The organism is Streptomyces sp. NPDC001401, from assembly GCF_042895385.1.
Taxonomy (GTDB): Bacteria; Actinomycetota; Actinomycetes; order Streptomycetales; family Streptomycetaceae; genus Streptomyces.
This window is the reverse complement of record NZ_JBIAWI010000002.1, coordinates 169,257-226,927: the sequence shown is the minus strand read 5'-3', so window position 1 is coordinate 226,927 and position 57,671 is coordinate 169,257. Positions and strand designations below refer to the sequence as shown.

45 protein-coding genes, 2 pseudogenes and 1 riboswitch (2 of these 48 cut by a window edge) are annotated in these 57,671 nt (G+C 69.5%); of the genes and pseudogenes, 19 read left to right on the top strand and 28 right to left on the bottom strand.

Translation table 11 applies throughout. The features are described 5' to 3' along the window. A protein-coding gene (locus tag ACFY10_RS08700; RefSeq protein WP_390664336.1) for a ferrochelatase crosses the window boundary here: on the bottom strand, positions 1-1,125 show its 5' portion. Its footprint begins 3 nt before the window's first position; 1,125 of the gene's 1,128 nt are visible here — the first part of the coding sequence; it begins with the start codon at positions 1,123-1,125; its stop codon lies beyond the left edge, outside the window. Positions 1,126-1,338: 213 nt separating this feature from the next. On the opposite strand from ACFY10_RS08700, the gene ACFY10_RS08695 reads away from it, so the two are divergent. From ACFY10_RS08695 to sepH, 3 genes are all read left to right on the top strand, one after another. After that, on the top strand, positions 1,339-2,577 hold the full coding sequence (locus tag ACFY10_RS08695) for an MFS transporter (RefSeq protein WP_390664335.1): 1,239 nt from the start codon (positions 1,339-1,341) through the stop codon (positions 2,575-2,577). After that, positions 2,537-3,856, top strand: coding sequence for a D-arabinono-1,4-lactone oxidase (locus tag ACFY10_RS08690; RefSeq protein WP_390664334.1), 1,320 nt, complete (start codon positions 2,537-2,539; stop codon positions 3,854-3,856). The genes ACFY10_RS08695 and ACFY10_RS08690 overlap by 41 nt, the downstream gene beginning before the upstream one ends. Positions 3,857-4,258: 402 nt before the next feature. Next, positions 4,259-5,305, top strand: coding sequence for a septation protein SepH (sepH, locus tag ACFY10_RS08685; protein ID WP_390664333.1), 1,047 nt, complete (start codon positions 4,259-4,261; stop codon positions 5,303-5,305). 79 nt (positions 5,306-5,384) lie between these two features. Here the strand turns inward: sepH and ACFY10_RS08680 are convergent, their stop codons facing one another. Further along, positions 5,385-6,236, bottom strand: a complete 852-nt coding sequence (locus tag ACFY10_RS08680) for a sulfurtransferase (protein ID WP_390664332.1) — start codon at positions 6,234-6,236, stop codon at positions 5,385-5,387. A gap of 284 nt (positions 6,237-6,520) precedes the next feature. On the opposite strand from ACFY10_RS08680, the gene ACFY10_RS08675 reads away from it, so the two are divergent. Beyond that, complete coding sequence (locus ACFY10_RS08675) at positions 6,521-7,324, top strand: VOC family protein (protein ID WP_390664331.1); 804 nt, start codon at positions 6,521-6,523, stop codon at positions 7,322-7,324. Positions 7,325-7,539: 215 nt separating this feature from the next. On the opposite strand, the gene ACFY10_RS08670 is transcribed toward ACFY10_RS08675, so the two are convergent. Further along, positions 7,540-8,202 (bottom strand): thymidine kinase, encoded by a 663-nt coding sequence (locus ACFY10_RS08670; RefSeq protein ID WP_390664330.1) that lies wholly within the window; start codon positions 8,200-8,202, stop codon positions 7,540-7,542. A gap of 30 nt (positions 8,203-8,232) precedes the next feature. Between ACFY10_RS08670 and ACFY10_RS08665 the strand changes: the two genes are divergently transcribed. Continuing rightward, positions 8,233-8,385, top strand: coding sequence for a hypothetical protein (locus tag ACFY10_RS08665; protein ID WP_390664949.1), 153 nt, complete (start codon positions 8,233-8,235; stop codon positions 8,383-8,385). A 6-nt stretch (positions 8,386-8,391) separates the two neighbouring features. Here ACFY10_RS08665 and ACFY10_RS08660 read toward each other — a convergent pair. The 5 genes and pseudogenes from ACFY10_RS08660 to ACFY10_RS08640 all read right to left on the bottom strand — a co-directional run. Then, positions 8,392-8,718, bottom strand: a pseudogene (locus tag ACFY10_RS08660) (Imm50 family immunity protein); the annotation flags it as partial. After that, a complete protein-coding gene (locus tag ACFY10_RS08655) occupies positions 8,708-9,205 on the bottom strand; it encodes an Imm50 family immunity protein (RefSeq protein ID WP_390664329.1) in 498 nt (165 codons plus the stop codon). The pseudogene ACFY10_RS08660 and the gene ACFY10_RS08655, both read right to left, overlap by 11 nt. Next, positions 9,174-13,028: a DUF6531 domain-containing protein gene (locus ACFY10_RS08650; protein WP_390664328.1), complete on the bottom strand. Its 3,855-nt coding sequence runs from the start codon at positions 13,026-13,028 to the stop codon at positions 9,174-9,176. The genes ACFY10_RS08655 and ACFY10_RS08650 overlap by 32 nt, the downstream gene beginning before the upstream one ends. Further along, positions 13,025-13,762, bottom strand: a complete 738-nt coding sequence (locus ACFY10_RS08645; protein ID WP_390664327.1) for a WXG100 family type VII secretion target — start codon at positions 13,760-13,762, stop codon at positions 13,025-13,027. Before ACFY10_RS08645 ends, ACFY10_RS08650 begins: the two co-directional genes overlap by 4 nt. A 515-nt stretch (positions 13,763-14,277) precedes the next feature. After that, positions 14,278-16,323: pseudogene (locus ACFY10_RS08640) on the bottom strand (KGGVGR-motif variant AAA ATPase); the annotation flags it as partial. Positions 16,324-16,486: 163 nt separating this feature from the next. On the opposite strand from ACFY10_RS08640, the gene ACFY10_RS08635 reads away from it, so the two are divergent. Genes ACFY10_RS08635 through fxsT form a run of 4 tightly spaced genes read left to right on the top strand, consistent with a single transcriptional unit; the run spans position 16,487 to position 23,265 of the window. Beyond that, positions 16,487-17,233 (top strand): TIR domain-containing protein, encoded by a 747-nt coding sequence (locus tag ACFY10_RS08635; RefSeq protein ID WP_390664326.1) that lies wholly within the window; start codon positions 16,487-16,489, stop codon positions 17,231-17,233. Further along, positions 17,230-18,105, top strand: coding sequence for a macro domain-containing protein (locus ACFY10_RS08630; RefSeq protein WP_390664325.1), 876 nt, complete (start codon positions 17,230-17,232; stop codon positions 18,103-18,105). The genes ACFY10_RS08635 and ACFY10_RS08630 overlap by 4 nt, the downstream gene beginning before the upstream one ends. A 26-nt stretch (positions 18,106-18,131) precedes the next feature. Beyond that, the gene (locus tag ACFY10_RS08625) at positions 18,132-19,421 is read left to right on the top strand and encodes a TIR-like protein FxsC (protein WP_390664324.1); all 1,290 of its coding nucleotides are present in this window, start codon (positions 18,132-18,134) and stop codon (positions 19,419-19,421) included. Then, positions 19,405-23,265 (top strand): FxSxx-COOH system tetratricopeptide repeat protein, encoded by a 3,861-nt coding sequence (gene fxsT, locus ACFY10_RS08620; protein ID WP_390664323.1) that lies wholly within the window; start codon positions 19,405-19,407, stop codon positions 23,263-23,265. The genes ACFY10_RS08625 and fxsT overlap by 17 nt, the downstream gene beginning before the upstream one ends. A 372-nt stretch (positions 23,266-23,637) precedes the next feature. On the opposite strand, the gene ACFY10_RS08615 is transcribed toward fxsT, so the two are convergent. The 4 genes from ACFY10_RS08615 to ACFY10_RS08600 form a co-directional block, all read right to left on the bottom strand. Then, positions 23,638-24,288, bottom strand: a complete 651-nt coding sequence (locus ACFY10_RS08615; protein ID WP_344393381.1) for a thymidine kinase — start codon at positions 24,286-24,288, stop codon at positions 23,638-23,640. Positions 24,289-24,331: 43 nt separating this feature from the next. Beyond that, entirely contained in the window at positions 24,332-25,525 is a 1,194-nt protein-coding gene (locus ACFY10_RS08610) for an alkaline phosphatase family protein (protein ID WP_390664322.1), read from the bottom strand. After that, positions 25,525-26,112, bottom strand: a complete 588-nt coding sequence (locus tag ACFY10_RS08605) for a DUF5998 family protein (protein WP_275780710.1) — start codon at positions 26,110-26,112, stop codon at positions 25,525-25,527. The genes ACFY10_RS08610 and ACFY10_RS08605 overlap by 1 nt, the downstream gene beginning before the upstream one ends. Positions 26,113-26,176: 64 nt before the next feature. Continuing rightward, on the bottom strand, positions 26,177-29,005 hold the full coding sequence (locus ACFY10_RS08600) for a GNAT family N-acetyltransferase (protein WP_390664321.1): 2,829 nt from the start codon (positions 29,003-29,005) through the stop codon (positions 26,177-26,179). A gap of 209 nt (positions 29,006-29,214) precedes the next feature. Here ACFY10_RS08600 and ACFY10_RS08595 point away from each other — a divergent pair, with 209 nt between their 5' ends. Continuing rightward, the gene (locus ACFY10_RS08595; RefSeq protein ID WP_030605519.1) at positions 29,215-29,496 is read left to right on the top strand and encodes an HPr family phosphocarrier protein; all 282 of its coding nucleotides are present in this window, start codon (positions 29,215-29,217) and stop codon (positions 29,494-29,496) included. A 233-nt stretch (positions 29,497-29,729) separates the two neighbouring features. Here ACFY10_RS08595 and ACFY10_RS08590 read toward each other — a convergent pair whose 3' ends face one another. The 4 genes from ACFY10_RS08590 to ACFY10_RS08575 all read right to left on the bottom strand — a co-directional run bounded on the left by ACFY10_RS08590 (position 29,730) and on the right by ACFY10_RS08575 (position 34,542). Beyond that, positions 29,730-30,422 (bottom strand): GntR family transcriptional regulator, encoded by a 693-nt coding sequence (locus ACFY10_RS08590; RefSeq protein WP_390664320.1) that lies wholly within the window; start codon positions 30,420-30,422, stop codon positions 29,730-29,732. Between the two features lie 186 nt (positions 30,423-30,608). Then, positions 30,609-31,373 (bottom strand): M23 family metallopeptidase, encoded by a 765-nt coding sequence (locus ACFY10_RS08585; protein ID WP_390664319.1) that lies wholly within the window; start codon positions 31,371-31,373, stop codon positions 30,609-30,611. A 12-nt stretch (positions 31,374-31,385) separates the two neighbouring features. After that, a riboswitch (cyclic di-AMP (ydaO/yuaA leader) is annotated at positions 31,386-31,550 on the bottom strand. A 203-nt stretch (positions 31,551-31,753) separates the two neighbouring features. Then, positions 31,754-33,142 (bottom strand): M16 family metallopeptidase, encoded by a 1,389-nt coding sequence (locus tag ACFY10_RS08580; protein WP_390664318.1) that lies wholly within the window; start codon positions 33,140-33,142, stop codon positions 31,754-31,756. Beyond that, positions 33,139-34,542 (bottom strand): M16 family metallopeptidase, encoded by a 1,404-nt coding sequence (locus ACFY10_RS08575; RefSeq protein WP_390664317.1) that lies wholly within the window; start codon positions 34,540-34,542, stop codon positions 33,139-33,141. Before ACFY10_RS08575 ends, ACFY10_RS08580 begins: the two co-directional genes overlap by 4 nt. Positions 34,543-34,787: 245 nt before the next feature. On the opposite strand from ACFY10_RS08575, the gene ACFY10_RS08570 reads away from it, so the two are divergent. Then, positions 34,788-37,244, top strand: a complete 2,457-nt coding sequence (locus ACFY10_RS08570) for a DNA topoisomerase (ATP-hydrolyzing) subunit A (protein ID WP_390664914.1) — start codon at positions 34,788-34,790, stop codon at positions 37,242-37,244. Here ACFY10_RS08570 and ACFY10_RS08565 read toward each other — a convergent pair. Next, positions 37,241-38,305, bottom strand: a complete 1,065-nt coding sequence (locus ACFY10_RS08565; protein ID WP_390664316.1) for a CobW family GTP-binding protein — start codon at positions 38,303-38,305, stop codon at positions 37,241-37,243. The genes ACFY10_RS08570 and ACFY10_RS08565 overlap by 4 nt on opposite strands. A gap of 321 nt (positions 38,306-38,626) precedes the next feature. Between ACFY10_RS08565 and ACFY10_RS08560 the strand changes: the two genes are divergently transcribed. Then, positions 38,627-39,181 carry a DUF6082 family protein gene (locus ACFY10_RS08560; RefSeq protein WP_390664315.1) on the top strand — a complete coding sequence of 185 codons (555 nt, stop codon included), beginning with the start codon at positions 38,627-38,629 and terminating at the stop codon, positions 39,179-39,181. Positions 39,182-39,790: 609 nt separating this feature from the next. Beyond that, positions 39,791-40,036: a hypothetical protein gene (locus ACFY10_RS08555; RefSeq protein ID WP_390664913.1), complete on the top strand. Its 246-nt coding sequence runs from the start codon at positions 39,791-39,793 to the stop codon at positions 40,034-40,036. Between the two features lie 112 nt (positions 40,037-40,148). On the opposite strand, the gene ACFY10_RS08550 is transcribed toward ACFY10_RS08555, so the two are convergent. Continuing rightward, positions 40,149-41,315 (bottom strand): citrate synthase, encoded by a 1,167-nt coding sequence (locus tag ACFY10_RS08550; protein WP_390664314.1) that lies wholly within the window; start codon positions 41,313-41,315, stop codon positions 40,149-40,151. A gap of 109 nt (positions 41,316-41,424) precedes the next feature. Between ACFY10_RS08550 and ACFY10_RS08545 the strand changes: the two genes are divergently transcribed. The 4 genes from ACFY10_RS08545 (at position 41,425) to ACFY10_RS08530 (ending at position 46,147) form a co-directional block, all read left to right on the top strand. After that, entirely contained in the window at positions 41,425-42,702 is a 1,278-nt protein-coding gene (locus ACFY10_RS08545) for a citrate synthase (RefSeq protein ID WP_390664313.1), read from the top strand. A 54-nt stretch (positions 42,703-42,756) separates the two neighbouring features. Further along, complete coding sequence (locus tag ACFY10_RS08540; protein ID WP_390664312.1) at positions 42,757-43,698, top strand: sucrase ferredoxin; 942 nt, start codon at positions 42,757-42,759, stop codon at positions 43,696-43,698. A gap of 101 nt (positions 43,699-43,799) precedes the next feature. After that, on the top strand, positions 43,800-45,470 hold the full coding sequence (locus ACFY10_RS08535) for an ATP-binding protein (RefSeq protein ID WP_390664311.1): 1,671 nt from the start codon (positions 43,800-43,802) through the stop codon (positions 45,468-45,470). Continuing rightward, positions 45,467-46,147: a response regulator gene (locus tag ACFY10_RS08530; RefSeq protein ID WP_390664310.1), complete on the top strand. Its 681-nt coding sequence runs from the start codon at positions 45,467-45,469 to the stop codon at positions 46,145-46,147. Before ACFY10_RS08535 ends, ACFY10_RS08530 begins: the two co-directional genes overlap by 4 nt. 55 nt (positions 46,148-46,202) lie before the next feature. On the opposite strand, the gene ACFY10_RS08525 is transcribed toward ACFY10_RS08530, so the two are convergent. From ACFY10_RS08525 to ACFY10_RS08515, 3 genes are read right to left on the bottom strand one after another with little or no spacing between them, the layout of a single operon-like run. After that, positions 46,203-47,252, bottom strand: a complete 1,050-nt coding sequence (locus tag ACFY10_RS08525) for an ABC transporter substrate-binding protein (RefSeq protein ID WP_390664309.1) — start codon at positions 47,250-47,252, stop codon at positions 46,203-46,205. A 59-nt stretch (positions 47,253-47,311) separates the two neighbouring features. Next, the gene (locus tag ACFY10_RS08520) at positions 47,312-48,190 is read right to left on the bottom strand and encodes an ABC transporter permease (RefSeq protein ID WP_390664308.1); all 879 of its coding nucleotides are present in this window, start codon (positions 48,188-48,190) and stop codon (positions 47,312-47,314) included. Continuing rightward, entirely contained in the window at positions 48,180-48,995 is an 816-nt protein-coding gene (locus tag ACFY10_RS08515) for an ABC transporter ATP-binding protein (RefSeq protein ID WP_099931808.1), read from the bottom strand. Before ACFY10_RS08515 ends, ACFY10_RS08520 begins: the two co-directional genes overlap by 11 nt. A 161-nt stretch (positions 48,996-49,156) precedes the next feature. On the opposite strand from ACFY10_RS08515, the gene ACFY10_RS08510 reads away from it, so the two are divergent. After that, positions 49,157-49,849: a response regulator gene (locus ACFY10_RS08510; protein WP_390664307.1), complete on the top strand. Its 693-nt coding sequence runs from the start codon at positions 49,157-49,159 to the stop codon at positions 49,847-49,849. 46 nt (positions 49,850-49,895) lie between these two features. On the opposite strand, the gene ACFY10_RS08505 is transcribed toward ACFY10_RS08510, so the two are convergent. The 6 genes from ACFY10_RS08505 to ACFY10_RS08480 form a co-directional block, all read right to left on the bottom strand. Continuing rightward, complete coding sequence (locus ACFY10_RS08505; protein WP_390664306.1) at positions 49,896-51,488, bottom strand: cation acetate symporter; 1,593 nt, start codon at positions 51,486-51,488, stop codon at positions 49,896-49,898. After that, on the bottom strand, positions 51,485-52,033 hold the full coding sequence (locus ACFY10_RS08500) for a DUF485 domain-containing protein (protein WP_390664305.1): 549 nt from the start codon (positions 52,031-52,033) through the stop codon (positions 51,485-51,487). The genes ACFY10_RS08505 and ACFY10_RS08500 overlap by 4 nt, the downstream gene beginning before the upstream one ends. Before the next feature lie 69 nt (positions 52,034-52,102). Next, positions 52,103-52,786, bottom strand: coding sequence for a response regulator (locus ACFY10_RS08495; protein ID WP_390664304.1), 684 nt, complete (start codon positions 52,784-52,786; stop codon positions 52,103-52,105). Continuing rightward, the gene (locus ACFY10_RS08490) at positions 52,783-53,934 is read right to left on the bottom strand and encodes a sensor histidine kinase (protein ID WP_390664303.1); all 1,152 of its coding nucleotides are present in this window, start codon (positions 53,932-53,934) and stop codon (positions 52,783-52,785) included. The genes ACFY10_RS08495 and ACFY10_RS08490 overlap by 4 nt, the downstream gene beginning before the upstream one ends. Then, positions 53,931-54,455, bottom strand: a complete 525-nt coding sequence (locus tag ACFY10_RS08485) for a DUF1453 domain-containing protein (RefSeq protein ID WP_390664302.1) — start codon at positions 54,453-54,455, stop codon at positions 53,931-53,933. Before ACFY10_RS08485 ends, ACFY10_RS08490 begins: the two co-directional genes overlap by 4 nt. Positions 54,456-54,732: 277 nt before the next feature. Beyond that, positions 54,733-56,856 (bottom strand): type IIA DNA topoisomerase subunit B, encoded by a 2,124-nt coding sequence (locus tag ACFY10_RS08480; RefSeq protein WP_390664301.1) that lies wholly within the window; start codon positions 56,854-56,856, stop codon positions 54,733-54,735. A 442-nt stretch (positions 56,857-57,298) separates the two neighbouring features. Between ACFY10_RS08480 and ACFY10_RS08475 the strand changes: the two genes are divergently transcribed. After that, a complete protein-coding gene (locus tag ACFY10_RS08475; protein ID WP_030945102.1) occupies positions 57,299-57,529 on the top strand; it encodes a hypothetical protein in 231 nt (76 codons plus the stop codon). Between the two features lie 115 nt (positions 57,530-57,644). Here ACFY10_RS08475 and ACFY10_RS08470 read toward each other — a convergent pair whose 3' ends face one another. Next, on the bottom strand, positions 57,645-57,671 hold the 3' portion of the coding sequence (locus tag ACFY10_RS08470; protein ID WP_390664300.1) for a S1 family peptidase. It continues 810 nt past the right edge of the window; 27 of the gene's 837 nt are visible here — the last part of the coding sequence; the start codon falls outside the window, past its right edge — the gene reads right to left on this strand; its stop codon occupies positions 57,645-57,647.

The following is a 57,671-nucleotide window of genomic DNA, read 5'->3' as shown; positions in this document are numbered from 1 at the left end:
CGCGTAGGGACTGTCGGCGCCCGCGGCGGCCGGGCGGGGGGCGCGGGCCGGGCAGCAGCCGATCGGGCACAGGTTGTGGCTCGCGCCGAGTGCACCCAGGGCGCAGGGCGTGGCCTCCTCGCCGCGCTCCACGGACGCGCGCTCGAGCACGAGGTCGCGGATCGCGGCGGCGAAGCGCGGGTCGGCGCCGACGGTGGCCGAGCGGCGCATCGGCAGGCCCAGCTCCTCGGCCTTCGCCTTCGCCTCCGTATCGAGGTCGTAGAGGACCTCCATGTGGTCGGAGACGAAGCCGATCGGGGCGATGACGACCGCCGGGACACCGGCCGCGTGCCGCTCCTCGAGGTGGTCGCAGATGTCGGGCTCGAGCCACGGGATGTGCGGGGCGCCGGAGCGTGACTGGTAGACGAGCTGCCAGGGGTGGTCGATGCCGGTGCGCTCGCGGACCGCGTCGGCGATCAGCTGAGCCACCTCCAGGTGCTGCTCGACGTACGCGCCGCCGTCGCCGTGGTCCTCGACCGGGCCGGAGGTGTCCGCGGACGCGGTCGGGATCGAGTGGGTCGAGAACGCGATGTGCGCGCCGTCCCGGGCGTCCTCGGGGAGGTCGGCCAGGGACTGCAGGACGCCCTCGATCATGGGCTCCACGAAGCCCTCGTGGTTGAAGTAGTGCCGGATCTTGTCGATCTTCGGCAGCTCCAGGCCCTCGGCCTGGAGCGCGGCGAGCGAGTCGGCGAGGTTCTCGCGGTACTGGCGGCAGCCCGAGTACGAGGCGTAGGCGCTGGTGGCGAGGACCAGGATGCGGCGGCGGCCGTCGGCGACCATCTCGCGCAGGGTGTCCGTCAGATAGGGCGCCCAGTTGCGGTTGCCCCAGTAGATCGGCAGGTCCAGGCCGTGGTCCGCGAAGTCCTTGCGGAGGGAGTCCAGCAGGGCACGGTTCTGGTCGTTGATGGGGCTGACCCCGCCGAACAGGAAGTAGTGCTGTCCGACTTCCTTCAGGCGTTCCTTGGGGATACCCCGCCCCCGCGTCACGTTCTCCAGGAACGGGACCACGTCGTCCGGGCCTTCCGGGCCGCCGAACGAGAGCAGGAGCAGGGCGTCGTAGGGGGTGGCATCGAGCGCGTCTGACATGGGTCGATCCTGCCACCCGGCGCTGACAGCCGGGAAACGGCGGGGTGACGAGCGGGGGCGAGCCGCTTTCCGGACATGTTCACCAGCCAAATCGGCTGGTGCATTAGGGTGACCTCGCTCGTAAGCTGTATCAGCCGCATTCGCACCTTACTGAGCCGTAGCCGCACCTTGCCGTAGTCAGCACCTTTCTGAGCCGTAGCCATCGGAGACCCCGTGCCCAGCCCCTACCGCGCCCTGTTCGCCGCCCCCGGCACCAAGGGCTTCTCCGCCGCGGGCCTCCTCGGCCGGATGCCGCTGTCGATGATGGGCATCGGCGTGGTCACGATGATCTCCCAGCTCACCGGGCGCTACGGGCTCGCGGGCGCCCTGTCGGCCACCATCGCGCTCGCGGCCGCGGCGATCGGGCCGCAGATCTCCCGGCTGGTGGACCAGCACGGGCAGCGCAGGGTGCTGCGGCCCGCGACGCTCGTCGCGCTCGCCTCGGCGGCCGGGCTGCTGCTGACCGCACACTTCGGGTGGCCGGACTGGCTGCTGTTCGTGTGCGCCGCCGGCATCGGCTCCGTGCCGAGCCTCGGCGCGATGATCCGCGCCCGCTGGGCGGCCCTGTACCGGGGCACTGAGCAACTGCACACCGCGTACTCCTTCGAGTCCGTGGTGGACGAGGTGTGCTTCATCTTCGGGCCGATCATCTCCATCGGCCTGTCCACGGCCTGGTTCCCGGAGGCGGGGCCGCTGCTCGCTGCCTGCTTCCTGGCGGCGGGCGTCTTCTGGCTGACCGCCCAGCGTTCCACCGAGCCCGAGCCCCACCCGCGCGAGAAGCACGGCGGCGGCACGGCACTGCGCGCGCGTGGCCTGCAGGTCCTGGTGGCCACCTTCGTGGCGACCGGGACGATCTTCGGGTCCGTCGACGTGGTCACCGTGGCCTTCGCCGACGAGCGGGGGCACAAGGCCGCCGCGAGCGTCGTGCTCGCGCTGTACGCGGCGGGTTCCTGCGTGGCGGGGGTCGTGTTCGGACTGCTGCACTTCAAGGGGGCGCCCGGGCGCCGCTGGCTGCTGGGCATATGCGCGATGGCCGTGAGTATGATCCCCCTCCTACTGGTCGGAAACTTGCCGTTTCTGGCCGTGGCGCTGTTCGCTGCGGGCCTGTCCATCGCTCCCACGATGATCACGACGATGTCCCTCATCGAAGAGCACGTACCACGCGCGCAGTTGACCGAGGGCATGACCTGGGTGAGCACCGGGCTCGCGGTCGGGGTCGCACTGGGCTCCTCGGTGGCCGGCTGGGTCATCGACGCGGCCGGCGCGCGTGCCGGGTACGGGGTTCCGGCGGTGTCCGGGGCCGTCGCGGTCACGGTCGGTTTCCTGGGGTACCGCCGGCTCAGCAGGCCGGCTCCGCGTCGGGGAGGCGTCGTTGAGCAGCACAGCGAGCGGGAAGAACGGCACGTGGCGTAACTGGGGCGGCAACGTCGCGTCCCGTCCCGCGCGGGAGGTCGCTCCGGCCTCCGTGGAGGAACTGTCCGCGGCCCTGCGGCAGGCGGCGGAGGACGGGCTGACGGTGAAGGCCGTCGGCACCGGGCACTCCTTCACGTCCATCGCCGCGACCGACGGTGTGTTGATCCGCCCTCAACTGTTGACCGGCATCCGCAAGATTGATCGCGACGCCATGACGGTCACGGTGGAGGCCGGCACCCCGCTCAAGAGGCTCAACTTGGCTCTGGCCCGCGAGGGTCTGTCGCTGACCAACATGGGCGACATCATGGAGCAGACGGTCTCGGGCGCCACCAGCACCGGCACACACGGCACCGGCCGCGAGTCGGCCTCGATCGCCGCCCAGATCAAGGGACTTGAGCTGGTCACGGCCGACGGGTCGGTGCTCGCCTGCTCCGAGAAGGAGAATCCGGACGTCTTCGCGGCCGCCCGGATCGGCCTCGGCGCCCTCGGCATCGTCACCGCGATCACCTTCGCCGTCGAGCCGATCTTCCTGCTCTCCGCGCGCGAGGAGCCGATGCCCTTCGACAGGGTGCTCGCCGAGTTCGACGAACTCTGGGCCGAGAACGAGCACTTCGAGTTCTACTGGTTCCCGCACACGGGCAGCACCAACACCAAGCGCAACAACCGCAGCGCGGGCCCGGAGAAACCGGTCGGCCAGATCGCGGGCTGGTTCGAGGACGAGTTCCTCTCCAACGGCGTCTTCCAGGTGGCCCAGTGGGTCGGCCGCGCGGCACCCGCGGCCGTCCCGACGATCGCCCAGATCTCCAGCAAGGCTCTGTCCGCGCGCACTTACACCGACATTCCGTACAAGGTCTTCACTTCGCCGCGCCGGGTGCGCTTCGTGGAGATGGAGTACGCCGTCCCGCGCGAGGCTCTCGCCGAGACGCTGCGCGAACTGAAGACGATGGTCGACCGCTCCGGACTGAGGATCAGCTTCCCCGTCGAGGTGCGCACGGCCCCCGCCGACGACATCGCACTGTCCACGGCATCGGGCCGCGACACCGCGTACATCGCCGTCCATATGTTCCGGGGGACGCCCTATCAGGCGTACTTCACCGCCGCCGAGCGCATCTTCACCGCCCATGAGGGCCGGCCGCACTGGGGCAAGGTGCACACGCGGGACGCCGAGTACTTCTCCGGGGTCTATCCCCGCTTCGGCGAGTTCACCGCGCTGCGGGACCGGCTCGATCCGGACCGGCGCTTCCAGAACGACTACCTGCGGCGGGTGTTGGGGGCGTAGCCATTGGTTCCGTTTCTGCCGATTCCGTGAAGTACGCCACGTTCAAGATCCCGGAAACCGTGCAACGGGCGGCCGAGTCCAGTCCGTTGCCAGAACTTGGGCGGCGCGCCAATCCACGCACGTGGCCCGAATGGAGTACTGTTGCGAGCCCTGGGTCCGGTCTCCCGCCAGGGCGTCCGTGACCTTCAAGGACCGCCGGGAGGGGGCTAGTTGCACAGGGTGACGGAGTTGGTCACTTAGCGTTGCGAATAGGTAACCGTGCCATAACGGCGATCCAGGGCCCGTGCCCGACACGCCGGGCAACTCGGCAAGGTTGTGGCAGGCTGCACCCGGGCAGGCCACACTCGACTAGCGGAAGCAGCGACGCACGTGACGTCGGCAGGCACCACCCGGGAGGTCCCCATGCCCGAACTGCGTGTCGTGGCCGTCTCGAATGACGGCACACGGCTGGTGCTGAAGGCTGCCGACGCAACGGAGTACACGCTTCCGATCGACGAACGGCTGCGCGCCGCCGTCCGCGGCGACCGGCCCCGCCTCGGCCAGATCGAGATCGAGGTGGAGAGCCATCTCCGCCCCCGTGACATCCAGGCGCGTATACGTGCCGGCGCCTCCGCGGAAGAGGTCGCCCAGCTCGCCGGTATCCCCGTCGACCGCGTACGCCGCTTCGAGGGCCCCGTGCTCGCGGAGCGCGCGTTCATGGCCGAGCGGGCCCGCAAGACGCCCGTCCGTCGGCCCGGTGAGAACGCCGGACCCCAGCTCGGCGAGGCCGTCCAGGAGCGACTGCTGCTGCGCGGCGCCGAGAAGGACACCGTGCAGTGGGACTCCTGGCGCCGCGACGACGGCACCTGGGAGGTCCTGCTGGTCTACCTGGTCGCGGGCGAACCGCACTCGGCGAGCTGGACGTACGACCCGCCCCGGCGGCTCGTCCAGGCCGTCGACGAGGAGGCGCGCTCGCTGATCGGCGAGTCCGAGGACCTCGCCGCGCCGGAGCCGAGCTTTCCGTTCGTCCCGCGCATCGCACGGCTGCCGCGCGACCGCCCGCTGGACCGTGCCCTCGACCGGCCGAGCCTGCCGACGCAGGCGTCCGAGCCCGCCGAGGAGAGCACGGGTGAACGGGACTCGCTGACCAGCCTGTTGGAGGCAGTACCGAGCTTCCGTGGCGACCTGGTGGTCCCGGAGCGTCCCACGGAGGCCGCTCCTCCGCCGCCACCGCCGGAGGAGCCCCCCGCCGCCGAACCCGAGGAAGAGGAGCCCCCGGCTCCCGCGGCCTCGGCCGGTTCCGCCTATGCGGACGTCCTCATGCCCCGCTCCGTCACCAGCCATCGCGACCGCCTCGTCGGCGCCACGGACCGCCAGGCCGAGGCCGACGGCGTCCGCCCGGGCCGCCGCGCCGCGGTCCCCAGCTGGGACGAGATCGTGTTCGGGACGCGGCGGAAGAAGCAGGAGTAGTCGGTCGTACGGCTGTACAGACAGCCGTACGAGGGTGAGGGCCGCGCCGGTTGGGCGCGGCCCTCACTCGTCCGGCGGGCTACTGCGGATCCGGCCCGACCGCCACCGGCCGCGACGGATCCGACGACCACTCCGACCACGAGCCCACGTACAGCGCCGCGTCGATCCCCGCGACGGCCAGGGCCAGCACCTCGTGCGCCCCGGAGACACCCGAGCCGCAGTACACGCCGACCTGCGAACCGTCGGCCGCGCCAAGTGCCTTGAACCGCTCGGCCAGTTCCTCCGCGGGCAGGAACCGGCCGTCGGCCCCCACGTTCTCGTTCGTGGGCGCCGACACCGCCCCGGGAATGTGCCCGCCGACCCGGTCGATCGGCTCCACCTCCCCGCGATACCGCTCCCCCGCCCGCGCATCGAACAGCACCCCGGCCCGCGCGAGCGCCGCCGCACCGTCGGCATCCAGCAGCCCCGCACCGCCCGGAACCGGCTCGAAGTCGCCCTCCGCCGCCGCGGGCGCCGACGTCTCCAGCGGCCCCTCCCACGACGGCAACCCACCGTCGAGGACCCGCACATCCGGGTGACCCGTCCAGCTCAGCAGCCACCAGGCACGGGCCGCGGCCCAGCCCTGCCCGCCGTCGTACACGATCACCGGCGTGCCGGCAAAGACGCCCGCCCGTCGCATCGCGGCGCCGAACACCTCGAGGCCGGGCAGCGGGTGGCGACCGCGATCGCCGGGCGCGGAGGCAAGCTCCGAGTCCAGGTCGACGTAGACGGCACCGGGAATGTGCCCGGCCGCGTACGCGGCGCGGCCGTCGAAGGGCGGCTCGCCGGCCGCCTTGGCCACACTGAGCTGCCAGCGGACATCGAGCAGTACGGGCGGGCGCGGCCCCGACAGGTCGCTCGCGAGTTCGGAAGCGGAGATGATGGCGTTCATGGCCACCATCCTTGCGTACGGGGTGGCCGCATCGTCCATGTCCGGCTACTCTGCTCCGCCGGACAGGCCCGATCACGAGGCGTACGGGTTCGGGCACATGCTGTACAGCCGATCGACATCCGTCGGCAATCGCACAGAAACGGACGACAAACCGCACACCGGGCATCCTCCTGGCATGCGGCGCGCCCGGAGCGCGCGGTCGCACCTGTGGTGCGAGCATCTGCACGGGGATCCGGAGAGCGGACGCGACACGGCCACCGCGAGGGGTCGAGGAGAGAGTGACGATGACCGAGGCACGGGGGTCGGCCGGCCCGAACGGCGAGACGCACGCTCGGCACGCGCCCGGCACGCCCTGCTGGGTGAGCCTGATGGTGCACGGTTTGGCCGCGACCCAGGACTTCTACGGTTCGCTGTTCGGCTGGGAGTTCCAGCCGGGCCCCCAGCAGCTCGGCCCGTACGCGCGGGCCCTGCTCGACGGCTACGAGGTGGCCGGCATCGGCCAGCTGCCGCCCGACCGCCATCTGCCGATTGCCTGGACGCCCTACCTCGCCTCGGACGACGTGGACCTGACCGCCGAGACCGTGCGGCTGTGCGGCGGCACGATCGGGGTGGGGCCCCTGGACGCCGCCGAGGCCGGCCGTCTCGCGATCGGATCGGACCCCTCCGGTGCCGTCTTCGGCATCTGGCAGGCGGCACAGCACCTCGGCACGGCCATCACGGGTGTGCCCGGCACCCCCGCCTGGAACGAGCTGCTGACCTTCGAGTCGGCGAGCGTGGCCAAGTTCTACGAGACGGTCTTCGGCTACGAGGAGGAGCCGGTCGTCTCCGCCGACTTCGACTATGTGACCCTGCACATCGAGGGCCGCCCGGTCGCCGGCATCCACGGCGTGGGCACCGCCCTGCCGCGCGACCGGGGCCCGCACTGGATCACGTACTTCGAAGTCGCCGACACGGACGAGGCGGTCGGCCGCCTCGCGGACCTCGGCGGCCATGTGCTCAAGTCCCCCAGGGACAGCGCGCACGGGCGCGTGGCCACGGTCGCCGACCCCGAGGGCGCCCGCTTCTCGCTGATCGAGAGCCCGCGATGAGGGCTCGGAAAGCCTTCTAAGCGGGCCGGGCGAAGTACGCTGCGGTTCGGCAGCGCCCTGAAGGGGCGCGGGGCCCCGCCGCGGCAGCGGCTGATGTCACGGCCGATATGCGGCTCCGCCGCGTGGGCGCGACCAGCCACGATGGCGCTGCAGACGGCCGACGGCACGTCGCGGCCTCGCGGCGGAGCCGCAATTCGGCACAGCCGGCGGAGCGCTTAGACCTGCGACACCGGCAGCACGTCCGGGGACAGCGCCGCCGAGCCGGACGTCGTCGCCGTCATACGGCGACGGTGGTGGCGGCGGCACAGGACCTCGTAGCCGACGGCCTCCGACTGGTTGACGTCGCCGACGACGACCTGCGCGCCCTCGACGACCATGGCACCGCCTATCGTCCGGGCGTTGTGCGTGGCGCGGGCGCCGCACCAGCACAGGGCCTCCACCTGGAGGACCTCGACGCGGTCGGCCAGCTCGACCAGGCGCTGGGAGCCGGGGAACAGCTTGCTGCGGAAGTCGGTCGTGATGCCGAAGGCGTAGACGTCTAGGCCCAGGTCGTCGACCACGCGCGCGAGTTGGTCTATCTGCTCCGGCGCCAGGAACTGCGCCTCGTCCGCGATGACGTAGTCCGCGCGGCCGCCCTGCGAGAGGTGGTCGACGAGGTAGGCGTAGAGGTCCTGTCCGTCCTCGACCTCCACCGCGTCCGTGACCAGGCCGAGGCGGGAGGAGAGCTTGCCCTCGCCCGCGCGGTCGTCGCGGGTGAAGATCATCCCTGCCAGGCCGCGCGCCGAGCGGTTGTGCTCGATCTGCAGAGCCAGCGTCCTTTTGCTTGGGAATCCCCCATTTCTGGAGGGCGCCGCCGAGATGAGATTGAGGGTCTTCATCCCGACGCGGCCGCAAAGGGGAGGACGGCCTTGACGACCGCGGTGGTGCGGGTGGTGCTGCAGCGCTACCCCACGCGGTCCTGCGTCACCAACGTCCTGGCCTCCCCATCAAGGTGCCGACGAGGCGAGATACGTACGCGTCCGCGCGACTCGGACCTGGTCCGCCGCGAATTCGAGCAGTGATCCGGGTGCGCTCGCCGAAAATCTCACGCCTCCGGCCTCGCGCGCAGACATCCGAATGTTCTTCTGTGCTGGTGCAGCCCATCCCGCGACGCGAAGTCCTGACACGGATTCGAACTGCAAATGAAACTCGAAGGCGTTGAAGGGTTTCTCCTGCCATTCCGGGCGAGGGTGTGACGGGAGGTGCGAGGTATCGAATCCCAGTGTCACGGAATCTGCGCGCTCGTCGAGATGGACGTAGAAGAGGGCGCATGCGCTCAGGTCTGGCGGGGAATCGTAGAGGCCCGCAATGAGTGCGGGCTCCGTGAGCAGTTGAACCCAGCTGTCAGCGTGCATAGAAGGTCTTTTCGTAGGTGCGGGGGATCGTCGAGAAGCGGCGTGCGTCGAGCTTGCTGAGGAACTGGTGGGGAGCCTCATCCGAACCATCGGGTGCAATGCGGAAACCGCTGATGTGACGGATGATGACGGACTCGTGGCTGCGAAATCCGAGTGTGACGCCAGGACCTTGGACGGACACATCCACCCTCCGCGGTTCTTCCGTCGTCAATGCGGTGAGCTGCACTGTCGCGGACGGATTCCACTCCTGCAGGATGAGGTGCTCGACCGCTGCAAAGTCAATGTGACACTGCACCACGTCGCACTCGGCCGCCGCCCATTCCTCGGGTGGGTGTTCGGGGAAGCTCGGAAGGTCGACGCGGAGTGTGAGCGCGGGTCCGCGCGCGTTGAGGTTGATGGAACGGAGGCGGAATTCGTCCAGGGTGGGGAAGTCGCCGTACAGCCGGCGAAGCGGCTCAGGGTCGGCTGGGATGAGTTGAACGGTCATAGTAGTAGTGCTCTTCGGCTCCGGGGACTTGCCCATTACGGGTGTCGTCTATCGGTCGTACGTGGACGTGCGCGGGTTGATGGCCAGGGGTTCCGGGTTCCTGGTGACCGAAGTGGTGGTCCTGGAAGACGATGAGGTCCTCGCCATTGGGGTGTTCGTATATCTCCTCGGTGTAGTAGATCGGTTGGTTGTTCTCGTCCATGAGGTGCTTCGCCCCTTGCCACTCCGGCGTCGTGGCCCTGACCCAGTCGTTTTGCTCCAATGGCACCGCACCGTCCGGAATTCCCGCATCTCTCAGCGCCTTGGCCTTGGCTTCTGCATAGGTACGCTTGGTGCCCGGGACATTATCAGGGTCGCATTCCTGGGGAGCGAGGCCGAGTGGGTCGCTCCAGACGTGCGGATTGTGCACGTATGACGCGGGGTTGGGAGCAGGCGCCAGGCCCAGGGGGTCGGGCGTGAGGTACCGAGCGGTGACGGGGTCGTAGATGCGGTGATGGTTGTAGTGAAGCCCCGTCTCGGCGTCGTGGTACTGCCCTGGGAAGCGAAGTGGGGTATGAGCCACCGCGCCGTTGCCCCAGGCAGTGGTTCCCCACAGCGTCGTGCGGGTGCGGGCCGCGAGCCGTCCGTGTTCGTCGATCAGCTCGGTGGGGGTGCCGACGACGTCGGTGACGATGGCGAAGAAACGCTCGTCGACTTCGGTCGTCGACAGCGGCTTTCGTTCGTACTGGGCCACGGGGCGTCGGCCGTCGTGGTCCCAGGTGAGGGTGACGCCTGTCGTGCTTTGAGTTTCCTCGCAGAGAGTGTTCCCGTCCCAAGCGAAATCGACCTGTTCCACGACGGCTGCGCTGTCGTCGAGGCGTTGCTTGGCCGTGCGTCGGCCGAGCGGGTCGTAGAGGTAGCGCCAGGTCGTGCCGTCGGGAGTGGTGACGGACGTGAGCTGGTCCTCTGCGTTGTAGCGGTAGCGCCAGATGTCGGGTTTGCGGGAAAGGCGGGTCTTCTGGCGCAGCACGGTGCGGCCGGCTGCGTCGTACTCGTAACGCAGGCCACCGGCGCGGTCGATGCGGGTCCCGGTGTAGGTGCGCTCGCCCTGGCCTTCAGGGGCGAGGACGTCGGGCCAGTTGGCGGCCGTCTGGTTGCCTGCGGCGTCGTAGGCGTAGGTCTCGCTCCAGTTGTGGGCGTTGACTGCGGTGACACGGCCGACTGCGTCCAGGGTGAAGTCCGAGGGGCCGTGCAACTGGTCGTCGATGCCAGTGAGATGGCCGTCGGCGCGGTACCGGTACGCGCGCGACTGAATGATGCCGGTGGCCGGCGCCGCGCTGGTCTGGCCGACGAGACGGCCGAGGGGGTCGTAGGCGAAGTCCATGGTCAAGCCGCCGTCGAAGGTGCGGCTCGTCTCGCGTCCCACGGCGTCGCGCGTGAACGTCACGGTTCGTCCACCGGTGACCAGCTGCACGCGGTTGCCGGAATGGTCGTAGGTCCATGAACTGTGCGCACCGGTGGGGGTGGTACGGGAGACCCTCCGGCCTATGGCGTCGTAACCGAAGGACATGACGCGGCCGTTGACCGCCTCGGTGAGCACGCGGCCGTGCTGATCGCGCCGTAGCTCCAGCCGGACATCGGGGCTCGCTGCCGCGGCGAGTTGATCCGTCGTGTCGTATGTGTACGTGGTGAGCGCGCCGTCGACGTCCTTCTGGACGATGCGCCCGAGCGCATCGCGTGTGAAACGGACGGTCTGCCCCACGGGGGTGGTGCGGGATGCCAGGCGCCCCGCGGCGTCGTGGCCATAGCGCATCACGCGCCCGTCGAAGTCCTCCTCGAGGGCCAGGCGTCCGTCGGCGTCGTAGGAGTATCTCCAGGTCTCTCCCAGGGGGTTGGTGACCTGGGTGAGCCGGAGTCGGGTGTCGTAGGCGAACTCGTGCCGTACGCCGTCCGGGCCGGTGCGCGCGGCGAGACGGTCGAAGTGGGTGTACTCGAAGCGGGTCACCTGGCCAAGGACATTGGTGTGCGTGCGCTGATTGCCCTCGCCGTCGTAGGTCCAGCATTCGGCATGACCGTCCGGGAAGATCCGGGTCTTGAGCTTGCCTTCGACGGTCCAGCGCAGATGAGTCGCCGCGCCCAGCGCGCTGGTCAGCGTGATCGGGCGGCCGAAGGCATCGCGTTCGTAACGGGTCGCTTTCCCCAGGGGATCGGTGATCTCGAGGGGCATCCCGGCTGCGTTGCACCGCACGTGCGAGGTACTGCCGTCCGGATGCGTCATCGCCGACACGTGGCCCTGCGGTGTGTACGCGTACGTGGTCGTGGCGCCGGTCGAAGAAGTCAGGGAGGTGCGGTTGCCGCGGCTGTCGTAGGTCTGCCGTATGGCTCGGCCGTCGAAGCCGGTGATCTGGACGGGCAGGCCGAGAGCGTTGTAGTCGATGTGGCTGCTGCGTCCGTCGGCTCGGTGGACGGTGACGAGCCGTCCTTCCTCGTCGTATGTGAAGGTCGTCGTGTGGCCGAGCGGGTCGGTGCATGACAGCAGGCGGTTGTAGCGGTCTCGCTCGAAGCGGGTCACCGCGCCCAGTGGACTGATCTCGGCGACTACTTGCGACGCGTCGTTGATCAGATAGCGCGTGGTGTTGCCTTGGGAGTCGGTGATCGCGGTGACGCGATGACCGGTTTCCGGATCGATCGCGTCGTAGGTGAACGTGGCGCTGAGGTGCCCTGCGATTCCTGACTGGTGTACGCAGCGGTGTCGTTCGTCGTAGGCGTAGGTGTAGCTGCTGCCGTTGCTGTCGGTCCACGACGTGATACGCCCCAGGGCATCGAGACCGAAGCGCATGGCACGCCCCTCGGAGTCGGCGACCTCGATGAGCTGACCTGCGCTGTTGTATGCGTACGCCTTGATGAGCTGGTCGCCGCCGTCCTCGGCGGCTCCCGCGAGGCACAGGCCTGTGATGCGGCCGTGGTCCGTGGTGATGTTCAGCTGGTAGCCGCCGCAGTGCCGGATCGCGAGGGGTGCACCGGTGGCCGGGTCGTGGTCGAAGGCGATCCAGTTGCCGTTGCGGTCGTCGAGCTGGTCGAGGAGCGCCAGCGACCCGTCGTGGTGGGTGAAGTACCAGATGCGGCCGGTGGCCGGGTCGGTGACGGTGTAGCCGTCCTCGGCCGCCTCCAGCGGCCAGCGCTCTCCCTCCACCGGCAGCGTTGCTGCCCCCGGTGCCGGGTGCGGGTAGGAGAGCAGGGAGCGGTCCTCCCGTACGAAGATCACGCCCAGGTCGTCGATCAGCAGGCGCTGGTCGAGGGTGGAGCACCAGGCGGGGCCGAACCAGCCGCCGGATCGGAAGGAGGACTCGAAGGTGCGGGTGAACACCAGCGGCAGCGTGCCGGGCAGCGCAATGTCCGTCTGGGACATGAGCATGCGGCCGGTGGCCATGTCGATCGGGTCGCCGTCGCAGACCTTCTCCTTGGCCGACTGGCCCTCGTGTCTCGGGTTGTCGTCGAGCGCGTCCCGGGCGCTGCGCCGGGCCTCGGAACCGGCGTTTTCCTCGACGCCCTCGCGAGCCCCGTTCTCCACCTGCTCGCGGCCCTGCCCGGCGCCGGACGCCCGCCCTGTGCCACTGGTGCCGGCGCGCGGAGCTGGCACGTCTTCCTTGCCGCCGCCCTTGAGGATCTTCTCCAGTTCGGAGGCGTGCTTGGCGTCGTTCTCGACGTGGTTCTGAGCGACCTTCTTCAGCCGTGTGCCGGTGTTGTGGTAGAGGTCCTTTACGGCCTTGCCGGCGTCCTCACCGATGGCCTTGCCCATTTTCCGGGCCCCGTCCTCCAGGGCCTGGACGATCCGGTTGCTCATTCGAAGCTCACCGTCGCGAGCTTGGTCCGGAACGTCTCCGCATGAGAGGCCACCGTCTCGGCATGGCCGCGCATCAGCTCCGCGTGCGCGTGCATCCGCTCGGGGTCGACCGAGAAGCCTTCGCCCACCGCCCCGGTGCTCCCGCCGCCGGCGGACACACCGAGCGCGGATTCGGTGGTCTGGAACACCAGCCCCGTCACGGCCTTCCCCACCACATCCACCAACGGGTTCATGGCGGCCTCGATCACCTGCCCGATGATGTACTGCTCCAGCTGCTGCTCAAGGAAGTCCATCAGCTTCTCTGCCGCCTCCACGACCAGCGCCTCGGCCGCCTCCGCGAGGCCCAGGGTCGCCACCGCCGCCGCCTGGTCCGCAACGAACGTGGCGGCCAGCACCACCAGTTCGGCGATCGCCTCGCCCTTCATGGCCACGATCACATCGGCCGCGACATCCAGGGCGGTGGCCACGGTGTGGCAGGCCTCGATCAGCTCGTTCATGTGGCTGTTGGACAGCTGCGCCCACTTCGCGAGCAGCGCCTCGTACGACGCCCCCTGGTACACCGCGCCAAGACGTTTGATCGTCGCGGTGGAGTCCTGGTGCGTGTCGTCCACGTTCTGCGCGAACTCCCGCACATGCGCGGCGAATTCACGGACCTTGTCCTCGTTGACGTTCGGCCAGTTCACCCCGATGAACTGGAGGAACGACACCACTTCCTCCGGCAGCTCGATTGCCATCCCGACCCCCGTCTGTCACATCTACGACAGCCCATCAGGTGTGCCGCCCATGAAGGGTTAACGGTCGGGCAAATGCGCGATCAAGTTGACGGCCTGGGCTGTCGGGCCCGCGATCAGGGCACCGGCGAAGGCGCCTATCCGGGGCGGAAGGTGACGTTCTGTCGGATTGACGGGTGCGAGTAGGGAGGCGGGCAATGCCTCCGTGACCATGGAGTTCTCTACGCCCTGTGACCAGCGACGCCCTGCACACCCATCCCGAGCACGCCCGCGAGGTCGTCGTACTCCGGAAGTCTGCGGTAGCAGCGGAACCGCAACTCCACCCACCGGGGCGCACCGACTCGCACTCGCCCAGCAGCGAAAGCGTCACCCTAAGCTGCTCGTCCGCCCATTTCCCGGCGTCGCCGTCGGCAGTCGGGAGCCGACGAGGCTCTTGTGCGGGGACAGCGACCAGTGCCCGCATGAGCGAGTCAGCACGGCTGTACGTCATCTCGGCCGTGCCGGCCGGGCCAGTTCGGCAACTGCTCGAGGTAGGTGTCGGTCGGCGTCCCCGTCCCGTCCAACCAGACGGCGGCCTGGTCGACGGCCGACGGCAGGTCGCCCATTGCGTCGGCCACGCGGTGAGCGTCCTCGGGCGTCAGATCCCGGACGCGACGCAGCAGGTGCTCCACGCTCTCTTCCCGCTCAAAGACATTGATGTCGACGGTGGCAGCGAGCCGACTCCAGTGCGGGTTCCGGGTGGTGACCAGGGTATGGCCGCCCTCGGGGACGTACGGGATCAGCTGCTGAGGGTCCTCCGCGGCGTCGTACACCAGGAGCCAACGGGCGTACGGCATCCCCCTGTTCAAGGAATCCAGGGCCTGCAGGGCGGCCGAGCCGGTGTCGGGGGCGCTCCGAACGTCGAGGCGATCGTCGAGCTCGGCCAGCGAGGCGGCCATCTGCTCGGCCTCCTCGGCGGGAACCCACCACACCAGGTCGTAGTCGGCCAGGAAGCGGTGCGCGTATTCGAGAGCGATCTGCGACTTGCCGACCCCTGTCGGCCCTTGCAGCACCAACGGCTTCGGCCCTCTTACGAGTTGGTCGCGCAACGCTTCCAGGATCGCGTCGCGGCCGGTGAAGAAGTGGTTGCGTACGGGAGCGTTCTGCACCGCAGGCACCGTGCCGGGAAAGCGGGGAGTCGGCGCTGCACCATCGTTCAGCAGACCGGGGCGGTCCAGAGCGCGCAGCAGTGCCGAAGCCGCGGTGCCCTCGTCCAACCGCATCAGATCCACAAGGTGGCTGTCCGGGAGCGGCTCCGGGAACCGAGCGTCGTCGACGCGAATCAGCACCGGTTGACGCCACACACCCGTGACGTCCCGGGCGTTGAGCGCCTCCCACTGAGCGCGCCCCGACGAGGAGCGCACATACGCCCCGGACAGCAGGACAACCGCCCGGCCACCGTCGCCGTCCGGTGGTGCGCCCCCCACCGGGTAGGCCCGAACACGGAAGCCCGACCTGAGCAGGACGCTCTCGGTCCAGTCCGCCCACATGCGGTCCTCGGGAACGTGCGCGAGCCATAGATCCGAGGGCGGGACGGGGCGGCGGCGCACGAACATGTCCCGCATGCGCCGTCGCGCTGCCTCCTCCATCGGTGGCAGGGCAGCGACCTCGCCGTCGGAGACCCAGGCGGTGAGACGTTCGAAGGCGCTGAGCAATGAGGTGCCCACGCCGGGCTCGTCGCCAAAGGTCGCCAGCGTCTCCTCATACGAGTAGTAGGGCCGGTACGGAATCTCCACCGAAGCCCAGTAGGAAGCCAGACCGGACCCCGTGAGCCCCTCCGGGTGGCCCTTGAACTTCAGCCGGGCGAGGGCTCGGCCGGCGTCGGCCCTGTCTTTCTCTCCCTCGTCGATGCGCATCGGCACGGGCAGGATCCAGATCCCGCGGTCTCCGTAGCGCTCACTGATCTCGCGAGCGACGGAAGCGGCGCCGTCTATGCTCTGGTCACTGAGGGTGAAGCAGTCCACCAGTACGTCGGGCAGGTGCACCGTGCAGATGTCCGCGGTGTCGCTGAGGCCGGTGCGGCTGTCGAGGAGAACGTAGTCGTAGTGCCGCTTCATCTCCTCGCGCATCGCGTCCAGGAAGAGACCGCCCCCGAGCCGCTCATAGAAGTTGTCCCAGTCGAAGGTGCTGACCATGGCCGAGTACTCGCGGCTCTGCCGACCTGCCGAGACGAAGTCGAGGGTTCCGCCGTCAGGGAATTCCCAGTTCAGGGAGACGGCATGGGTCCGGATCCGGGCGTAGGGCAGATGCCAGGCCCCGGAAGGCGCGGTCGGCTGCTCAGTGGCGGCCCACGCGTAGTCGGTGATCATGTCGATCACACCGGTGGTGGCGCCCAGCACCGCGCGGTCGAGGAAGGGGTGGAAGAAGCGGTGCAGGCCTGGCGCCTCCAGGTCCCAGTCCACCACGAGGACTCGCTTGCCGTTGGCGGCCAGAATCCAGGCGACGTTGGCCAGCGCCATCGTGCGGCCAGTACCACCCTTGTAGGAGTAGAACGTGACGATGCGTCCGTCACGGCCATCGGTCATCGCCGCTCCCTGCCATGCCGTGTCGGATTCGCATCACAGCCCGGGATCGGAGCACTCCCAGGCCTTTCAGACTAGCCGCTGACAGGCCTACATGCCCCGTTCCAGGGGCAGTTGATCCCTGTTGGCCTTATCCTCGCGGTGAGGTCGCGGACCGGGGGGCATCATGAAGATCTTTCTGAGCTGGTCCGGATCGGCCTCCCAGGGGTGCGCCGAACTGCTCGCCGCGTGGTTGCCCTACTTCAGCGACGAGCTCGAACCCTTCGTCTCCTCGGACAGCATCAGGAAGGGGGCACGCGGACTGACGGAACTCAAGGAGCAGCTCGACGAGAGTTCCTTCGGAATCGCGTGCATCACCCGGGCCAACATCGACGCCCCTTGGATCACCTTCGAATCGGGAGCCCTGTCGAAGGAGGTCGACGAGCGGAAGGGACAGGTCGTGCCATTCCTGCTCGAGGGCAGTCACAAGGACCTGGAGATGGCGGGCAGCCCGCTGCGCCAGTTCCAGTCGACGCGGGCGCACGACGAGGCGGATGTGCTCAAGATGGTCAAGACCATCAACGCGGTCCTGCGTGAGTCCGCCAACCGACACCCGGACGACACCCGGATCAAGAACCTGTTCCGCAAGGTGTGGCCGGAGCTGCGGGACGGCCTGGCCGCGATCGACCTCACGGCGGACAGCGCCGAGCAGGGTCCGCCGCGCAGATCGCCGGAGGAGATCCTGGAAGAGCTGAGTTCGCTGGTTCAGGAGCAGATCAACCGGATCACCGATCTGGAGCGGGCCGTGGACGCGCTGCGCAACGGCCAGGCCAACCCTCCCAGGAAACGGACCAGGTTCACCGGCGTCTACGACGAGTCGGTCCGCCTCGCTGATCCGGCGACCGACACGTCGGGCTTGGACGAGACGGAATGAGTCCGGCGATCAGGCACCGGCTGCGGATGCTGTTCGGCACCCGGCTCGGTCTGTCCACGGCGGGTCGAGCCTGCGCTGTGCAGTTCGGCCTGCTGTCGGGCGCGGCTCAGCTGTATCTCACGTTCTGGCCGGACAGCTCCCTGCCTCGCGGCGCGACCTTTATCGCCATCGCCTGCCTGGCCCTGGTCGGCGGCACCCTGCGGTCCTGGCCCCGGGATCGCATCAGCCACGAGTTCGTCCGTCCGGGATTCCGAGTCACCATCTCGGTGGGCGACTTGTTCGGCCAGCCGTGCCATCTCGTCATCGGCAGCAACGACGTGTTCGACACCGACACGCAGGACGACCTGCTGATCGTGCGCCGCAGCGTGCAGGGCCAGTTCCTGCACAGGGTTTACGCAGGCGACGTCGCCCGACTGGACGATGAACTCAATGCTGCGCTGCTCGGCACAGAGCCGGCTCGGGTGGAGGAGCGGGCGTCGAAACGTGCTGGAAAGCTCACCCGCTACCCCGTCGGCACGGTCGCCGTGCTCGGCTCGCCGGAACAGCGGTACTTCCTGATCGCCTACGGCACCATGGGCAACGACCTGACGGTCAGTTCAGGCCCGGACCAACTCTGGCGGGGACTGGGAGAACTGTGGCGGGCAGTGCATCTGCACGCCCGACGGGAGGCCGTGGCCATGCCGGTGATCGGATCGGACCTGGCCCGCATCGACAGCATGGACCACGGGAGCCTGGTCAAGCTGATCCTGCTGTCCTTCGTCACCAGGTCACGGCAGTCGGTCGTGTGCAAGGAGCTGACGATCCTGCTCCATCCGAGGGATTATGAGCGCGTCGACATGCTGGAGCTGGCCGCGTTTCTACGGACGCTCTGACCGCCGGCCCGTTGGGAGGGCTTCGTGTGAGCCAAGAACCGGACCGGGCGGACCGGCAGGCGCCGTATTTCTTTCTGAGCTACGCGCACACGCCATGGCACGACTCGTCTGCGGACCCTGACCACTGGGTCCACCAGTTGTTCCGGGACCTGTGCGACCACATCATGGCGCTGACAGACCACCCGGCGGGCCAGCCGATCGGCTTCATGGCCCGGGAGATGCGTATCGGAGAACGCTGGAGCGACCGCTTGTCGGAGGCACTCGCGACCTGCCAGGTGTTCGTCCCGCTCTACTCGCCGCGCTATTTCGTCAGCGACGTGTGCGGCAAGGAATGGTGGGCCTTCTCCCAGCGCCAGGAACAGCACCGGTTGTCGAGGGGCGCCGCCGGCCCTGCGATCGTGCCCGCGCTCTGGGTGCCGGTGCAGCCCGAACGGCTTCCCGGTGCGGCGGAGGTCCTGAGCCACGACCATGAGCGGTTCGGTCGGGACTACGCCGCAGAGGGTCTGTACGCCCTGATGAAACTGCGGATCTTCCGCGAGGAGTACGAGCGTGCCGTCTATCTGCTGGCCAAGGCGATCGTCGTCACAGCCCAGCAGAACCCGATCCCCACCGGGCAGCCGCTCGACTTCACCGATCTGCCCAGTGCCTTCGGGCGACGGTCCGGCTCGCGTCGGCTGCGCATCGTCGTGGCCGCACCCAACAGGCAGGAGCTGCCGCCGGGGCGCTCGTCCGACTGCTACGGGCCATCCGCCGTCGACTGGAATCCGTACCGGGTGAGTGATACGGACGCCAGCCGTCCACTCGCCGAGTTCGCCGCCGAGGAGGTGCGTCGGCTCGACTACCTGACGACGATCCAGTCGCTCGGCGAGGCGTCCGACGGCCTGCTCACCGAGCGGCCGCCGGACGGGCCGACACTGGTGCTGCTCGACAGATGGGCGCTGACCGACCCCGGGCAGCGGGAGCTGCTGGCCCGGGTGGATCAGGCAGCGCAACCGTGGGTCAGTGTGATCGTGCCATGGAACCGGTCCGACCCGGACAACACATCCTCCGGGCACGAACTGCAGACCGTCTTGGAGAAGACCCTCCCGCGCACCCTCCAACGCGGCCGAAGCGTCTCCCGGTCGGCCACGGGTGGGGTGCCGTCGCTGGAGGGATTCGCCGCCATCCTGCCGACCGTGATCCAGTGGGCGACGGCGCAGTTCATCCGGTACGCCCCCGTCCATCCGCCGGAGGGTCCCGCGATCGCCCGGCCCCGGCTGAGGGGACCCGTGCTGGGGGGACCCGTGGAGGAGGCGGCCGATGACCGCCGGGCGTGACGGGCAGATCATCACCTTCTATTCCCAGAAGGGCGGCACCGGGCGGACCATGGCGGTGGCGAACACCGCCTGGATCCTGGCCTCCAACGGCTACCGAGTACTGGCCTCGGACTGGGACATCGAGGCACCCGGGTTGCACCGCTACTTCCATCCGTTCCTCGACGCCGCAACCTCCGGCGCCACTACGGGCGTGCTCAACCTGTTCGCCGAATACGTCGCGGACTGGCACACCAGCACCGAGTCGGAGGCCGACCTGAGGCAGCGTCACGCCAGGGTGCTTCCGCATGCGGTCTCGATCAACTGGGTCTTCCCCAGCGGCGGAACCCTCGACTACATGCCCGCGGGGCGGCAGGACGGGGAGTACCTGACGCATCTGATGGACTTCAGCTGGCGGGAGTTCACCGATCTGTTCGGCGGCACCCGGTTCCTGGACGCGCTACGCCACGACATGAAGAGCCGTTACGACTACACGCTCATCGACAGCCGGTGCGGGGTGAGCGATCTGGTCGGCCTGTGCACCATCGACCTGCCGGACGTACTGGTGAACTGTTTCACGCTGAGCTCGCAGAGCATCGAGGGCGCCGCCGTCATGGCCCGGTCCATTGCCCGGGAGGCCCATCCGCGCTCGCTGCGCGTACTGCCGGTCGCCATGCGGGTCGGCGATGGCCGGGGCACGCGCTTGGCTGCCGCGCGGGAGCTGGTCCGCTCCTCCTTTCCACGTCTGCCTGCCGTCTGGGCCGGAATGGAGATCCCCCACCAGCCGGAATACGCCTACGAGGAGACACTCGCCACGTTTGGTGACCCACCGGACAGCCCGAACAGTCTGCTGACCGCCTTCGAGCAGCTGACGGACCGGATCACCGAAGGACGCGTGCGACGTTTCCCGGCCCTCGACGACGATCTGCGCCGACGTCACCTCGCCTTGTACGTCCGCCCGATGTCACCCGTCGCGACTCCCCTGAGGCTGTCGCATGCGCCTCAGGACCGGATGTGGGCGGAGTGGATCAACTCCCTGCTCACGCACTCCGGCTTCGAGGTGCTCGCCCCCGCCGTCGGCGCCACGCCGTCCACCCCCGGCAGAGCGCCTCGCACGGTGGCGCTGCTGTCGTCGTCCTTCCTCCGCTCACCACAGTCCCGCACGCTGTGGGAGAGCGTCGGCGACGCCGACCCCGGCGCACCGCGACAGCTGATCCCCTTCCGCATCGAATCCGTCACCCTGACGGCGCCGTTCAGCGACTACGACCCAGTCGACCTGACCTCCCTCGACGAGCCTCGAACGGCCGAAGCCGTCCTGCGCAGCCTCGGACTGCCCGGTGAAACGATCTCCCGGCCGCTGGCGCCTGCACGGCCCCGGTTTCCCGGCCATGCGCCGGCCGTCTGGGAGGCTCCGCCGCGCAATCCGCTGTTCGTGGGCCGCGATCGGCTGCTGGACCGGTTGCACGCCACACTCGACGTCAGCCGCCAGCGGGCCGTGGTCCTCCCCCGCGACGGGCTCGGCGCCGCCGGGCGCACTCAGCTCGCGGTGGAGTACTCCTACCGGTTTCAGGCGGCGTACGACCTGGTGTGGTGGATCCGCGCGGAGAGCCGCGAGTCGGTCCTGCTGTCGCTGGCGCAGCTGGCCGACCGCCTCGGAGTGCGCAACGGCACCGGCGTCCCCGAGGCGGCGCGCCGGGCCCTCGACGCGCTGGACAGGGGCACACCTCACGGCCGGTGGCTGCTGATCTACGGCAATGCGCGCAGCCCGGAGAGCCTGTCCGGACTACTGCCCGCCAGCATGCACGGACATGTGCTGGTGACCTCCCGGGACCGGGGATGGAGCGCGGCGATGGACACCGTGGAGGTCGGCGCGTTCACCCGGGAGCAGAGCATCGAGCTGCTCCGCAGACGGGTTCCGGCGCTGACCGTCGACGACGCCGACCGGATCGCGGCGGCGGTGGAGGACATGCCTCTCGCGGTCGCGCAGGCCGGGTCGTGGCTGACACAGACGACGGCTTCGGCGGAGCAGTATCTGCAGAAACTGGCCGAGCAAAGCGGCGCCTCCACCGCGCCCCCTTCGGACGGCCGCGCTCACCCCACGGCCGCCCTCAGTACCCGGGTGGCGCTGGCCACCTTGGGCGAACGTGCTCCCGCGGCGCTGCGACTGCTCGCCCTGTGCAGCCATCTCGCGCCGCTGCCTGTGCCGCTGCCCATGGTGCACAGCGAGGCGGCCCTACGCGTCCTGCGTCTGCACGACGGCACGCTGCACGAGCCGATGCTGCTGGGCCGGGTCGTGCAGGAGATCAGCAGACTCGGCCTGGCCGAGGTCGACCAGCCGGGTCACACCCTGAAAGTGCACCCTGTGGTGCAGAGCCTGGTATTGGCTGCTCTCCCCGCCCACGAGGTCGACGAGGTCCGCCACGAGGCGCACCAGTTGCTCAGCGCCGCAGGGCCGCGACGCGACGGCTCCGGCACCGAAGCGGACGATCGGGCCTTCGAAAAGCTGTGGCCCCACCTCGATCACTCCGGAGCCGAGGAGTGCCGGGACGACGACACCCGGGCCATCCTCATCGAGCGGCTGCGCCGTACTGCTCAGTGCGGCATGCCGGAGCAGGCTCTGGAACTCGGGCGTCGTCTCGACCGGAGCTGGACCCACGGCGGCAGGGGCGCCGACCACCAGGTGCTGTTGCTGCGCAGTCACCAGGCCGCGGCGCTGCGGGACCTGGGCTCGTACGCCGAAGCGTACGACCTGGACTCCGACACGCTCAGGCGGCAGCGAATGCTGCTGCCGGCGGGCCATGCGCACACGCTGATGACCGCGGCGGGCCTGGCGGAGGACCTGCGGATGCTGGGCCGGTTCGCCGAGGCGCTGGAACTGGCGCGGGAGGTTTCCGCCGGATTCCAGGAGTCGTTCGGCGAGGAACATCCGCAGGCGCTCACCACCTCCGAAGCCCTGGCCCGGTCGTTGCGTCTGGTGGGAGACTACGCGGCCGCGCGGGAGCGCAGCCTGGCCACCTGGCAAAGGCAGCGCGAAGTGCTGGGGCACGGGCACCCGTCGGCTCTGGTGTCAGCGCTGGGCCTCGCCCGCGACCTGCGCGAGGTAGGCGACTACGGCGGTTCCGTTCCCGTGCTGCGTTCCGCCCTGAAGGAGACGCGGGGCCAGGACACGCAAGGCGCGCTGCGTGCAACCGTCAGCCTCTCGGTGTCCCTGCGCCGCATGGGCGAGTGGGACGAAGCCCACGCACTCGCTCTGACCGCCGACAAGGGATACCGCGCCGCAGGGGAGGGGGACGATCCCGACCGGCTGGCCTGCGAAATCAACCTCGCGCTCGCGACGGCCAGGGCGGGTGACCTACCCGGTGCACGCACCGCCCTCAGCACACTCCAGCACCGCTTCGCTCAGGTCTGTGGTGCCGAGCACCCGGACACCGCCGTCTGCGAGCACAATCTCGCGGTCTGTTTGCGCGCGGCCGGGGAGACGGACAAGGCTCTGGCGGCGGCCGGCCGGACCGTGCAGTCGCTGGGCGAGCACCTCGGCGATGCTCATCCGTACACTCTCTGCGGCATGCTGACGCTGGCCAACGCCCTCGGTGATCTGGAGCAGTTCGGCAAGGCGGAGCACCTGTCACGGACCTGCGCCAAGGCATTGCGTGACCGTGTCGGGGACAACCACCCGGACACCCTGATCGCCGACCTGGGCCTGGCGGTCACCCTGCACTCGCTCGGGCGCACGGTGGAAGCCGGCCGGCTACGGAACCGAGCCCTGGCCACATTTGCCAAACGGTTCGGGGACGGACATGCATGGACGGTGGCGGCTCGGGGGTGGCAGCGCATCGATCGGGACCTGGAACCGCTTTTGCCTGCATAGCCACTGTCTACTGATCCGAAAACGGGAGGGTTCTGGGTACTTGACAGCCAACCAGGGGAGTGAACTGGCCGGGAACGCACGGCAGTTGTCATCGCGCAGGCAGAAGCATTGCTGATGTTGGCGGTGGCCGTCGGATGACGACAGGTGACGAAGCGTCAGGCCGTCCAGCCAGAATCCGGCCACGGACACGCGAACGGGGTCGACCCGATTTCGGGTCGACCCCGTTTGACCTGGCGGTTTGCCAATTCGCCGAATCCACGGTACTGCGTGGCCTATACATTGAAGTGGAACTCCACCACACCCGCGTCACACAGCAACCACCATGACCAGCACGACCGAGAACGTGTCCACTGACGTCCCTCCGACAGGAAATCAGGCGGAGGTGACAGGCAATACGTCCGGCGACAACGCCCCTGCATGGGCAGCGGCGCTCGTCATCCGCCTGCGGTGATGACGCCGGCACAGCACCTCATACCCCACCTCCGCCGCCGAGCCGGCCACATCCCCCACCACCACCTGCTCACCCTCGACCACCATCTCCCCAGCCAGGGTGCGCGCATTATGGGTGGCTCGTGCACCGCACCAGCACATCGCCTCGACCTGCAACGTCTCCACGCGGTCGGCAAGTTCGATCAAACGCTGCGAGCCAGGGAAGAGCTTGGTGCGGAAGTCCGTGGTAATGCCGAACGCGAAGACGTCCAAGTCAAGGTCGTCCACGATCCGGGCCAACTGGTCGATCTGCTCCGGCGCGAGGAACTGCGCCTCGTCCACGATCACGTAATCGACCTTGGCACCGTGCGACATCTGCTCCACCAGGTACCCGTACAGGTCCATGCCCGGAGCCGCCTCAACCGCGTCCGTGACCAAGCCCAAACGCGACGACAACTTACCCTCGCCGGCACGGTCATCTCGCGTGAAGATCACACCCTGCAGACCCCTGGCCGAACGGTTGTGCCCAATTTGAAGCGCCAAAGTCGACTTCCCGCAGTCCATGGTTCCGGAGAAGAACACCAGCTCGGGCATGGGGAGTTGAGCACCTTTCGGCGAAGAGGAGGGCAGTGGGGCTTCAGGAGCGTACTTCGAGGAGCGGGACCAGCTGCTCGGCAGGGGTCATCGAACCGTGGTTGCCGACCATCGCCGACTCCTTGGGCTCCCGCTCGGAGGCGATGATCAGGACGTCGTCGCGGGCGGCCGCGACCACGTCGCCGATGCGGGCGTGGACGCGCTCGTCGATGCGCGGTCCGAACCAGCCCGCCGCGATCGCCTCGTCCCGCGAGGCCACCCAGAACTGCTCGCCGAGCACCTCGCGCCAGACGGTGAGTACGTCGTTCTCGGCGCCCGGCACCGCGTACACGTGCCGGGCGCGGCCCTCGCCGCCGAGCAGGGCGACGCCGGCGCGCAGCTCCCAGTCCTCGTCGAAGTCGATCCGGTGCTGCTCGTCGAAGAGGATGTCGACCATGCCGTGGTCGGCGGTGACGTACAGCGCGGTGCGCGGCGGGAGTTGCTCGGCCAGGCGCTGGACGAGCCGGTCGACATGCATGAGCTGGCCGCGCCAGGTGTCCGACTCGACGCCGTAGCGGTGCCCGGCGCCGTCGAGCTCGGCGTAGTACGTGTAGACCAAGGAGCGGTCGCCGGCGGCCAGTTGCTCGGCCGCGAGGTCCATGCGGTCCTCGCCGGACAGCCGCCCGTGGAACCTTCCGCCACTGAGCGCGACCTTGGTCAACGGGGTGTTCTCGAAGGTGGGCGACGTCACCTGGGCCGCATGCACACCGGCCTGTTCGGCCAGCTGGAAGACCGTGGGATACGGCTGCCACGCGCGCGGAGACGTCCACGGCTGCCAGCGCAGCTGGTTCATCAGCTCGCCGGTCTCCGGGTTGCGCGCGGTGTAGCCGGGCAGGCCGTGCGCGCCGGGCGGCAGGCCGGTGCCGACGGAGGCGAGGGAGGTCGCGGTGGTCGCCGGGTAGCCGGTGGTCAGGGGGCGGCCGGTGCCGCCGCGCGAGGTACCCAGGAGCGAGGTCATGAAGGGGGCCTCGTCCGGGTGCGCCCGCAGCTGCTCCCAGCCGAGTCCGTCGATCAGGAACACGCAGTTCCGGTCGGCGGGGGTCAGCTCGGTGATCGCGGCGGTCATGCCCGGTACGGCCATGCCGGCGGCCAGCGTGGGCAGCAGGTCGGCGAGGGAGCCGCTGCCGTATTCGGGCAGCGGCGCGGAGTCGACGGCGAGGGGTTCGGGGTGCGTGTCCCAGGGTGCGGGCTGAGACATCAGCGGGCGACGTCCGCGGTCGCCTCGGAGAGCGACTGGGCGAAGGCGAGCGCCTGGCGCACCGTCTCCGGTCCGTCCCCGGCCTCGCTGACGCGCAGGCTGAGGTCGTCCGCCGTGGAGCTGCCCGTGTACCCGTGGTCGGCCTCGCAGTTGGGATCGCCGCAGGCCGCGGGCTCGAGGTCGATGCGGGAGACGGCGCCCCAGCCGATGGTGAGGACGACCTCGCGGGGCGGGGTGCCCGGCTGGTACTGCTCCGGGTTGGCGACCACGCGGCTGACCACGACCGAGGAGATCCGGCCGATCTTCACGGACTCCGTCGAGGTCGTGGCGTACGGCGTCGGGGAGGTGGTGTCCGCCGCCTGCTCGTCGGTGTGGCTGACGATGAAGCGGTTGCCGGTGAGGACGAGCACCGTGACGTGCCGCCGCACCTCGTTCGCGTCGAACGTGGTCTCCTGGTGGACCAGGTACGACCGGATGGGCTCGCCGCCCACGGCGGCCTCCACCGCCTCGGCCACGAGGGCCGGGTAGTAGCCGCTGCGCTCGATCGCCGCGCGCAGCCCCTGGGTCGTCGTACTGGTCTTGGCCATGACGTCCATCCTACGGGGGTGCACTGACTGCGAGGCACCGGTCATGGCTGTCTCCGTGCCCGTCTCAGTAGACGGGAAGCGTGCGCGGGCCGAGGTCGTCGCGGGCGGGGGGTGGCGCGAGGCGGACGGACGCGCCGAGGACCGTCAGACCGCGGGGTGCGACGACGACCGGCTCCAGGGTCACCGCGACGACCTCGGGGTGGTCGTCGACCAGCCTGGACACCCTCAGCAGCAGCTCTTCCAGCGCGGGGGTGTCGACCGGGGTCGAGCCCCGCCAGCCGAACAGGAGCGGCGCCGTCCGGATCGACCGGACCAGCGAGGCCGCCTCCCGGTCGGTGACCGGGACCAGCCGGTGCGCCATGTCGCCGAGCAGCTGTGAGGCGGCTCCCGCGAGCCCGAACGACAGGACGGCTCCGGCCGCCGGGTCGATGACGGCCCGTACGACCGTGTCCACACCGCGTGGTGCCATCGCCTGCACCACCGGCCTCAGCTCCTCCGGCTTCCCGAACAGCTCGGTCAACTCGGCGTACGCCCGACGCAGTTGCTCCTCGTCCGCGAGATCCAGTCGTACGCCGCCCAGGTCGGCGCGGTGGCGCAGGTGCGGGGCGGTGGCCTTGAGGGCGACGGGGTAACCGAGGGTCCCGGCGGCCCGGACGGCGTCGTCCGGGGTGAACGCGGGCACCGCCCTGCGCACGGGGATGCCGTACCGCCCGAGCAGCTCGCACGTCTCCTCGGTGCCGAGCGTGAGCCCCTGGCCGCGCGCGAGCATCCCGTCGATGAGCCGGGCGGCTCCCTTCTCGTCGATGTCCTCGTACTCGGGCACCTTGCCGGGATCGGCGCTGTCGCGCCGCCACTGCGCGTACTTCACGGCTTCGCCGAGGGCACGGACGGCGCGCTCGGCGGCGGGGTAGGCGGGGATGAGGCGGGAGCAGGTGGCGGGGGCGGCGGGTTCCTGTGCCCGTACCGGAGGGGGTAGTTGTTGCGACGGGCGGAGCCTGCGGGGGCCGGCCGCCGCGGTGTCCGGCTGCGGTGCGGTGCTCGCGGCGGCCGACAACGCCTCCGCGAGTCCTCCGAGCTCCACGTGCACCACCAGTACAGGCTTGCCCGGAACGGCCTCCGCGGCGGACCGCAGGGCCTCCGCCAATTCGGCATCCTCTGGCGACCCCTCCCCGATCGCCGGGATCGCGGTCACCACCACCGCATCGCACGCGTCGTCCCCCAGCGCCCGCAGCAGCGCCGCATGGAAGTCCTCCGCCGAGGCCCCCGTGGTCAGGTCCAGCGGCCTCAGCGGCCGGAGCCCCTCGGAGAGGCATGCGTCGTACGTCAGCAGCCCGAGGGACTCGGAGTTCCCCAGGATCGCCACGCGCGGCCCGGTCGGCAGCGGCTGCCGTGCGAGCAGCAGGCCCGCGTCGACCAGTTCGGTGATCGTGTCCACTCGGATCACCCCGGCCTGCCTGAGCAGCGCGGACACCGTCGCATGCGGCAGCCGTGTGGCCCGTACGGCATGTCCCTGCGGGGCGGAACCGGCGCCCTGGACCACGACCAGCGGCTTCGCGGCCGCCGTCCGCCGCGCGAGGCGGGTGAACTTGCGCGGGTTGCCGATGGACTCCAGGTACATGAGGACGACATCGGTGTCCGGGTCGTCGTACCAGTACTGGATGACGTCGTTGCCGGACACGTCCGCGCGGTTGCCGGACGACACGAAGGTGGACACGCCGGTGACTCCGGTGACTCCGCCGCCGCGTCGTTGCAGCCGGGACAGCAGCGCGATGCCGATGGCGCCGGACTGGGCGAACAGGCCGATCCGGCCGGGGCGGGGCATTTCGGGGGCGAGGGAGGCGTTCAGCCTTACGTCGGGGGACGTGTTGATGATCCCGAAGGCGTTCGGCCCGATGATCCGCATGCCGTACGTGCGCGCGTGCCGCACGAGTTCGCGCTGGCGCTCGCGACCCTCGGGCCCGCTCTCGGCGTACCCGGCGGAAACGACGACGAGCCCCTGCACGCCGTGCTCACCGCACTCGGTGACGGCCTCGGGGACATGCTCGGCCGGCACGGCGACGACCGCGAGGTCGACGGGCCCGTCGATGTCCCGGACGGAGCGGTGGGCGGGGACGCCGTCGAGTTCCTTGAGGTCTTCGGGGAGCGCCTTGTTCACGGCGTACAGCGACCCTGTGAAGCCGGCGTCACGGATGTTGTCGAGGATGCTGCGGCCCACGCCGCCGGGGGTGCGGCCGGTGCCGACGACGGCGACGGAGCCGGGCACGAGCAGCCGCCGTACGGACCGCCCCTCGGCGCGCTGCTCACGCGCGCGTTGGACGGCGAGTGAGCGGTCGGTGGGTTCGAGGTCGAACTCCAGGCGTACGACGCCGTCCTCGAAGCTGCGCTTCTGGGTGTACCCGGCGTCCGTGAACACCTTGATCATCTTGGTGTTGGCGGGCAGCACCTCGGCGGCGAAGCGGCGGATGCCGCGCTCCCGGGCGACCGCGCCGATGTGTTCGAGGAGGGCGGAGGCGACGCCGCGTCCCTGGTGGGCGTCCTGGACGAGGAAGGCGACCTCGGCCTCGTCGGCCGGAGCTGACGCGGGCATGCCATCAGCGCCGATGCGGTCATAGCGTACGGTGGCGATGAACTCGCCGCCGACAGTGGCCGCGAGTCCCACCCGGTCCACAAAGTCGTGGTGCGTGAAGCGGTGGACGTCCTTGGCGGACAGACGAGGGTAGGGCGCGAAGAAGCGGTAGTACTTCGACTCGTCCGACACCTGCTCGTAGAAGCTGACCAGGCGCTCGGCGTCATCAACGGTGATGGGGCGGATGCGCGCGGTGCCGCCGTCGCGCAGCACCACGTCGGCCTCCCAGTGGGCGGGGTACTCGTGCCGGTCCGGCGAGGTCTGCATGGGCCCCAGAGTACGGCTCGCGTCCGACAACGGCGCGGGGCAGTCTGTGGAGAACACGGCAGTCCGTTGAGAAGTGAACAAGGACGGAAGTCGGGCCGAGGCCGCGGTCCGACTGCCCACCCCGGACGGGACGAAGAACCGCTCCGGAGACGCTTCACGTTGTGGGAAACTGGTCTAGACAACCCTGAGACTCTGAAGGGCAGCATCACATGGCTGAGCGCCGCGTCAACGTCGGCTGGGCCGAGGGCCTCCACGCCCGCCCCGCTTCCATCTTCGTCCGGGCCGCCACGGCCGCAGGTATCCCGGTGACGATCGCCAAGGCCGACGGCAACCCCGTCAACGCGGCCTCCATGCTGGCCGTTCTCGGCCTGGGCGCCCAGGGCGGCGAGGAGATCGTCCTCGCCTCCGAGGCCGAGGGTGCGGACGTCGCCCTCGACCGCCTGGCGAAGCTGGTCTCCGAGGGGCTCGAGGAGCTCCCCGAGACCGTCTGAGCGCCACCCGCACCGAACGGCGGAGCCGCGTCACCTTTTCCGGGTGGCGCGGCTCCGCCGTTTTTCGCCGTACCGCCATTGCGGCTTCGTTCCGACGCCATTACCGCAGGCATAATCAGCACGCCCACCCGGGCATGCGAACGGCGCGCGAGCGGAAATTCCCGGCGCGCCAGAAAAAGAGCAGCGGAAATACTCCTCCGCCGAATATCTCCTCTTTGTATACGGCGCCCGTGTTAATGCCGCAGGCCCGTCATGTTTACGGGATGTTGCGAGTTCCTCACACCGTTTGCCCGCTCCGGGGCGCCGAAGCGCAGCCGGTGCGCCGCGCTCGAGCGCTCGGTGTGCAGCGTCGTGACCGCCCGCGCGCGCTCGCTGTCACCACGGGCCACGGCGTCGACGATCGCGCCGTGCTCCGCCCAGGACTCCACGGGGTTGGCCGGTGCCTCCACGGCGTACATCCAGGCGATCTTGTGCCGCAGCTGGGTCAGCATCGAGGTCAGCGCGGGGCTGCCGGAGGCCTGGGCGAGCGTCTCGTGGAACCAGCCTCCCAGGGAGCGCAGATCCTCGCTGTTGCCCCTCCTGGCCCGCTCCTGGCCCAGTCTGACCAGGCCGCGCAGGACCTTGAGGTGGGCATCGGTGCGCCGCTGGGCGGCCCGGGAGGCGCCGAGCGGCTCCAGGAGCATCCGCATCTCCAGCAGGTCGGCGGCCTCCTGCTCGGTCGGTTCCGCGACGCACGCGCCCGCGTGCCGCCGGGTCACCACGAAGCCCTCGGCCTCCAGGGTGCGCAGCGCCTCGCGGACGGGCACGCGCGAGACGCCGTAGCGGCGCGCGAGGAGTTCCTCGGTGAGCCGGCTGCCGCGCTCGTAGACACCGGCGACGATGTCGTCCCGGATCGCCGTGCACACCGAGTGCGCCGGAATACGCATGACCGACCTCCGACTTAATCCCCGTGAAACGTCGATGATTGACGTGTATCGGTGACTCTATTGCACGGAGCCGGAATTTCCGACGGCGGGCCGGAATCCATGGATATTTTTTGGACAGCAGGGCGACAGAAACGCCAAAAGCCCCGGCCGGGGAGCCGGGGCCTCAGGAGATCTTGCGATCCGTCGTCAGACGTTCACGCCGTGCGAGCGCAGGTAGGCGACGGGGTCGATGTCCGAGCCGTACTCGGGGGTCGTACGGGCCTCGAAGTGCAGGTGCGGTCCGGTGGTGTTGCCGGTCGCGCCCGAGAGGCCTATCTGCTGGCCCGGGGTGACGGTCTGGCCCACCGAGACGCCGATGGACGACAGATGGCCGTACTGGGTGTACGTGCCGTCGTTCATCTTGATCACGATCTGGTTGCCGTAGGCGCCGCCCCAGCCGGTCTCGACGACGGTGCCGGAGCCGACCGCGTGGACGGTCGTGCCGCTCGCGGCGTGGAAGTCGATGCCGGTGTGGCTGCCGGAGGACCACAGGGAGCTGCTGGCCTTGTAGCCCGTCGAGACATACGAGTTGGATATCGGCGCGACGAACATGTTGAGGCGCTTGCGCTCGGCCTCGCGGGCGGCGCGCTCCTTGGCCTCGCGCTCCGCCTTGGCCTTCGCGGCGGCCTTCTCTCGCGCCGCCTCCGCGGCCGCCTTCTTGAGCGCGGCCTCCTCGGCGGCCTGCTTCTGGGCGTCGGCCTGGGCGTCGATCCTGTCGGCGATCGTGTCGCCGATGGTGATGACGGGGGTGAGGCCGGTCTGCTCAGCGGAGGTGTCGGCGGCGAGCGCGGGGGCTGCCAGGGTGCCGATGACGCCGGTGGTGGCGAGGGCCGCGATCCCGGTGGCGCGGGTGGTGTTGCGGTGCATCCGCGTGGGACGGCGGTGCTTCCCGGTGGCGCGCGTGAACGCCATGTAGTGGCTGGTCCTTTCCTTCCCTCTCGCCTACCGGGTTAGCTGACGGGTTCGGAGCAGGAAGGTCTCCTACGGACCCCCTCGCTGCACGCGCGGGCGTCCGATTCACCCCAGGGACTGCGGTGGGTCCCCGGCTCCCCTGGCTCGCGCCGTACGGGGACTCGGCGATGGCTGTCCGGTGCCGCGGATGCGGCGCGGTGCCTGACGGACAGCCCGGACGACGCTAAGCGGGGCCGCTTTCAATCCCCAAACGGATCACGCCTTTTGTAGCGCATGCCACAGGGCAGACAGGCAACCTCTCCCTCAATTCGGACATTAAGGGGCCCTGGTGACTCATCAGTCACCAGGGCCCCTGCGCGCGCGTGCCGCTGACCGAGCCTCTACTCGGCCGTCACGACGCTGACTTCGCCGATCCCGAGGGCTTGGACGGGCTCCTTGATCTCGGCCGCGTCACCGACGAGAACCGTCACCAGACGGTCCACCGGGAAGGCGCTCACGGCCGCCGCGGTGGCCTCCACGGTGCCGGTCGCGGCGAGCTGCTGGTACAGCGTCCCCTGGTAGTCATCCGGCAGGTGCTGCTCGACCTGGTCGGCCAGCGTGCTCGCCACGGCCGCCGCGGTCTCGTACTTGAGCGGCGCCACCCCGACGAGGTTCTGTACGGCGACGTCGCGCTCGGCGTCGGTGAGGCCGCCCTCGGCGAGCGTGCGCAGCACCGTCCACAGGTCCTGCAGCGCCGGGCCGGTGTTCGGGGTGTCGACGGAACCGCTGATCGCGAGCATCGCGGCACCGGAGCCGTCCGGGGCGGACCTGAGGACCTGGCCGAACGCGCGCACACCGTAGGTGTAGCCCTTCTCCTCGCGCAGGACGCGGTCCAGGCGCGAGGTGAGGGTGCCGCCGAGGCAGTACGTGCCGAGCACCTGAGCGGGCCACACGCGGTCGTGCCGGTCGGCGCCGACGCGGCCGATGAGCAGCTGCGTCTGGACGGCTCCGGGACGGTCCACGATGATCACGCGCCCGGTGTCGTCGGCGGTCACCGGCGGCACGGGGCGGGGCTCGGCCGAGGAACCCGTCCAGGCGCCCAGGGTGTCGCCGAGCAGCCCGTCCAGGTCGATGCCGGTGAGGTCGCCGACGACGACGGCGGTGGCCGTGGCGGGCCGGACATGGCGGTCGTAGAAGGCACGTACGGCCGCCGCGTCGATCTTCTCGACCGTCTCCTCGGTGCCCTGGCGCGGGCGCGACATGCGCGAGGTCGCCGGGAACAGCTCCTTGGAGAGCTCCTTGGCGGCGCGGCGCGAGGGGTTGGCCAGCTCGTGCGGGATCTCGTCGAGGCGGTTGCGGACCAGCCGCTCGACCTCGCTGTCGGCGAACGCGGGCGCCCTGAGGGCGTCGGCGAGCAGGCCGAGCGCCTTGGCCAGGCGGGAGGCCGGGACCTCCAGGCTCAGGCGTACGCCCGGGTGGTCGGCGTGCGAGTCGAGGGTGGCGCCGCAGCGCTCCAGCTCGGCGGCGAACTCCTCGGCGGAGTGCTTGTCGGTGCCCTCCGAGAAGGCCCGCGCCATGATCGTGGCGACGCCTTCGAAGCCGGCCGGCTCGGCCTCCAGGGGCGCGTCCAGGAGTACCTCGACGGCGACGACCTGCTGTCCGGGGCGGTGGCAGCGCAGCACGGTCAGGCCGTTGTCGAGCGCGCCGCGCTGCGGGGCCGGGAAGGCCCAGGGCCTGGCCTCGCCCGCCTGGGGCTGCGGGTGGAACTGCATCGTGGCGAGCTCGCTCACTTGGCCGCCTCCTCGTTCTGGTTGGTGGCTTCCACCGTGGCTTCGGACTCGGGGTCTTCGGGGAAGTCCTCGTCCTGGGTGTGCTCCGCGGACTCGGCCGAGAGCGGCTCGTAGACGAGCACCGCGCGGTTGTCGGGCCGCAGGCGGGCCTTGGCGACCTCCTTGACCTCCTCGGCCGTCACCTCCAGGACGCGCTGGACGGCGGTGAGGGCGAGCTGCGGGTCGCCGAACAGGACGGCGAACCGGCACAGTTCGTCGGCGCGGCCCGCGACCGTGCCGAGCCGGTCCAGCCACTCGCGCTCCAACTGGGCCTGGGCGCGCTCCATTTCCTCGGCCGTGGGGCCCTCCGCGGCGAACCGGGCGAGCTCCTCGTCGATGGCGGTCTCGATGACCGGCACCTCGACGTCACCGGAGGTCTTCACGTCCAGCCAGCCCAGGGAGGGCGCTCCGGCGAGGCGCAGCAGGCCGAATCCGGCCGCGACGGCCGTACGGTCGCGCCGTACAAGCCGGTTGTAGAGGCGGGAGGACTCGCCGCCGCCGAGGACGGTGAGCGCCAGGTCGGCGGCGTCCGCCTCGCGCGTGCCGTCGTGCGGCAGCCGGTATGCCGCCATCAGGGCGCGCGCCGGGACCTCCTCCTCGATGACCTCGCGCAGCTGCTCACCGATGATCTCGGGCAGCGAGCCGTCGCGGGGCGCCGGCTTCCCGTCGTGCGCGGCGATGGACCCGAAGTACTTCTCGATCCAGGCGAGCGTCTGCTCCGGGTCGATGTCGCCGACCACCGAAAGGACGGCGTTGCCCGGCGCGTAGTACGTGCGGAAGAACGTGCGCGCGTCCTCCAGGGTCGCCGCGTCCAGGTCGGCCATCGAGCCGATCGGCGTGTGGTGGTAGGGGTGGCCCTCCGGGTAGGCGAGGGCGGTCAGCCGCTCGAACGCCGTGCCGTACGGCACGTTGTCGTAGCGCTGCCTGCGCTCGTTCTTGACGACGTCCCGCTGGTTCTCCATGGACTCGTCGTCGAGGGCGGCGAGCAGGGAGCCCATGCGGTCGGCCTCCAGCCAGAGAGCGAGCTCCAACTGGTGGGCGGGCATGGTCTCGAAGTAGTTGGTGCGCTCGAAGCTGGTGGTGCCGTTGAGCGAGCCGCCGGCCCCCTGGACCAGCTCGAAGTGCCCGTTGCCCTTGACCTGCCCGGAGCCCTGGAACATCAGGTGCTCGAAAAGGTGAGCCAGGCCGGTACGTCCCTTGACTTCGTGGCGCGAGCCGACGTCGTACCAGAGGCACACCGCCGCGACCGGGGTCAGGTGATCCTCGGAGAGCACCACGCGCAGGCCGTTGGCCAGGCGGTGCTCGGTCGCTGTCAGGCCCCCGGTGCCTGCCTGGTCTGTGGCCGTGTGACCCATGGGCATGTACGTCCCTTCGATCGCGGATGCGGTGGTTGAAACCGCGGTTTTCCTGCCGGTCCTGCCACTGTATGCAAGCGTGCAGATCATCGGCGAAGTTCCCGGACGACGTACGCCCACAGCGGATCGCGTAGCCTGCGTCCACGCCTGGCGGGAGGGCCGACGTCAGGTCCTCGTCCGCGTTGTCAGTGCCACGGTCCACAATGGTCCGCGTCAGATATCGTTCACGCTTGAGCAAGGAGCCGGCAGCGATGGCCCGCCGCACCACGAAGACCCCGCCGCCCGACGACTCGTACGAGGAGAAGATCCTCGACATCGACGTCGTCGACGAGATGCAGGGCTCCTTCCTCGAGTACGCGTACTCGGTCATCTACTCCCGAGCCCTGCCCGACGCCCGGGACGGCCTCAAGCCGGTGCACCGGCGCATCGTCTACCAGATGAACGAGATGGGGCTGCGCCCCGACCGCGGCTATGTGAAGTGCGCGCGCGTGGTCGGCGAGGTCATGGGCAAGCTGCACCCGCACGGCGACGCGTCGATCTACGACGCCCTGGTGCGCATGGCCCAGCCCTTCTCGATGCGCGTGCCTTTGGTCGACGGCCACGGCAACTTCGGCTCGCTGGGCAACGACGACCCGCCGGCCGCCATGCGGTACACCGAGTGCCGCCAGGCCCAGGCGACGAGCCTGATGACGGAGTCGATCGACGAGGACACGGTCGACTTCACACCCAACTACGACGGCCAGGAGCAGGAGCCTGTCGCCCTGCCGGCCGCCTTCCCGAACCTGCTGGTGAACGGCTCGTCGGGCATCGCGGTCGGCATGGCGACGAACATGCCGCCGCACAACCTCGCCGAGGTCATCTCGGCCGCCCGGCACCTGATCCGCTACCCGGGCGCGGACCTCGACACCCTGATGAAGCACGTCCCCGGCCCCGACCTGCCCACCGGCGGCCGCATCGTCGGCCTCGCCGGCATCCGGGACGCGTACGAGACGGGCCGCGGCACCTTCAAGATCCGTGCCACGGTCGAGATCGAGACCGTCACCGCCCGCCGCAAGGGCCTCGTCGTCACCGAACTGCCCTTCACGGTCGGTCCGGAGAAGGTCATCGCCAAGATCAAGGACCTGGTCGGCTCCAAGAAGATCCAGGGCATCGCCGACGTCAAGGACCTCACCGACCGCGCGCACGGCCTGCGCCTGGTCATCGAGATCAAGAACGGCTTCGTGCCGGAAGCCGTCCTGGAGCAGCTGTACAAGCTGACGCCGATGGAGGAGTCCTTCGGCATCAACAACGTCGCGCTGGTGGACGGCCAGCCGCTCACGCTGGGCCTCAAGGAGCTCCTGGAGGTCTACCTCGACCACCGCTTCGAGGTCGTGCGCCGCCGCAGCGAGTTCCGCCGCACCAAGCGCCGCGACCGGCTGCACCTGGTGGAGGGCCTGCTGACCGCCCTCGTCGACATCGACGAGGTCATCCGTCTGATCCGCTCCAGCGAGAACTCCGCGCAGGCCAAGGAGCGCCTGATGGAGCGCTTCTCCCTGTCGGACATCCAGACCCAGTACATCCTGGACACGCCGCTGCGCCGGCTGACCAAGTACGACCGCATCGAGCTGGAGTCGGAGAAGGACAGGCTCAACGCGGAGATCGCGGAACTGACCCGGATCCTGGAGTCGGACGCGGAGCTGCGCAAGCTGGTCTCCTCCGAACTGGCCGCGGTGGCCAAGAAGTTCGGCACCGAGCGGCGTACGGTCCTGCTGGAGGCGTCCGGCGCCCCGGCGGCCGCCGTACCGCTGCAGGTCGCGGACGACCCGTGCCGGATCCTGCTCTCCTCCACGGGCCTGTTGGCCCGCACCTCGAACGGCGAGCCCTTCCCGGAGGACGCCGACGCCCGGCGCACCAAGCACGACGTGATCGTGTCCGCGGTCCCGGCGACGGCACGCGGCGAGATCGGTGCGGTGACCTCCTCCGGCCGTCTGCTGCGGATCAACGTCGTCGACCTTCCCCAGCTGCCGGAGACGGTGTCGGCACCGAACCTCTCCGGCGGGGCGCCCCTGTCGGAGTTCCTCTCCCTTGAGGACGACGAGACGGTGGTCTGCCTGACCACGCTGGACGAGTCCTCCCCCGGCCTCGCGCTCGGCACCGCTCAGGGCGTCGTCAAGCGTGTGGTCCCCGACTACCCGTCCAACAAGGAGGAGTTGGAGGTCATCACCCTCAAGGACGGCGACCGGATCGTCGGCGCGGTCGAGCTGCGCACCGGCGAGGAGGACCTGGTCTTCATCACGGACGACGCGCAGTTGCTGCGCTACCAGGCCGCGCAGGTCCGCCCCCAGGGCCGTCCGGCGGGCGGTATGGCGGGCATCAAGCTCACCGAGGGCGCCAAGGTCATCTCCTTCACGGCGGTGGACCCGGCGGCGGATGCAGTCGTGTTCACGGTCGCGGGCTCGCGCGGCACGCTCGACGACTCGGTCCAGACGACGGCCAAGCTGACCCCGTTCGACCAGTACCCGCGCAAGGGCCGCGCCACCGGCGGCGTCCGCTGCCAGCGGTTCCTGAAGGGCGAGGACTGCCTGTCGCTGGCCTGGGCGGGCACCGTCCCGGCCAAGGCGGCGCAGAAGAACGGCACCCCGGCCGACCTCCCCGAGATCGACCCGCGCCGCGACGGCTCGGGCGTGTCTCTGGGGAAGACGGTGGCGGTGGTGGCGGGACCCGTTTAGACCGGCGGCTCCACCGGGTCCTCTTCCGGATCCTGTACGTAGCGCAGGACGCCCCACATACCGTGCTCGTCGGCGGTGTGCGGGGCGTCGCTGTTGCACGCCTCGAGTTCCTTGCGGAGGGCGGGCGCGTCGATGCCGGAGCCGATGAGGACGACCTGAGTCACTCGCGCGTCGCCCGGCGCCCAGGGCTCCGGGTAGAACCGGAGGAAGCGCCCCACCGCGTGCACGGCGTAGCGGTTGTGGACGTCGTACGCCCCGAAGTCGACGTACCCCTTGATCCGGTACAGCCCCTCGGGCCTGCTGTCGAGGAACTCCATCAACCGGCGTGGATCCAGGGGCACTTCGGAGGTGAAGGACAGGCTGTCGTATGCCGCATGCAGGTGGTCGGCGTGGCCGTGCTCGCCGTGTTCGTGCAGGTCGTCGAAGGACAGCTGCCCGATGCGCTCCTCGCTCGGCCTGCAGTCGAAGAGGAACTCGGGATCGATGCGGCCGTAGGTGGCCGGGACGACGGCAGCACGGTCGACGAGGGAGCGGACGAGCCCGAGGACGCGCTCGGCGTCCGGCGCACGGTCGAGCTTGTTGACGACGACGAGGTCGGCGAGGGCGAGATGCCGGTCGACCTCGGGATGCTTCACGCGCGTGTCGTCGAACTCGGCGGCGTCGACGACCTCGACGAGGCCGCCGTACACGATCCCCGGCTGCTCACTGGCGAGCACCATGCGCACGAGTTCCTGGGGTTCGGCGAGGCCGCTGGCCTCGATCACGATGACGTCGATGCCGGCGGAGGGCCGGGCGAGCCGCTCGAGATAGAGGTCCAGCTCACTGACGTCGACGGCACAGCACAGGCAGCCGTTGCCGAGCGAGACGGTGGAATCGCCCAGTGCTCCGGCCACAGCCATGGCATCGATCTCGATGGCACCGAAGTCATTGACGACGGCACCGATACGGCTGCCACCGCTGCGGTGGAGGAGGTGATTGAGGAGGGTGGTCTTGCCGGAGCCCAGGAATCCGGCGAGTACGACGACCGGGATCTGCCGGAGGTTCTGGCTCGGCTGACTCAACGTGCGACCTCTCTGACACCGACGCGCACACCGGATCGCGGTCCCGGCGCACATACGAGGATTGAATGCCGGACCAGGATACGAGCCGGAATAATCACCGCGAAGTGAACGATTGTTAGCAGCACTTGCGGGGCAGACGTTGGGCAAGGCGCCGGAGCGTGCGACCCTCGCTTCCTTCCGTGCGCCGCCTCTCCGCCTCCCTGCCGATCAGAGCCGCTCGGCACCCTGGGAGACGGCAAGCGCCGCCCACCGCTCGCCGGTCCCCATCAGTCGACCCGCACCCCGACGACCGGCGGACGGCCGCCTGACTCGGGGGTTGACATGGCCACACAGAAGCGTGGAGCACGATGGGGGGCGATCGCCGCGGCAGGTGTAGGCCTGGCGTCGGGGGCGCTGGCAACCCTTGCCGCGCAGCGACACGTCATCGACTCGCTCCGCGCACGCGTGGAACGTCTGGAGCAGTCCGCACAGAGTCAGCGCGATGCCAATATCGCCCAACAACAGCGCCTGCACTGGGAACTGCTGAGCAAAGCCATGGACGATCCCGAACTCGCCGAGGTGCTCGACACCTACGAGGAAGCGGTTTCCGCCAAGAAGCAGCGCCAGTTCCTGTTCGCCAACGCTCTCTACACCAATGCCCTCTGCTACTACCGGATCGGCAACATCAGCCGAGAGGAATTCTTCGGATTTGCCCGAGGCATCCTGCAGAATCCAATCTTCAGGGAGTATTGGTACGCGACTCGCCCCCATCGAGCCACGCTGATCGACACTTCCGAGGAGGCGGAGCTCGGACAGATGGTCGACGATCTCCTGCGTCAACTCGACGAAGCGGACAGCGACGAGTGGTGGGTTGTGGGTGAGCCCCCGGCCGACTAGCACTGCCCTCGCCCCGGCCGCCGGACTTGGAGTCCATCCACCGATGTGCCTTTCAGGTACATCACACCGTCGGGCGATAACGAACTGGCAAACTCGCACGTTTCCCCTGATGCCAACAGGGTTGACTGCTCCGCGATCGCGTTAAGGGTCGACCCCCATTGAACCGTCGCTCCACGCCGCTCGGTCGTCGAAGCAACAACCCCACAGGGTCGCATCGCACCGCAGCGCCCAGGCGCCCAGGCCTTGAGACCAAGGGGAACTTGAACAGTGAGTCAGATCATCCGTCGGCTAGGCACACCTCCGAGAGCTCGGGGAAGCGTGTCCGGACAGAATTGCCCGGACATCTTCGAGTTGGCCGACGGTAACTTCGCCGTCATCGGAACCGACGCCACGAACGGGCTGGACACCCAGCTACCGGCCGACACGCCTCTGACCGAGGGCGGCTGCATCGTCGTGGTCACACGCGAAACCCTGATTCACGCCAAGACCGACATTCCCCTTGATGCCGGCAACTCGTACATCACCACTGCTGTGCCTGACGCAGAGCAATCACAGAGTGCCGGTTCCAGGCCAGCGCCTACATCCATGAACAGGGGAGGCCAACACCAAGTGAAAATCGTACGACGGATCGGCAAGCCGCCCCGGCAACGCCAGTCATCACCCAGCATCAATGCAGGAACCTGCCCGGACATCTTCGAGCTCAGCGATGGCAACTTCGCCGTCATCGGCACCGAGGCCACGGCAGAACTCGACAGGGAGCTGCCCAGCGACGCCGCTCGCGCCGACTACGAACGCATCGTCGTCATCAACCGCGAGACTCTGATCGAGGCAAAGAAGGACATCCCCGACGCCTGATCGCGTCACCGGCCGATAGGCCGTTCCGGGCTCGGCGCCAGACGGTGCCGAGCCCTTTGCACGCCAGAGCACAACGCAGGCGCCAACCTCAAACGTTCAGCACCTTCACGCCTCAGGAAGCAGCAGGCACCGCCACCGGCGCCCCCGGCCCCACATACCGTGCCACCGGCCTGATGATCTTCGAGTCCTCCGCCTGTTCCAGGATGTTCGCGCTCCAGCCCACCACCCGCGCAGCCGCGAACGTCGGAGTGAACATCTCGCGGGGCAGACCGCACAGTTCCATGACCACACCCGCGTAGAACTCGACGTTCGTGTGGAGTTCGCGGCCTGGCTTCAGTTCCGCCAGGACCGCCTCGACGTGGCGCTCGACCTCCACGGCGAACTCCACACGCGGGCCGCCGAAGCTCTGGGCCAGCTCGCGCAGCATCCGGGAACGGGGGTCCTCGGTGCGGTAGACGGGGTGGCCGAAGCCCATGATGCGGTCGCCGGCGAGGACGCGTTCGCGGATCCAGGGGTCGATGCGGTCGGGGGTGCCGATCGCGTCCAGAGTGTCCAGCGCGCGGCTGGGCGCACCACCGTGCAGCGGACCGGAGAGCGCCCCCACGGCTCCGACGAGACACGCGGCCACATCCGCCCCCGTCGACGTGATGACACGCGCCGTGAAGGTTGATGCATTGAAGCCGTGATCAATGGTTGAGATCAAGTACTTCTCGACCGCCCGGGCCCGCTTCGGCTCCGGCACCGAACCCGTCAGCATGTAGAGGTAGTTGGCCGCATAGGGCAGGTCGTCCCGGGGCTCCACCGGTTCGAGGCCCCGACCCAGCCGGTGCAGCGCCGTGAGCAGCGTCGGTACGGCCGCGGCCGCCACGAGGGTGTCCTGACGGCGGTCGGCCACGTCGATGTCGTACACCGGCCGGAAGCCCTTCGCCGCGCCGAGCAGCGACAACGCGGTACGCATGCCGGCCAGCGGGCCCGACCGTCCCCTCGCCGCCGCAATGGCGGGCAGAGCCGCCCGTACCTCGTCGGGCAGCCGCCGCAGGGCCGCCACCTCGGAGACGAAGGCCGCACGCTGCGCCTCGTCCGGCAGTTCGCCGTGAACCAGGAGATGCCAGACGTCCTCGAAACCGCGGGTCTGCGCGAGTTCGACGGCCGAGTACTGGCGGTAGTGGTAGAAGCCCTCGAGCCCCCGGACATCCCCGATCTCTGTGTCGGTGACGACGACGCCGGCGAGTCCCCGCGGCACGTCGACGGTGGCGGCTGCTGACCTGTTGACGGACATGATTCCTCCCTGGACTTGATTCAACTGTCCATGCTTGACTAAATGGCTGTCAATATTGATTGAATCAATGCATTGGATCCATACGTCGTGATGCGGATACGGTGACCCCATGCGCGATCAAGACCCCTCCGCCGGTCACGCCGAACGCCGGCTGACCACCAAGGAAGCCGCCGAACTGCTGGGCGTGAAGCCCGAGACCGTGTACGCATACGTGAGCCGCGGCCAGCTCAGCAGCCGACGCGTGCCCGGCGGCCGGGGCAGCACCTTCGACGTCAAGGAGGTGGAGGCACTCGCGCGCCGCAACAGGCGTGAGAGCAGCGGGAGTTCGCCCTCGGGCGGCGAACTCTCCGTACGGACCCGCATCACGCTCATCGAGACGGACCGGTACTTCTTCCGTGGCGTCGACGCCACCGAACTGGCCATGCGCCACTCCTACGAAGAGGTCGCCGAGTGGCTGTGGACCGGCCGGCTGCGCCCCGGCATCGCGTTCACCGCGCCCGAGGCCTCCGTCGCCGTGGCCCGCCGCGCCGTCGACGCGCTGCCCGAACACACCGGGCCGACCGACCGGTTGCGCGTTGCGGCGATCGCCGCCGCGGTGGCGGACCCGCTGCGCTTCGACCTCTCCGAGGACGCAGTGCTCGGCACCGCGCGCACCCTCATCCCCACCCTGGTCGCCGCCCTGCCGCCTGCCCTGCGCGGCCACCGCGACGAGGGTCCGCTGGCGCACCGCCTGTGGGCGCGGCTGAGCGGACGGGACGCCGACGAGGCCTCGCTGCGCGTGCTGGACACCGCGCTCGCCCTCCTCGTCGACCACGACCTCGCCGCCTCGACCCTTGCGGTGCGCGTCGCCGCCTCGGCCCGCGCCCACGCCTACGCGGCCGTCTCCGCCGGGCTCGGTGTGCTGGAAGGCCCCCTGCACGGAGCGGCCAGCGGCCTCGCCCACCGGCTGCTGCTGGACGTGCTCGACGAGGGCAACGCGGCCCCCGTCATCGCGGAAGAGCTGCGGGCGGGCCGCCGCATCCCGGGACTCGGCCACCGGCTCTACCCCGGCGAGGACCCACGCGCGCGTGTCCTGTTCGGCCTCCTGGAGGAGATCCCCCGCGCCGCTCCCGCCCTCGCCGCGGCCCGCGACATCGTGGCGACCACCGCCCGCCACACGCCGCTGCATGCCAACGTCGATCTGGCCCTGGCCGTGCTCACCGCGTCCTCGGGCATGCCCTCCACCGCGGGCGAGACGATCTTCGCCGTGGCGCGTACGGCGGGCTGGATCGCCCACGCGCTGGAGGAGTACGGGGAACGCCCGCTGCGCATGCGGCCCAGCGGACACTACGTCGGTCCGAAGCCGCCCCAACCGCTGCCGGAGCAGGATCAGTCCCGGCCGGCGTAGGACACGAACGCGGCCGGAAGTCGCCGTGAGCCAAGTCAGGTTAGGCTCACCTCTGTGAGTACGTGCTCAACCGTGTCCCGAGAGCTCGGCGAGCCCATTTCGGGAACCGCGGCCACCGCGAGGACCTGGCTGCTGCTGGAGCAGCCGGGGCCCTGGGGCGCCAAGGCGCTCACTTCGAGCCACCTCGATCCGGCACTCGGCCGCGCCCTGGAGGCGGCCGCGAAGGGGACGGGCGTACGTATCGCGTTGATCCGCCGCCCAGGACGGCACGCCGACTGCGGCACGCCGACCACGCGGCAGGTGTACATGGCCCACACCATGCCCGGCAACGCGTGGCTGCACTCCGCCACCGTCTGCGATCCGCGGGCTCTGCTCGACCTCGACCTCGCCGCGCTCGGCAGGGGCGAGCACGCCACCTTCGACTCGGTGCTCGGTGGCCAAGCGCACGCCGGTGGTCCGCTCGCCCTCGTCTGCACCAACGGCAAGCGCGACCGCTGCTGCGCTCTGCTCGGCCGCCCGCTCGCGGCGGAGCTCGCCACCTCCGAGGTGGAGGGCGTCTGGGAGGTCACTCATTTGGGTGGCCATCGCTTCTCGCCCACGCTGCTCGTCCTGCCGTACGGATACGCGTACGGCCGCGCCGAGGCCCATGCCGTCAAGGAGATCCTGCACGGCGTCCAGGAAGGCCGGATCGTCGTGGAGGGATGCCGCGGGAGCTCCGCCTGGGAGCGGCCCGGTCAGGCGGCCGAGCTGGCCGTGCGCACGGCCGTCCGCGAGTACGCCGCGGACGCCCTGAGCGTCGTACGAATGGACGGAGCCGCACCGCGCTGGCGGGTGACCGTCGACCACGCGGACGGACGCAGGTGGCGCGTCGAGGTGGCCCAGGGCGCGTCCCTGCCAGCCCGCCCGGAGAGCTGCGGGACGTCGATTCTCGGCTCACCTGCGCGTATGGAGGTCTTGGCGGTGCACGAGCTGAGCACGACCGCACTCGCGAGTTGACCCGGCGATCAATGCTTCGACCCGCTCGGCTCAGCATTGATCAAGAGATGCATGCCACACCCCCTACGGCAGTTCCGGCACGTCCACGTACCGTCGTGGGTATGAGCCCCACTCCCCCCGCACGCCGCCTGCGCCTCGGTCTGCCGAAGCGGGTGTTCTCGCAGGTGCTGCTGATGCAGGTGGCGATCGCCGCGGGAGTCGCGGTGCTCGCGACCGGGTTGTTCCTGGCACCGCTGAGCAAGCAGCTCGACCAGGAGGCGATGCGCCGGGCGCTGGCCATCGCCGAGACCACAGCCCAGGATCCGCAGATCGCCGAGGGGATCCTGAACACCCCGCCGAGCAGGAACGGCCCGGTGCAGAAGGAGGCCGAGCGGATCCGGCGGGCCACGCACGCCGAGTACATCGTGGTGCTGGACCGGAACTGGGTGCGCTGGTCGCACCCCACGGCGTCGGAGATAGGCCACATTGTCTCCACGAACCCCCGCGACGCCCTGGCCGGCAATGAGGTCATGGAGATCGACAAGGGCACCCTGGGCCGCTCGGCCCGCGGCAAAGTGCCGCTGCGGGACGCCGACGGCAAGATCATCGGGGCGGTCTCGGTCGGGATCAAGTACGACAGCGTGCGGGCCGACCTCATCGGCGCGATCCCTGGGCTGCTCGCCTACGCCGGCGGCGCACTGGCCGTCGGTGCGCTGGCCGCCTGGCTGATCTCGCGGCGGGTCCAGCGGCAGACCCGCGACCTGGCTTTCTCGGACATCTCGGCACTGCTCGCGGAGCGCGAGGCGATGCTGCACGGCATCCGTGAGGGCGTCGTCGCCCTGGACCGAACCGGTCGGATACGCCTCCTCAATGACGAGGCACACCGGCTGCTGAGCATCGATGCCGAGGCCGTCGGCCGGTCCCCCGACGAGGCGCTCGGCGAAGGACGTACGGCCGACATCCTGGCCGGCCGGGTGACGGGCACCGACCTGCTCACCGTGCGCGGCCAGCGCGTCCTGGTCGCCAACCGCATGCCCACCGACGACGGCGGCGCCGTGGCCACCCTGCGCGACCGCACCGAACTGGAGCAGCTCGGCCGGGAACTCGACTCGACGCGCGGCCTGATCGACGCCCTGCGAGCCCAGGACCACGAGCACGCCAACCGCATGCACACGCTCCTGGGGCTGCTCGAGCTGGACATGTACGACGACGCCGTGGAGTTCGTCGGGGAAGTGGTCGGTGACCACCGGGTCACGGCGGAACAGGTCACCGAGAAGATCCAGGACCCGCTGATCGCCGCTCTGCTGGTCGGCAAGGCGACGGTCGCGGCCGAGCGCGGCGTCGCCCTGTGGGTCTCGGACCGGACTCGGCTCCCGGACCGGTTGATCGACCCCAGGGGGCTCGTCACGATCGTCGGGAACCTGGTGGACAACGCGCTCGACGCGGTCGCCGGCACCCTCCACGCGCGCGTGGAGGTCGAGTTGCGCGCCGAAGGGCGTACCGCCGTCCTCAGGGTGCGCGACACGGGGCCCGGAATCCCTGCGGAACAACGCGAGTTGATCTTCACTGACGGATGGACCACGAAGGAGCCGCCGGCGCACCGCAAGCGCGGTATCGGCCTGTCCATGGTGCGCAGGCTGGCGGAGCGGCAGGGCGGCAGCGCGACGGTGGGTGAGGCGGACGGCGGCGGCGCGGAGTTCACCGTCGTCCTGCCGGAAGCGCTGACCGAGTCGGCGCCGGAGCCGGCCCTGACCGCAACCGGGGACATGCCCGTCAAGGAGGAGTCGCGATGATCGAGGTCCTGGTCGTGGACGACGACACCAGGGTCGCCCAGGTCAACGCCGCCTACGTCGAGAAGGTGCCGGGCTTCCACGTCGCCGGCGAGGCGCACAGCGCCGCCGAGGCGCTGCGTCAGCTGGAGGCGCTGCCCCGTCTGGACCTGGTCCTCATGGACCACTATCTGCCCGACGAAACGGGCCTGGCGGTCGTCCAGGAGATGCGCCGCCGCGGCCACCAGACCGACGTGATCATGGTGACGGCGGCCCGTGACGTGTCGACCGTGCAGGCCGCGATGCGGCACGGCGCGCTGCAGTACCTGGTCAAGCCGTTCGCCTTCGCGGGCCTGCGCGCCAAACTGGAGGCGTACGCGGAGCTGCGCCGCACGCTCGACGGCGGCGGCGAGGCGGAGCAGGCCCAGGTGGACCGTATCTTCGGCGCCCTGTCGGCGCCTTCGGAGCCGGGGCTGCCGAAGGGGCACTCCCCCACCACCGCGGAGTTGGTACGCCAGTCCCTGATGAGTGCCGAAGGCCCGCTGTCGGCCCAGGAGATCGCCGATCGGACGGGGGTCAGCCGTCAGACGGCCCAGCGCTACCTGAAGCTCCTGGAGCGCACGGGCCGGGCCCGGCTCACGCTGAAATACGGCGACGCGGGCCGCCCTGAACACCGTTATGTGTGGGCGACCCGCGCCTGAGGGCACGGCCGTTGGGGGCGGGGGAAGGGGCCGTGCCCCTTCCCTACATACGGATTCAGCCCGCGGCCTTCTCCACGAACTCGGTAGTGAACGTCTTGCTCAGATCCACCTTGGCGTTCTTGATGTTGGGGTTGAACGCCTTGAGGACCTTCTCGACGGTCTCGGGGCCGTTCTTGGGCATGACGCCGTCCTTGGTGAACATCGGCAGGGTGCTCTCGATGGCCGCTGCGTAGAGGACCTTGTTGCCCTGGGAGTAGTCGGCGGGCATCTTGTCGGCGATCTCGGTGGAGCTGTGGGTGGACATCCACTTGAGCGTCTTGACGAAGGCATTGACCATCTTCTGGACGGTGTCCTTGTGACTGTTGACCCAGTCCGTCTGCATGTACAGGCTTGACGACGGGTACGGTCCGCCCAGCGCCTCCTGGGATCCCTCCGGTGTCCGCATGTCGAGGAGGACCTTGCCCGCCTTCTTGTCCAGGACCGTGGCGACGGTCGGGTCGGTCGTCATGCCGCCGTCGATGGCACCCTTCTGGAGCGCCGCGATGAAGGTCGGTCCCGCTCCCACCGCGACCGGCGTGAAGTCGCTGACCTGCACCCCGTTCTTGACGGCAAGGTACTTGGTGAGGAAGTCGGTCGACGAGCCGAGACTGGTGATGCCGAGCTTCTTGCCCTTGAAGTCCTTGGGCGACTTGATGTCGCCCTCCGCCTTGCTGGAGACGATCTCCACCTCGCCGGGCGCGTGCGAGAACTGCACCACGGACTCCACGGCCTTGCCCTTGGTCTGCAGGTCAAGGGTGTGGTCGTAGAAGCCGACGGCTCCCTGGACCTGCCCGGAGACGAGCGCGGTCTCGGCCTGGACACCGGCGGGCTCGCTCAGCAGCTCCACGTCGAGGCCTTCGGCGTCGAAGTAGCCGAGCCGCTGGGCGAGCATGGCGGGCAGGTAGATGACCTTGTCGAGGCCACCGACCATGATCTTGACTTTCGTCCCCTTGCCATCGCCCTTGCTGGAGGCGGTGCCGGCCACGTCATTGGCACAGGCGGTGAGGGAGGAGAGGGCGAGCAGGCCGGCGGCGGCCAGGGTGGAGTATCTGGCGGTCTTGCGCATGAGGGTTCACGTCCTTGTGAGAGAGCTGTGCGGGGAAAGAGGCGGCTCGAGGCGGGGGTTCAGCTGTCGGAACCCGTCGGCTTCCACCGGAAGATGCGGCGCTCAGCGAAGGTCAGCAGCCCCTCCGCGGCGAGTGCGACAACGGCGAGGACGACCATCGCCGCGTACACACCGGCCGTGTTGAAGGTCCCCTGCGACTGCGAGATGAGCAGGCCGATGCCCTTGGTCGCGCCGAGGTACTCGCCGACGATGGCGCCGATGAGGGCGAAGCCGAAGCTGATATGAAGGCTGGTGAAGATCCACGAAGTCGCGGAGGGAATGACCACCTGGAGCGTCACCCTCCGATTGCTCGCGCCGAGGATCCGGGCGTTGGCCACGAGGTTGCGGTCGACCTCTCGGGCGCCCTGGAAGGCGTTGAAGAAGACCGGGAAGAAGACCAGGACGACGGCCGACGCGACCTTGGAGGCCGGACCGAGTCCGAACCAGATCATGAAGATCGGGGCAAGGACGATCCTGGGTATCGAGTTGAGCACCTTGATGTATGGACCAAGGACGTCGGCGAGGAAGGTGATCCGGCCGAGGACGATGCCGAACACGACACCGGCGATCACACCGAGGATCCAGCCGAGCAGCGCCTCGTACAGCGTGTACCAGATCTGCTCCCCCAGCGGCCCCTGCGCCGTCCCGTGCATCACCCAGGCGTAGACCTGGTCCCAGATCTTCGAGGGCATCGAGAAGTTGAACACATCGATGACCTTGGTCCGGGAGAACACCTCCCACAGCCCCAGGACCGCGACCAGGAGCAGCACGCGGGCAGCCATCACGGCGATCTTGCGTCTACGGGCGGCACGGGCGCGCGAATGAGCACGGTTCGTCTTGTTGCCGGACTCGGTCGTGGTCGGCGCGACCTGGGCGTCGGGGATGACATCAGGCGACATTGGCGGCACCCCTCTCACGGGTGATGCGGACCTCTTCGCCGAGGGACTCCCAGATCTCGCGGTAGATCTCGATGAACCGCGGCTCCAGGCGCACCGACTCGACCTTGCGCGGCCGCGGCAGGTCGATGTCGAAGACCTGCTTCACGGTGGCCGGCCCGGCCGTCATGACAACGACCTTGTCGGCCAGCGCGATCGACTCCTCCAGGTCGTGTGTGACGAAGACCACGGAGGCTCCCGTGCCCTCCCACAGCTCGAGCAGCTCGTCCGACATCAGCGCCCTGGTCTGCACGTCGAGCGCCGAGAAGGGCTCGTCCATCAGCAGGATCTCGGGATCGTTGACGAAGGTCGCGGCGAGCGCGACGCGCTTGCGCTGACCGCCCGAGAGCTGGTGCGGGTAACGGTCCTCGAAGGCCGCGAGCCCGACCCGGGCCAGCCACTCACGTGCCTTCTGCTTGGCCTCCGCCTTGGGCACACCGCGGAAACGCGGGCCCGCCATGACGTTCGACAGGACGGTACGCCAGGGAAAAGTGGCGTCCTGCTGGAAGACGAAACCGACCTTGTCGCCGACGCCGCGAACCGGCTCACCGGCGACCAGAACCTCGCCCTCGGTGGGCTCCTCCAACCCGCTGACCAGGGTCAACGTGGTCGACTTGCCGCACCCCGTGGGGCCGACGACCGCCACGAACTCGCCGCGCCCGACCGTGAGGTCCAGCTCCCTGACGGCCGTGTGCAAACCCCCCGACGGGGTCCTGAAGATCTTGCTCGCGCCCCGTAGCTGGATGGCGGGGCTGGTGTCTGCGCTCATGGCCGGGGACGGTAGATGTGGCCCGGGCCACAGCAGCAGCCTTGTGAGCGCATGCCGTTCTTTTGCTTGCAACAGCCTGTTGTGCTCGTTTTGCGCGCGCTACAACAGCGGAGCCGAAACACGGGCTTAACGCTCGCCAGGCCTTGACAGAAAGAGGCCCGATGATTGACGTCCTGGTCGTGGACGACGACTTCCGCGTTGCCGAGATCAACGCCAAGTACGTGGGAAAGGTTCCCGGCTTCCGGGTCGCCGCCCGCGCACACAGCGCTGCCCAGGCGCTGGCCAGCGTGCAGCGCGGGGCCATCGACCTGGTGCTGCTCGACCACTACCTGCCCGACCAGACGGGCCTCGAACTCGTCCACCGCATGCGGGAACAGGGCCACGGCACGGACGTCATCATGATCACCGCGGCCGGCGACGTGGCGACCGTGCAGGCCGCCATGCGCCTCGGCGCGCTGCACTATCTGGTCAAGCCCTTCACCTTCGCCGCCCTGCGCACTCGCCTGGACTCGTACGCCGCCCTGCGCCGCACCGTCGACCGGGTCGGGGGCCGCGGCATCGCCGGCCAGGAGCAGGTGGACCGGATCTTCGGCGCCCTGCGCACTGCGCCGGCGCCGTCGTCACCAGGCCTGCCCAGCGGCCACTCGGAACCGACGACCGACCTGATCTGCCGGGTCCTGCACCATGCCGAGCACCCGCTCTCGGCCCACGAAGTGGCCGCGGAGACCGGCCTGAGCCGCTCCACCGCCCAGCGCTACCTCCGCCACCTCGAACAGGCCGGCCGCCTCCGCCTCTCCCTCAAGTACGGCGACACGGGCCGCCCGGAACACCTGTACGCGTGGGTGGCGCCGTAGGCCGAAGACTGCGCTTTGCGCCGTACGACGGTGAAGGCAGCGTTCGCTACGCGGCCCCCGCCCCCGTCAGCGCCCGCACCTCGGTCTCGGCGTGCTTGGCCTCGTCGGGGACCTCGTCGGAGGTGACCGTGCCGAGCCAGCCCGCGAGGAAGCCCATCGGGATCGACACGAGGCCGGGGTTCTGGAGCGGGAAGTACTGGAAGTCGACGTCCGGGAACAGCGATTCCGGACTGCCCGACACCACCGGCGACAGCACGACGAGGGCGAGTGCGGGGACCAGCCCGCCGTATACGGCCCACACGGCACCGCGGGTGGTGAAGCCGCGCCAGAACAGCGAGTAGAGCAGCACCGGGAGGTTCGCGGACGCAGCGACTGCAAAGGCGAGGCCCACCAGGAACGCCACATTGAGGTCACGGGCAAGCAGACCGAGGGCGATCGCGACCACACCGATGCCCACCGAGGCGACGCGCGCCACGGCCACTTCGCTGCGCGGCTTGGCATGTCTGCGCCGCAGGGACGCGTACAGGTCGTGGGCCACGGACGCCGAGGAGGCGAGCGTGATCCCGGCAACCACCGCGAGGATCGTGGCGAAGGCGACGGCGGCGACAACCGCGAAGAGAACCGTTCCTGCTGTGGAGTTCGCACCGCCTCCCAGGGCGAGCGCAAGAAGCGGGACCGCTGTGTTCCCTGCCGCGTTCGACCCGCGTACCGCATCCGGCCCCACGATCGCGGCCGCCCCGAAGCCGAGGATGATCGTCATCAGATAGAAGCCGCCGATGAGCCCGATCGACCAGAGCACCGAGCACCGCGCCGCCCGGGCGGTGGGCACGGTGTAGAAGCGGGACAGGATGTGCGGCAGCCCTGCCGTGCCCAGCACCAGGGCGAGCCCCAGGCTGATGAAGTCACAGCGGGCGGTCCAGTCACCGCCGTACTTCAGCCCCGGGGCCAGGAACGCGTCGCCGTGACCACTGCGCGCGGCCGCCGTCAGCAGCAGCCGGTCGAAGTCGCCGTGGAACCGCAGCAGGACGAGTACGGTCAACGCGACCGTACCGGCGAGCAGCAGCACCGCCTTGACGATCTGGATCCAGGTGGTTGCCCGCATCCCTCCCAGCGACACATAGATCACCATGAGCGCGCCGACACCGATGACGGTCCACGCCCGCGCCGCCGCGCTCGTATCCCCGAGCAGCAGCGCGACCAGGCTGCCCGCCCCCACCATCTGCGCCACCAGATACAGAACGGACACGGTGACCGAGGAAGTTCCCGCCGCGATCCGCACGGGCCGCTCCTTCATACGCGCCGCGACCACGTCGGCGAGCGTGAACCGCCCGCAGTTGCGCACCAGTTCCGCGACGAGGAAGAGCACCAGCAGCCAGGCGACGAGGAAGCCGACCACGTACAGCAGCCCGTCGTATCCGAACAGCGCGATGAGCCCCGTGACGCCCAGGAAGGAAGCGGCCGACATGTAGTCGCCCGCGATGGCAAAACCATTTTCCATGGGTGAGAAAAGACGCCCGCCCGCGTAGAACTCCTCCGCCGAACCCTGCCGGTTGCGGCTCACCCACGTCGTGATCGCCAGCGTGATGGCGACGAACACGCTGAACAGAAACAGCGCCAGCGTCTGATGGCTGCCCGTCACGACGCACCGCCCCGGACGCCGCGCGCCAGTTCCTGCGTGTTCCACCGCAGTTCGAGCGCGGTCCGGTCCCGGCGCAGCCGCGCATGCCGGGCGTAGGCCCACGCGAACAGGAAGGTGGTGAGGAACTGCCCGAGCCCCGCTAGCATCGCCACGTTCACGGCGCCGGCAACGGGATGCGCCATCAACCCGGGCGCGGTCGTGGCGGTCACGACGTACCCCACGTACCAGACGAAGAAGACGGCGACTCCCGGCACCACGAACCTCCGGTAGCGACTGCGCACTTCCTGGAACGCCGCGCTGCGCTGCACCTCGAGGTACACGTCGGCCGCCTCGTCCTCGCTCGAGCGGCGCGCAGACCCGGCCTCGGGCACGAGGCCGCCGACGCCGTCCGACTCGCCCCAGCCGGAGGCAAGCGCGTCGTACCACGGGTCGTCGTACCTCGCACCCCCGGACGCCTCTGCGGGGGACGGGTCATGATCGCGGTGCTCGGCCGAACCATCGGCGTCACCCCCGCCTCCGCGGGGACGACCGTTGCTTGACTCCATGCCCAAGGATGGACAGAACGGGAAGATCCCCGACTCTCCTTCTCCGCGCTCTTCACCCCATCAGGTGACTCACCCCGCCGGTGGCCGCGCGAGCCCCTTTGCATACGCGTAACGCACGGCCTGGGCACGGTCCTTGAGCCCCGTCTTGGCGAAGAGGTTGTTGATGTGGGTCTTCACGGTTGCGGTGGAGACATGCAGCTTGCGGGCGATCTCCTGATTGCTGAGGCCTTCGGCGATCAGCAGCAGCACCTCGGTCTCGCGCGCGGTGAGCCCGTCCGGCGCCGCGGTCACGACCGCCGGCTGCGGCTCCGGGCCGGACAGCCGCTCCAGCAGCCGCCGTTGGATGCTCGGCGACAGCCCCGCGTCCCCGGACAGCACACTTTGCACGGCCCGTACGATCTCGTCCCCGCCCGCGTCCTTGGTGAGATAGCCCCGTGCCCCCGCCCGCAACGCCGGGAACAGAGACTCGTCGTCCGCGAACGTCGTGAGCACCACGACCTGCGTCCCGGGGTACTCCGCGCGAATGCGCCGGGTCGCCTCCACACCGTCGCAGCGCGGCATGCGCAGGTCCATCAGCACCACGTCCGGGGCGAGTTCCGCGACGAGTTGCACCGCCTCGTCCCCGTCCCCCGCGGCACCGACGACCTCGATCCCGGGCAACAGGCCCAGCAGCATCACGATGCCCTCACGCACAACGGTCTGGTCGTCCGCGACCACCACGCGCGCGGGCCGCTGCTCCGCCCCTTCCGTCATACGGGCACCTTCAGCGTCACCGCGAACCCCTCCTCGTCCGGCCCGGCCTCCAGCGAACCGCCCAACAGCTCGGCACGCTCGCGCATGCCCAGCAGACCGTACCCGGCGCCCGCCCCGGCGAGTTCGCCCGGTGAGCCGCCGGAGTCCCGTACATCCAGCGTCACTTGATGGTCGCCGTAGTCCAGACGCACCCGCACCTTGGCCCCCGGCGCGTGCTTGCGCACGTTCGTCAGGGCTTCCTGCGCGACCCTGCGCACGGCCTGCGACGCCTCTGCGGGCAGCCACCTGCGCTCACCCGTAATGGTGACCTCGGCACCGGCCGACGTACCGACGAGCTGTGAGAGGAAGTCCTCCAGCGGAGTCAGCTCTCCGCGCAGCGCGGAGAGCGCCTGCCGCGTCTCGTCGAGACCGTCACGAGCCATGCCCCTTGCTGCCACCACTCGCTCCAGAATCCGCTCCCGTCCGGCGCCCCGCTCGATCAGCAGTCGGGCCGCCTCCAGGTGCACGAGCTGGGCCGAGAGGCTGTGCGCCAGCACGTCATGGATCTCACGCGCGATGCGGGCCCGCTCCGCGAGCGCCGCCGACTCGGCCTCGGCGGCCCGGGCGGCCCGCTCCTGGGCGAGGAGCCGCTGAGCGTTGCCGCGGGCCTCCGCGTCGAGGCGCAGCACATAGCCGCCCAGCGCCAGGCCGACCATCGTGGCGGCGGTGGTGAGCCACGCGTCGTTGTTGACGGTGGCGTACGCCTGGAAAGAGACCCAGGTGACCGGGAGCGCGGCTGCCAGGGGAAGCCGCTCCAGCGCGATGACGCCGCAGCCGCACCAGATGACGAGGGCCGGTACGCGGAACCCGGTGACCTGTGCCACGACCGCGATGGCGACAAGGAGGAAGGCCAGGGCGAGGGACGGCACGAGCCGGTGGGCCAGCGTGGTGCGGTAGAGGCCCCAGGACGCGGCCGCTGCCACGAACACCACCATGGCGGCCACCGCCATGCCCCAGCCGTGGACATGGCCGCTGGTGAAGGCGCTCCACAGCAGCATGGCGAGCGCGAGGAGCCTCGTCGCCCAGGCGAGTACCCTCCGGGGCGGGGTGAGCCCCTCGCGCCCCAGCGCCTCCCTCGAGGGCCAGCGCGTCCAGGCGTTCTGTGTCACACACGCTCCTTCCGCGCGGACCAGGCCGTGGAGTCACGGTACGCCGGGGTCGTGCCCACTGCCGGGGCGATGGACTGGGCCCGCCAGAGCAGGATCCCGGAGCGGACCAGGAGGGTGCCGGCGAGCGCGAGGAGCAGGGCGGAGCTGTCCTGGTGCACGCCGACCAGGGTGCCGAGCGCGAAGAGGCCGACGCGCAGGGCGATGCCGACGATCCAGACAGACACGCTCGCCTTGGTGCTCTTGCTCCACACGGAGCCGTCCGGCTCCGCCCATATGCGGGTCGTCCAGGCCCAGCCGGCCCCAGTGGCAAGACCGATGAGCAGTTCGGCGCCGAGCAGGACGACCGACTCCGTGCGGTGGTGGACATCGACGATGCCGGGCTCGCGCAGCGCCACGACCGCGAGGATCACGGGCAGGAGCCACCAGCGCCTGCCCACGCCGATCTGCTGCGCGCGGAACTGTCGCACGAGTACGAGGACGACGACAGCCGCGATCACCAGCCCGTTGACGAGCCCGGACATCAGAGCCTCCGTGAGCGAAGAGGGGAGCCGGCAGCGAGTGCTGTCGACGCCTTCGACGCTACGGACATTCGCAGGCCGGCAGATCGGAGCAGGGGTGGATCGTGGGTGGATCCGCAAACCGCCACGGGCTCCACCCACGGGTGGAGCCCCACGACCACCCCGCCCGGTCCGGGCAGGCCATCAGCCGCGAGCCGGCCGCCTCGGCCCCAGACCGTCGATCCGACCTGGGCGGGCATCTGTCACACGCCCTGCCTCCGGCCCAAGCCGAGCGCAGCGGCTACGCGTCGATGCGCGACCGGTCCAGCGTTGCCGCCGAGCTGGAGATGAACTCCTTGCGCGGCGCCACGTCGTTGCCCATCAGCAGATCGAAGACCGTCTCGGCCGAGTCCAGGTCGGAGAGGTTGATCCGGCGCAGGGTGCGGTGGCGCGGGTCCATCGTCGTCTCGGCCAGCTGGTCGGCGTCCATCTCACCGAGACCCTTGTAGCGCTGGATGGAGTCCTTGTACCGGATGCCCTTGCTCTGGAACTCCAGCAGCTTGTCGCGCAGTTCGCGGTCCGAGTACGTGTAGACGTACTTGTCCTGGCCCTTCTTCGGCTGGACGATCTCGATGCGGTGCAGCGGCGGCACCGCGGCGAACACCCGCCCGGCCTCGACCATGGGCCGCATGTACCGGTGGAACAGGGTCAGCAGCAGGGTCCGGATGTGCGAGCCGTCGACGTCGGCGTCGGTCATCATGATGATCTTGCCGTAGCGGGCCGCGTCGATGTCGAACGTCCGGCCCGAGCCGGCTCCTATGACCTGGATGATCGCGCCGCACTCGGCGTTCTTGAGCATGTCGGTCACAGACGACTTCTGGACGTTGAGGATCTTGCCGCGGATCGGCAGCAGCGCCTGGAACTCGGAGTTCCGCGCGAGCTTGGCCGTACCGAGCGCGGAGTCTCCCTCGACGATGAACAGCTCGCTGCGGTCCACGTCGTCGCTGCGGCAGTCGGCGAGCTTCGCGGGCAGCGACGAGGACTCCAGAGCCGTCTTCCTGCGCTGGGCATCCTTGTGCTGGCGGGCCGCGATGCGCGTCCGGGCGGCGGCGACGGCCTTCTCCATGACCACCCGGGCCTGCGCGGCGGCATCCCGCTTGGTCGAGGTCAGGAACGCCTTGAGTTCCTTGGAGATCACGGTACTCACGATGCGACGGGCCGCCGAGGTGCCGAGGACCTCCTTGGTCTGGCCCTCGAACTGGGGCTCGGCGAGGCGGACGGTGACGACCGCGGTGAGGCCCTCCAGGGCGTCGTCCTTGACGATGTCGTCCTCGGCGACGCGCAGCAGCTTCTTCGCGCGCAGCACCTCGTTCATCGTCTTGGTGACCGCCTGCTCGAAGCCGGCAACGTGGGTGCCCCCCTTGGGGGTGGCGATGATGTTGACGAACGACTTCAGGGTCGTGTCGTAGCCGGTGCCCCAGCGCATTGCGACGTCGACGCCGAGTTCGCGGGTGACCTCGGTGGGCGTCATCTGGCCGTGGTCGTCCAGGACCGGGACCGTCTCCTTGAAGCTGCCCTGGCCGGAGAAGCGGAGGACGTCGTTGACCGGCTTGTCGCTCGCCAGGTACTCGCAGAACTCGCTGATGCCGCCGTCGAAGCGGAAGGACTCCTCACCCTTGCTGCCGCCCTCGCCGAGCCCGAACTCGTCGCGGACGACGATGGTCAGGCCGGGCACCAGGAACGCCGTCTGACGGGCACGCTGGTGCAGGTTCTCCAGGGAGAGCTTGGCGTCCTTGAGGAAGATCTGACGGTCGGCCCAGTAACGCACGCGCGTGCCGTTGCGGGTCTTGGGGATCCGCTTGGCCTTGCGCAGCCCGCTGGCGGCCTCGAACTTGGCGTCGGGGCCATTCGCGGCGAAGGCACCCGGCACGCCGCGGCGGAAGCTGATCGCGTGGGTGTGGCCGCCGCGGTCGACTTCGACATCCAGGCGGGCGGACAGGGCGTTCACCACGGAGGCGCCCACACCGTGCAGACCGCCGGAGGCGGCGTAGGAGCCGCCGCCGAACTTGCCGCCGGCGTGCAGCTTGGTCATGACGACCTCGACACCGGAGAGGCCCGTCTTGGGCTCGACGTCGACGGGGATGCCCCGGCCGTTGTCCCGGACCTCCACCGAGCCGTCGTCGTGGAGGATCACCTCGATGTGGTCGCAGTAGTTCCCGAGAGCTTCGTCGACGGAGTTGTCGATGATCTCCCACAGGCAGTGCATCAGACCGCGGCTGTCGGTCGACCCGATGTACATGCCCGGGCGCTTGCGCACGGCCTCGAGCCCCTCGAGGACGAGCAGGTGCCGCGCGGTGTAGTTGGAACCGTCCCGGTCTGCTCCTGCCAGCAGCGCTGTGGACGGCACGGACGTCTCGGCGGTCACGCGGTTCGCTCCTCGCTGAATTTCAGGTGGGGCCCTTGTGGGTAAGGGCGCGGCTTCGGTCGCCGTCAAGAGGGTACCGAGGCCTGGTAGAGCCGTTGTAACGCCACCCTCGTCTGTAGTTAAGACTAGTCCAGAGTCGCATACACGTTCGATCCCTCGATGGAGTGAAGTACATATCACGTTCCCTTCCAGGCATGAACCATTTAGGCTCCGGGCACGTCCTCATGAACAACCGGCAAGCCAGCCGGGAGGACCAGACATTGACAAACTGCGCGAACCCGTACGACACACAGACACGCAATACGGCACATTCGCCGCCAACCGGCAGCAGACAGCCGGCCTCGAAAGATTTTTTCGAGGAAAAGCCCGGGGCGGGAACGTTTTAGGGCTGGTTGGATGTTGACCCTGGTACGACAGCTCGTCGAGCTAGAGAAGAGGCGACGTGACTACTGTTCTGACCCCCGCGAGCCCCCTGACGGCCGCCGATCGCTGCGACCGCTGCGGAGCGCAGGCCTACGTGCGCGTTGTCCTGCTCAGCGGCGGCGAACTGCTCTTCTGCGCCCACCACGGCCGCAAGTTCGAGCCGGAACTCAAGAAGATCGCCGCTGAGATACAGGACGAGACGGAGCGGCTGACCTCCGTTCCGGCATCCGCCTCCGAAGAAGAGCGCTGATACCTCGCATCCACGACGAGCCAGCTCCGGCACAGGCCGGTGTACGGGCGGCGCGGCCCCTCTTTCAGGGACCGCGCCGCCCGCGCTCGTACCGGAGATGGCCGCTCAGGCTCTGTCAGCGCCCGCTCCGTCGGCCCAGCGC

Excerpts from the sequence above, each read along its gene's own strand:
- sepH (WP_390664333.1), top strand. The coding sequence starts at position 4,259 with ATGCCCGAACTGCGTGTCGTGGCCGTCTCGAATGACGGCACACGGCTG.
- ACFY10_RS08680 (WP_390664332.1), bottom strand. The coding sequence starts at position 6,236 with ATGAACGCCATCATCTCCGCTTCCGAACTCGCGAGCGACCTGTCGGGG.
- ACFY10_RS08675 (WP_390664331.1), top strand. The coding sequence starts at position 6,521 with ATGACCGAGGCACGGGGGTCGGCCGGCCCGAACGGCGAGACGCACGCT.
- ACFY10_RS08670 (WP_390664330.1), bottom strand. The coding sequence starts at position 8,202 with ATGAAGACCCTCAATCTCATCTCGGCGGCGCCCTCCAGAAATGGGGGA.
- ACFY10_RS08655 (WP_390664329.1), bottom strand. The coding sequence starts at position 9,205 with ATGACCGTTCAACTCATCCCAGCCGACCCTGAGCCGCTTCGCCGGCTG.
- ACFY10_RS08650 (WP_390664328.1), bottom strand. The coding sequence starts at position 13,028 with ATGAGCAACCGGATCGTCCAGGCCCTGGAGGACGGGGCCCGGAAAATG.
- ACFY10_RS08645 (WP_390664327.1), bottom strand. The coding sequence starts at position 13,762 with ATGGCAATCGAGCTGCCGGAGGAAGTGGTGTCGTTCCTCCAGTTCATC.
- ACFY10_RS08635 (WP_390664326.1), top strand. The coding sequence starts at position 16,487 with ATGAAGATCTTTCTGAGCTGGTCCGGATCGGCCTCCCAGGGGTGCGCC.
- ACFY10_RS08630 (WP_390664325.1), top strand. The coding sequence starts at position 17,230 with ATGAGTCCGGCGATCAGGCACCGGCTGCGGATGCTGTTCGGCACCCGG.
- fxsT (WP_390664323.1), top strand. The coding sequence starts at position 19,405 with ATGACCGCCGGGCGTGACGGGCAGATCATCACCTTCTATTCCCAGAAG.
- ACFY10_RS08615 (WP_344393381.1), bottom strand. The coding sequence starts at position 24,288 with ATGCCCGAGCTGGTGTTCTTCTCCGGAACCATGGACTGCGGGAAGTCG.
- ACFY10_RS08610 (WP_390664322.1), bottom strand. The coding sequence starts at position 25,525 with ATGTCTCAGCCCGCACCCTGGGACACGCACCCCGAACCCCTCGCCGTC.
- ACFY10_RS08605 (WP_275780710.1), bottom strand. The coding sequence starts at position 26,112 with ATGGCCAAGACCAGTACGACGACCCAGGGGCTGCGCGCGGCGATCGAG.
- ACFY10_RS08600 (WP_390664321.1), bottom strand. The coding sequence starts at position 29,005 with ATGCAGACCTCGCCGGACCGGCACGAGTACCCCGCCCACTGGGAGGCC.
- ACFY10_RS08595 (WP_030605519.1), top strand. The coding sequence starts at position 29,215 with ATGGCTGAGCGCCGCGTCAACGTCGGCTGGGCCGAGGGCCTCCACGCC.
- ACFY10_RS08590 (WP_390664320.1), bottom strand. The coding sequence starts at position 30,422 with ATGCGTATTCCGGCGCACTCGGTGTGCACGGCGATCCGGGACGACATC.
- ACFY10_RS08585 (WP_390664319.1), bottom strand. The coding sequence starts at position 31,373 with ATGGCGTTCACGCGCGCCACCGGGAAGCACCGCCGTCCCACGCGGATG.
- ACFY10_RS08575 (WP_390664317.1), bottom strand. The coding sequence starts at position 34,542 with ATGCCCATGGGTCACACGGCCACAGACCAGGCAGGCACCGGGGGCCTG.
- ACFY10_RS08570 (WP_390664914.1), top strand. The coding sequence starts at position 34,788 with ATGGCCCGCCGCACCACGAAGACCCCGCCGCCCGACGACTCGTACGAG.
- ACFY10_RS08560 (WP_390664315.1), top strand. The coding sequence starts at position 38,627 with ATGGCCACACAGAAGCGTGGAGCACGATGGGGGGCGATCGCCGCGGCA.
- ACFY10_RS08550 (WP_390664314.1), bottom strand. The coding sequence starts at position 41,315 with ATGTCCGTCAACAGGTCAGCAGCCGCCACCGTCGACGTGCCGCGGGGA.
- ACFY10_RS08545 (WP_390664313.1), top strand. The coding sequence starts at position 41,425 with ATGCGCGATCAAGACCCCTCCGCCGGTCACGCCGAACGCCGGCTGACC.
- ACFY10_RS08535 (WP_390664311.1), top strand. The coding sequence starts at position 43,800 with ATGAGCCCCACTCCCCCCGCACGCCGCCTGCGCCTCGGTCTGCCGAAG.
- ACFY10_RS08530 (WP_390664310.1), top strand. The coding sequence starts at position 45,467 with ATGATCGAGGTCCTGGTCGTGGACGACGACACCAGGGTCGCCCAGGTC.
- ACFY10_RS08525 (WP_390664309.1), bottom strand. The coding sequence starts at position 47,252 with ATGCGCAAGACCGCCAGATACTCCACCCTGGCCGCCGCCGGCCTGCTC.
- ACFY10_RS08520 (WP_390664308.1), bottom strand. The coding sequence starts at position 48,190 with ATGTCGCCTGATGTCATCCCCGACGCCCAGGTCGCGCCGACCACGACC.
- ACFY10_RS08515 (WP_099931808.1), bottom strand. The coding sequence starts at position 48,995 with ATGAGCGCAGACACCAGCCCCGCCATCCAGCTACGGGGCGCGAGCAAG.
- ACFY10_RS08510 (WP_390664307.1), top strand. The coding sequence starts at position 49,157 with ATGATTGACGTCCTGGTCGTGGACGACGACTTCCGCGTTGCCGAGATC.
- ACFY10_RS08500 (WP_390664305.1), bottom strand. The coding sequence starts at position 52,033 with ATGGAGTCAAGCAACGGTCGTCCCCGCGGAGGCGGGGGTGACGCCGAT.
- ACFY10_RS08495 (WP_390664304.1), bottom strand. The coding sequence starts at position 52,786 with ATGACGGAAGGGGCGGAGCAGCGGCCCGCGCGCGTGGTGGTCGCGGAC.
- ACFY10_RS08485 (WP_390664302.1), bottom strand. The coding sequence starts at position 54,455 with ATGTCCGGGCTCGTCAACGGGCTGGTGATCGCGGCTGTCGTCGTCCTC.